Source organism: Nocardia sp. NPDC058633 (assembly GCF_042717045.1).
Lineage (GTDB): Bacteria > Actinomycetota > Actinomycetes > Mycobacteriales > Mycobacteriaceae > Nocardia.
On sequence record NZ_JBHXRA010000003.1, the window covers coordinates 282,512 to 338,751 of the forward strand.

Here is a 56,240-nt window from a genome sequence, read left to right on the forward strand (position 1 = left end):
CTGGTGAAAGGTCGAGTTCACCCAGTCGACCAGGTCCTGGACGTAGTCGGGCGCGTTCTTCACCAGCATGGTCACCTGGTTGACGAGCAGCGCGCCCAGCGTCCACACGAACGCGACGATCAGCACCAGCACCACCAGGAACACCGCGCCGGTGCCTGCCCCACGCCGCACACCGCGCGCCGCGAGCCAGTTCACCGCGGGCTCGATCGCGAACGCCAGGAAGATCGACACCAGCAGCACTGTGAGCAGGCCCTGCATCTTGCCAAGCACCCAGAACGCCGCGATCAACCCGGCCACCGCGAGCACGGCGTACAGCAGCGCGCGCGGCAGCCAGCGCGGCGGTGTTCGCACCGTCCAGAAGGCGGGCAGGGCGTTCACGTCGGCAGGCTGTGCGGCAGGTAGAGCGGATTCGTCCTCGGCGACCACGAATGTCACGGTACCCAGGACCAACGCTCACGGCCCGTCGGCGCGCGTACCGCCGACCCGGTCGACTACACCGTGGCGGTGTCGATCACGAACCGGTACTGGACATCGCTGGCGACCACGCGGTCGTAGGCGGAGTCGATCTCATCGGCGGAGATCAGTTCGATCTCCGCGCCGATCCCGTGCGCGGCGCAGAAGTTCAGCATCTCCTGGGTCTGCGCGAGGCCACCGATCATCGATCCCGCCAGTGAGCGACGGAATCCGGCGAGGTTGCGCCCGCTCACGCTCATCGGGTGCTCCGGCAGGCCCAGGATGACCAGTGTGCCGTCGAGGGCGAGCAGGCGCAGGTAGTTGTCGATGGGCAGGTCGGCCGAGACGGTGTTGATGATCAGGTCGAACCGGCCGCGCAGCTGACGGAAGGTTTCCTTCTCGCTGGTGGCGTAGTAGTGGTCGGCTCCCATGCGCAGACCGTCGTCGCGCTTGCGCAGTGACTGGCTCAGGACCGTCACCTCCGCGCCGAGCGCCGCGGCGATCTTCACACCGACGTGCCCGAGCCCGCCCATCCCGATGATCGCGACCTTCTTGCCCGGTCCCGCGTTCCAGTGCTTCAACGGCGAGAACAGCGTGATGCCCGCGCACAGCAGCGGCGCGGCGACATCGAGACCGATGCCTTCGGGGATCGACACCACGAAGCTCTCGTCGACCACGATCTGGGTGGAGTACCCGCCCATCGTGTACCCGCCGGGCTGCGCGGTTTCGGGGACGGGCGAGTTGTAGGTCCAGGTGGGGCCGTTGGTGCAGTACTGCTCCTCGCCCGCCAGGCACGGCACGCACTTGCCGCACGAGTTCACCAGGCAGCCGACGCCGACCCGGTCACCGACCTGGTATTTGCGCACCGACGAGCCCACCGCGGCGACGATGCCCGCGATCTCGTGGCCGGGCACGCACGGATACTGCGCGCCGCCCCACTCGTTGCGCGCGGTGTGGATATCGGAATGGCAGATACCCGCGTATTTGATGTCGATCAACACATCGTCGGGTCCGACTTCGCGGCGTTCGATCGTGACCTTCTCGAAGGCCCCGTCGGGGGAGGGCTTGGCGTAGGCGGCAGCGGTGCTCATGGCTACATGCCTACAGCCGCATGCGTGCTTTGCCAAGTAGGCCGCGTCCGTATCGAGACCGGCGGAGGCGAAAAACCGGTCACAATGGATTGGTCGGCTCGCGAGAGAGGACATGTGCGGTGAAGCGTGTCGGACGAGTGCTGGTGACGATGGTGGTGGCGTTGCTCGGGGTGTGCGCGTTTCTCGGGTTTCGCGGGGAATTCGTCCTGGTCGAGCCGGAATTCGTGGCGCAGGCGCAGCCGCCGGTGCTGGTGCCGCTGGATCCGGTGCTGGTCGCCGGGCAGATGGAGTCGGTGCTGGTGAACATCGACGTCGACGCGGGCGGTGTCGGGATCGGGGCGGCCGGGTCGGGGATCGTGCTCACCGCCGACGGGCAGATTCTGACCAGTCATCACGTGATCAAAGGGGCCGAGGCGCTGCGCGTCACCGATATCGCCACCGGGCTGATCTACGAGGCCACCGTGCTCGGCTACGACTCCGGCGCCGACATCGCGCTGCTGTCGCTCGGCGGGGCCCGAGATCTCCCGACCGCGCGCCTGGGCACCTCCGCCGACCTGCGGATCAGCCAGGATGTGCTGGCCATCGGCGACGCGGGCGGCGACGGCGGAGCACCGACCTCGGTCGCCGGTCCGATCACCGATCTGAACGCGACGATCGTGGCCATGAACTCCGCCGACCTGACCCGCAAGGCGCTCGACGGGATGGTGGAGATCGCCGCGCCGGTGATGGGCGGGCAGTCCGGCGGCGCGCTGGCCGACGCCTCGGGGGCGGTGGTCGGGGTGATCACGGCGGCCTCGGGCGAGAACTCCCGCGCCGAAGGTAAACCGGCCAACGGGTACGCCGTGCCGATCGACACCGCCATGCGGATCGTGGCACAGATCCGCTCCGGCACTCCCACCGACACCGTCCACATCGGCCCCACCGCCACCCTCGGCGTACAGGTCATCGACGCCCGCCCGGCCGGCGCCCAGGTGAGCTGGGCCTTCTACGGCAAACCCGCGCGCGAGGCCGGAATCAGCATCGGCGATGTGATCACCGCGGTCGACGGCGTCTCGATCACCACCGCCAAGGCCCTGGCCGCGGCGATCAACATCCGCAAACCCGCCGACCCAATCCGACTCGACGTCACCTCCCCCGACGGCGCCACCCGAACCGTCGAAGCGGTGCTGGCAAAGGGAACACCCAGCTAGCCCCCTCACTCGAGGGTTTGCAGCATTTCGCCGAGGGTCAGGCGCAGTTTTTCCATGGAGGCTCGGCGGTAGAGGGCGGTGTCGTATTCGAGTTGGAGGGTGAGGCGACCCCCGATGGTGAAGGCGGTGAGTTTCGGGGGCATGGCGGGGCCCATGGCGTAGACGTCGTCGCGGACGAAGGCGATGTGCTCGGGGATCGAATGGGGTTGCAGGCGACCGATATTGGAGACGGCGATGGTGGGGGGTGCGGCGAGCAGGGCCGCGGTGACGTCGTCGTCGACGAGTTGGGCGGCGAGGGGAAAGAGGGCGGGTTCGCGGCGCTGCGAACCGGCGCGCAGGCCTGCCTCGACCGAGTGAGCCAGTTCGAGTTGGGTGGTGTCGCCGTTCGCCCGGACCGCGACGCCCGCGCCCGAGGCGAAGTTGACCATGGTGTCGGCGGGCACCGGCGGATCGAACTCCGCACGCACGTCGGCCGCGTACCCGCAGAACATCGGCACGCCGCCCGACTCAGGGAAGCGGGTCCGGATGGCGGCCAGGGCCGCACCGGTGAGCACGCTGTTCACCGAAAGGCCGTGCGAGCGCGCCGATGCCACGAGTTCAGCGGTCTCCTCGGCCGTCAGTTCGATGCGCTGCATCGCGAATCGGCCGAGCGGATCGGCGTCGGAGCCGTCGCGGGGCAGTGTTCGTGGCGCGTCCTGCGGACTCATCGTCGCCGCCCCCGCTCGGATCTCGGCCAGCCACGCCCGTGCCTGCTCGACCGAAACCACTTCGGCCAGGCGGGTGTCCATGGCTTCGGGCAGTCGCTGATCCGAATCCGGTTCCGGCACAGCGGTGCCCCTCGCATGGGCGGTGTAATGCCGCCACAGCTGCCCCAGCAGCGCGAATCCCGATCTGCCATCGGAGATTCCGTGATGGACGACCAACACGATCTGCTGCCGTAGCCCCGCCCGCAGCAGGTACGCGCGGAACAGTCCCTCACTCCAGTCCCGCGGGTCGTTGACCAGCGCCAGATACTCGGCTTCGCCGCCTTCGACGATGTCGAGCCGAGGCCGGAACTCGTCGTCGCGAACGAAGTATCCCCCGCCGCCCTCGGTCACCACCCGGCTGCGCAGCAGCGGATGCGCGGCGGCGAGTTCGTCGAGCACCGTCCGCAGGATCGCGGGGTCGAGCACGCCGTGCACGGTGGTGCCGAGAAACAGCGGCATCCCACCGGCAGGCACGCTGCCGATGGTCGTGTCGGTGCCGAAAAAGCTGGATTCGAACGCGGAGATACGTCGCCGAGAGGTCATGTTCGAAACATACATCCGTTTCATACACTTGTCACTGACGCTTGTTTGAAACGAGTGTCACGAACACGCGTATGCACCTTGCTATGGTGCGCGGGTGGGAACGCGAGAAGATCTCCTGGAAGCCGCCAAGCAGTGCCTGGCCGAACGCGGCTACGCCCGCACCACGGTGCGCGATATCGTCGCCGCCTCCGGCACCAACCTCGCGGCCATCAACTACCACTTCGGCACCCGCGACAAGCTGCTACAACAGGCCATGCTCGAATCCAGCGCGACCGCGGTGACGCAGATCCTCGACGCGCTACCCGCCACCGACCCGACCGATCCCGCCGCCCGCCTCGAAGCGTTCTGGCAGAGCCTGATCACCTCGTTCGTCGAGAACGCGCCGCTGTGGCACGCCAACGCCGAATGCCTCAACCAGGCACTGCACTCCCCCGAACTGCGCGCCGAACTGGCCGACGCGCAGGCCCGCGCCCGCGCAGGCCTCACCGAGGCCTTCGGCAACGGCGACCGCAATGTGGGCGCGATCCTGCAAACGATGATCGGCGGCCTACTCCTGCAATGGCTGATCGACCCGGCCAACGCCCCCACCGCGACCGAGCTCACCGCCGGCGCCCACGCCATGATCCGACGCTCCTGACCCCTGGCAATCACTCCGGTCCTTCGGTGAGAGGCCCCGCGAGGGCCGCGATCTCACCCGACATGGGCGATGTGCGTCGATCCGACATCGGCGAATGCTGGTATCGCGCGGTCCGATCATGGTCGCGCGACGCGTACGCCAGGACGAGGAGCGCTCATGCCGCATCAGAACGTGCCCGAACTGACCGCACAGGCCTACCTGTACGGGTTTCCGCTCGTTTTCAACCTTGATTCGATCGAGCGATTCATCCGCGAGGGCATCGGTGCGAGCCCAGCGACGCCGTTCAACAGCTTCTCGCACGCCCGCACCCTGTCCGACGCCTCGGCGAAGTTCGTCTCGGTCAACAACGACACCGTGTACTCGATCGCCCCGATAGACGTTTCCGCGGGCCCGGTGATCCTGCACGTGCCCGACACCGGCGACCGGTACTACGTCATGCAGTTCATCGACGCGTGGACCGACAACTTCGCCTACGTGGGCAAGCGCGCCACCGGCAACCGGGCAGGCGACTATCTGCTCGTACCACCGGGATGGGACGGCACCGTCCCCGAGGACACCACCGTCATCCGATTTCCCACCGCGGTCGGCGTGATCGTCGGGCGATGGGCGTGCGCGGGCGAGGCCGACCTCCCCGCCGTGCATGCCCTGCAGGACGCGACGACCTTGACGCCCGTCGACCGCGCGGCGCAACCTTCGGGACTGCCGTCGCCGGATCCGACCGTCGCCCCTGACCTGATGTTTCTGGAAAAGGTCCGGGTCTGGTCGCAGGCATATCCCCCGGCCGAACGCGATCGCGCACTTCAGGATTCGTTGGCTGAGATCGGCCTGACGACCGCGGGCGCCTCTCCCTACCTGTCGCCCGCCCCGGACCGAGCATCCACCCTGCGCGCCGGGCTCGGCGAAGGGCAGGAAGAACTGTCGAAGGCGATGACGGGCGGGGGCATCGACAAGCAGAACGGTTGGCACCTGATGCTGCACATCTTCGACTACAACGTCGACTTCTTCGAGGTCGGCACACTCGACGACGAGAATTTCAAGATCACCGACCCGGCGCGGCGGATCGTCGCTCGCGCCGTGGCGGCCAAGGCCGGCCTCTGGGGCAACCACGGTTACGAGGCCGCCTACGCCATGATCTACGCGGACGACGCAGGACAGCCGTTGAACGGCACGAACACCTACACCCTGCGCTTGGACCCCACCCCGCCGGTCAACGCCTTCTGGTCGGTCACGATGTACTCGACGCCGGACTTCTACCTGTGCGCCAACCCGATCGACCGCTACTCGATCGGCGACCGCACCCCGGGCCTGGTCTACGACGACAACGGCGCACTCACGATCACCATCAGCCACGCCGAGCCCGCCGACCCCAAGGCCCGCGCGAACTGGCTCCCCGCCCCCGAAGGCGGCTTCCGCCCCTGCATGCGCATGTACGAGCCGCGCCAGGCCGTCCTCGACCAGACTTACGTCCTCCCCCCGATCACCAGGACCTGACCCACCGGCACGCTGGTGGGTGTCCCACCTCGTGCGGTCGAGTACCGCGGCCTCCAGCGGCTTCGGTGGCCCGCGGGGCTCGGTTCGGTTCCGCCCAGCGGGCTCAGGCGCCGAAATCGGGAATGGTGATCGAACCGTCCGCGGCCAGTGGGAAACCCGGGTTGTGCGCGACCTCCCAGGGATGGCCGTCCGGATCGAGGAAGACGCCCGAGTGGAAGCCGAGGGGGTTGGTGGCCGGGGGCTTGGTGATCGTGGCGCCCGCTGCCTGTGCCAGCGCCAGCAGTTCCTCGACCTCGGCGTCGGACCGCACGTTGTGCGCCAGGGCGATCCCGCCGAATCCCGTGCCCTCCTCGGGCACACCGGAATCCGCGGCGAGCTTGTCCCGGCCCCACAACACCAGGCCGAGCCCGCCTGCCTGGAAGAAGACCGTCTGCTCGACCTCCTGGCCACGCCAGCCGAGTGCTTCGTAGAAGGCGCGCGCTCGCGCCAGATCGGCCACACCCAGGGTGATCAGGCTGATTCGCTGTTCCATTCACCCACGGTAGAGCTCGACCGCGGCCGAACACGGCGATCTCGGCCGTGTCGGCGCGACAGACGAAACGGGCGCACCGATTTCGGTGCGCCCGTTCGACATTCAGATCATTGCGAGGCGGTCGCCGCCGCGGCTTCCGCGGCAGCTGCCCGCCGGCGCACCCGTCGAGCGGCGGCCACCATGTTGCGCAACGACGGCTCCAACTGCCAGTAGTGGCGCGTCTTGAGCCCACCGTCGGGATTGGCCCACAACCGTTGCGGGCTCACGGCATTCGCGGCCTGGGTGAGCAGCTCGTCGAACTCGTCGATGTCGGGGATGCGGGCCGAGCGGCTCTCGTACACGCCGGGGCCGACACCGTGGGTGAGGCCGTGGCCGGAGGAAAGGTCCTCGGTGAGCGCGTCGATGACCCATTCGATCGAGCGGGTCGCCACGATCGCGGTGACGTCGGCGTCGAGCTGATCGATCGCGTCGACCACCTCGGTGCGGCCGGAATAGCCGATGTGCGTGTGGATCTGGGTGTCCGATCGCACGCCGGAGGTGGCCAGCTTGAACGCGCCGACCGCCCAGCGCAGGTACTCCTCGCGGCCACGCGGACGGGCGGGCAGCAGCTCACGGATGGCGGGTTCGTCGACCTGGATGATCGCGATCCCGGCCTTCTCCAGGTCCACCACTTCGTCCCGGATGGCCAGTGCCACCTGGTCGGCAGTCTCGTAGAGCGGCTGATCCTGGCGGACGAACGAGCGCGCCAGCATCGTGACCGGCCCGGTGACCATGCCCTTCACCGGTTTGTCGGTCAGCGACTGCGCGTAGGTGGTCCACTCCACCGACATCGGCGCGGGCCGGGCGACGTCGCCGTAGACGATCGGCGGTCGCACACAACGGGATCCGTACACCTGCACCCAGCCGAAACGGGTGGTGGCGAAACCGTCGAGCTGCTCGGCGAAGAACTGGATCATGTCGTTGCGCTCGTGCTCACCGTGCACGAACACATCGAGGCCGATGTCTTCCTGGAGTCGGATCGTGGCTTCGATCTCGGCTTCGACCAGCTTGCGGTAGTCGTCGTCGGACAGCCGTCCGGAGGACACCTCGTGACGGGCCTGACGCAGCTTGCCGCTCTGCGGGAACGAGCCGAGCGTGGTGGCGGGCACCAGCGGCAGGTTCAACCGCTCCTGCTGCGCGGCCGCGCGCACATCGTAGGGCGCGCGTTCACGCATCTCGGGCGTCACCGCGTACACCCGCTGGCGCACCGCGTGCTTCTGCTTGAAATGCACCTCGGTGGGCCGCTTACGCCAGTTCTCCGAAGGGCCCTCGGTGAGCGCCTTGGCGAGTGAGACGACCTCGCCCACCTTCTGTTTCGCGAAGGCGAGCCGGTCGGCGACATTGCCTTCGATGTCGTATTCGGCGAGCACGTCGTAGGGCACGTGCAGCAGCGTGGTGCCGGTCGAGACCACCAGGTCCGGGCACACCTCGGCGATCGCGTTCAGGTAGTTCAGCGTGACCACCCGGTCGGCCCGCCACACGTTCTGGCCGCTGATGACACCCGCGTAGATCCGCTTGCGCTTGATCCCCGGGATCGCCGCCAGTTCCTCCGGCTGCATCCGGTACGAGGCCAGATCGAGCCCGATCGCCTCGACATTGCTCGCGGCCAGGATGCGCAGCGCCTCACCGAAATCGCCGTACTGCCCGGTGACCAGGATGCGCGGACGCAGCGGCGCCTTCGCCAGCTGGTTGTAGGCCTTCTCGAACGCGGCCAGCTCGGCGGGCGTGCGCTCACCGGTGAAGCAGGGTTCGTCGAGCTGCACGCAGGTGGACCCGCGCTTGGCGAGGATCTCGAACAGCTCCTCGTAGAAGGGCAGCAGCTGATCGAGCAGGCTCAACGTGTCGAACTCGGTCTCGCCCGGCACGTGCCCGGCCTTCGACAGCAGCAGCAGCGACACCGGGCCGAGCACCACCGGACGCAGCTCGATCCCGCGGGCAGCCGCCCGGTCCCACTCGTCGAGCAGAGCCTCGGGATGCAGCGAGAAGGTGGTGTCGGCGTCGAGTTCGGGCTGCCGGTAGTGGTAGTTGGTGCCGAAGAAGCGCACCAGCTCGAGCGGCGGCGTGTCCGGGTTGCCGCGCGCCATCAGGAAGTAGAAGTCCAGCGGGTCGAGCCCGTCGGAGAACTTCTTGAAACGCGAGGGCACCGCGCCGAACAGCAGCGCGTTGTCGAGGATGTGGTCGTAGAAGGAGAAGGTGTTGCCCGGCACCTGCGAGAGTCCGGTCGCGGCCAGCTCGTTGAACTGGCGCTCCTGGATGTCGCGGCCTACCGCGAGCAGTTCTTCGCGTTCGAGCGATCCGCGCCAGTACGACTCGAGCGCACGCTTGAGCTCTCGGTGCGGGCCGATCCTCGGGTAACCGAGAACGCTCGACCCGAATCCATCGGTGACGTTGACCATGACCGCCGATACTCCCTTTCGATCACACGCTGCACTCGACATAACACCGGGTGCGCAAGCGCGTCCGGCTACAGCAGCTTATGCCTGGAGAACGACCCTTCGCCGTTCCCCCTGCAAACCACCCGGAAAAGCCGAAGGCCACCGGCATCGCGTCGTAGCTGATGTCGGTGGCCTCCGGTGAGCAACTCTTATTTGCCGTACTGGTAGAAACCGGCTCCGGTCTTCTTGCCGAGCAGCCCGGCTTCGACCATGCGCATCAGCAGCGGCGGGGCGGAGTACAGCGGCTCCTTGAACTCGGAGTACATCGAGTCCGCGATCGACTTCACGGTGTCGAGGCCGACGAGGTCGGTCAGCGCCAGCGGGCCCATCGGGTGCGCACAGCCGAGCACCATCGCCTTGTCGACGTCGTCCTTGGTGGCGAAGCCCGACTCGACCATCCGGATGGCCGAGAGCAGGTAGGGCACCAGCAGCGCGTTGACGACGAAACCGGAGCGGTCGGCCGAGCGCACGATCTGCTTGCCCAGGATCTCGGCGGCGAACTGCTCGGCGCGCTTGGCGACCGGCTCGCTGGTCTTGAGCGTGGTGACCAGCTCGACCAGCGGCAGCACCGGCACCGGGTTGAAGAAGTGCAGTCCGACCACGCGCTCGGGGTTCGCGGTGGCGACGGCGATCTTCATGATCGGGATGGAGGAGGTGTTGGAGGCGAGCACGGCGTCGGGGTCGGTGACGACCTTGTCCAGCTCGCTGAAGATCGCCGTCTTGACGTCTTCGTTCTCGACAACGGCCTCGACCACCAGCTGACGGTCGGCGAAGTCGCTGAGATCGGAGGTGAACCGCAGCCGCCAGGCGGCCTGCTCCCGCTCACGCTCGGTGATCTTGCCGCTGCTCACGCCACGGTCCAGCGAACGCAGGATCCGCGCGCGGCCTGCGGCGGCGAGTTCACGGGTGGTCTCGTAGACGAGGACATCGACGTGCGCGCGTGCGCACACTTCGGCGATGCCGGCGCCCATCTGTCCCGCGCCGATGATGCCAACGCGCTGAATCTTCTCGCTCGTGCTCACGTCCCGCTCCTGCTGTATGTCTGGCTGTGGGGTGGCTGGGGAGGTCATAGCGACCAAAGTATAGGGATGCCCTCCCTCGCCGAGGGCTGATCGGCGAGGGAGGGCGTGGCGGTGGCGGAGCCACCACACCCCTACCGGAGTAGAGGAAAGGCGTTGCCGGTCAGAGCAACTCCGAGGGGGATCAGTGGAACTGGCCCTCTTCGGTGGAGCCCTTCAGGGCGGCGGTCGACGTGTTGGGGTCGACGGTGGTGGCGATGGTGTCGAAGTAGCCGGCACCGACCTCACGCTGGTGCTTGATGGCGGTGAAGCCACGCTCGGCGGCGGCCTTGAACTCGCGCTCCTGCAGGTCGACGAACGCGGTCATGCCCTCGCGAGCGTAGCCGTGCGCCAGGTCGAACATGCCGTAGTTGAGCGAGTGGAAGCCCGCCAGGGTGATGAACTGGAACTTGAAGCCCATCGCGCCGAGCTCACGCTGGAACTTCGCGATGGTCGCGTCGTCCAGGTGCGCCTTCCAGTTGAACGAAGGCGAGCAGTTGTAGGCCAGCAGCTGGTCCGGGAACTCGCTGCGAACCGACTCGGCGAACTTGCGCGCGACCTCGAGATCCGGGATACCGGTCTCCATCCAGATGAGGTCGGCGAAGGGGGCGTAGGCCTTGGCACGCGCGATGCAGGGCTCGATGCCGTTCTTCACACCGAAGAAGCCCTCGGCGGTACGGGTGCCGTCGAGGAACTCACGGTCGCGCTCGTCCACATCGGAGGTGATGAGGGTGGCGGCCTCGGCGTCGGTGCGGGCGATGATCACCGACGGCACGTCGGCGACGTCAGCGGCCAGACGCGCGGAGGTCAGGGTGCGGATGTGCTGCTGGGTGGGGATCAGCACCTTGCCACCGAGGTGGCCGCACTTCTTCTCCGAAGCCAGCTGGTCTTCCCAGTGCACACCGGCGGCACCGGCCACGATCATGGCCTTCTGCAGCTCGTAGGCGTTCAGGGCGCCACCGAAGCCGGCCTCGGCGTCGGCCACGATCGGGGCCAGCCAGTTCTTGACCGACTCGTCGCCCTCGACCTTGGAGATCTCGTCGGCGCGCGAGAGCGCGTTGTTGATGCGACGCACGACCGCGGGAACCGAGTTCGCCGGGTACAGCGACTGGTCCGGGTAGGTGTGGCCGGACAGGTTGGCGTCACCGGCGACCTGCCAACCGGACAGGTAGATGGCCTTCAGGCCGGCGCGAACCTGCTGCACGGCCTGGTTGCCGGTGAGGGCGCCCAGCGAGTTGATGTAGTCCTCGTTGTTCACGAGGTCCCACAGGATCTCCGAACCACGACGGGCGAGGGTGTGCTCCTCGACGACGTTGCCCTGCAGCTTGGAAACCTGCTCAGCGGAGTAGGTGCGGGTCAGACCCTTCCAACGCGGGTTGGTGTCCCAATCCTGCTGGATTTCCGCTGCGGTCTTCGGGGTGCCGGGGAGAGACATCTCTTGACTCCACTTCCTCGTGTGGTCGGTGCGCCGCGCAGTCGGCGTGCGAATCAACCGGCGGCTGAACGCTTTCGGTTGCACATCTCGTACTACTGGCGCAATTTGCAGGCTTGCTAGGACTTACTAGGGCCCAAGGGGTGTACTTCCAAACAATGGCACACCCAGAAATGGCCGTCTACCTGTTGGTTGTGTGAATCTCAGCTAGTTTTGCCGACACGTTTGCTAACTTTGCGAAATTAGCGGGCCGATTGCAAGCATCGGGCCTACCAGCGGGTAGTGCTGACCAGGAGTTTTAGCATAACGCCCGTACTGTTAGCGATCATCCAGTGGGCGCGCTCCGACACTCCCGAGCCTTGCAGTGTGTGAGTCGTTTCACACCCCACGCCGGACACGAATGATGTGCGTGTCGTCACTCGATTCGGTCACGACGCGGGCATCTCCCCATCACCCCCCAGAAGTGGGTGCACAGTACGGCGTGCGCGACACTCGTCCACCGAGACGTCTGGACGCCCGGAGGCGGGCACATGTCCTGGATGTTCGGCCACGAAGACGAAAGAGTGGGGCCATGAGGATTTCGAGGATCGCGGCGACATCGCTGACCGTGTTGGCGGCGGCACTGAGCCTGGTGCCGGTGGCGAGTGCGCAACCCACCGAGACGGCAGGCACCGTAGTCGGCGTCGAGTCACTGTCGGCCGCGGCGACCCTGCCCGGTTCCGCCCGCGCCGAGCGCCTGCTCTACCGATCGACCACCGCGGGCGACCAGCCGACGACAACCGGTGCGGCCGTGTACTTCCCCGCGGGCGAGGCCCCACAGGGCGGGTGGCCGGTGATCGCGTGGGCGCACGGCACCGTGGGACTCGGCGACGACTGCGCCTACAGCCTGGCCGGACCCGCCGCTGTCGAGCGCGACTGGGCCTACCTCGGAACCTGGCTGAACCAGGGCTACGCGATCGTCGCCGCCGACTACGCCGGCCTCGGCGGCCCCGGCGAACATCCCTACCTCAACGGCACCGCCGAAGCGCACAACGTGGTCGACGCGGTGAAGGCCGCGACCGAGCAGTACCCGTCCCTGTCGAACAAGTGGGCCGTGGTCGGCCAGTCCCAGGGCGCGGGCGCCGCGGTGTTCACCGCCCGCTACGCCACCGAATTCGGCGGCCCCGGCCTGGACTACCGAGGCGCGGTGGGCACCGGCGTCCCCGCCTACATCGAAGACGTCATCGGGCTGCTCGGCCCCGGCGTGCCCCCCATCGCCCTGAGCTCCCACCTCACCGCCTACGTCCTCTACATCCTCAGCGGCCTGCGCACCACCTACCCCGACCTGAACATCGACAGCTTCCTCACCGACACCGGCCGCACCTGGCTCGCCCGCGCCCAAACCGCCTGCATCGGCCCCCTCGGCGACGAACTCGCCGCGGCGAAGCCCTCGATCGGCAGCATGTTCGCCCGCCCCCTGTCGTCGATCCCCGACGCTCACGGCCTCCTCGCCCGCTACATGGGCCTGCCCGAAACCGGCTACGACCGCCCGCTCTTCCTGGCCCAGGGCCTCCTCGACACCGACGTGGTAACCCCCGAAACCCTGCGCTACTTCGCCGTCCTCGAAGCCAACAACCAACCCGCCTCCCTGCATACCTACCCCACCGACCACAACGGCACCGTCAGCGCCTCCCTGGTCGACTCGGTGCCGTTCGTCGAAACCCTGTTCGCCTGACCCGAGGCCGTAGCGGGCATCCCGAACAGGCTGTGGTCTGTATTCCTCTCGCCCACAGCCTGTTCGATCGTCGGCGATCGCGTCCACGCTCGAGATCTGCGTACAGTCGCCGGTGTGAGAATCGTCAGATCAGCCGTCCTCGCCGCTTTCGCGCTGCTGCTCGCGCCCGCCTTCGCGCACGCCGACCCGCCGCCGATCTTCACCCAGGAAGAGCAGTGCGACACCACTCGCGCCCTGGTGGACAATGTTCGCGCCAGCAAGCCCGACGCGACGCCGGAGGAGATCGCCGACGTGTTCGTCACCTACATGGACTCCATGGGCGCCTACCACCGCGTCCCCCAGGCCAAGGAATCCGACCGTCAGATCACCCTGACCAACATCGAACGCTGCGGGCTGGCCTAAGCCCATTCGGCGCGGGTCAGTTCGTATTCGACCTCGCCGTGCTCGGTGCCGGGAAGCGGGTCGTCGAACTGGGGGTGGAAGGTCCGGACGTAGGTGAGACCGGATTTCTCCAGCACGCGTCGTGAGGCGATGTTGACCGCCATCGTCTGGGCCCACACCCGCCCGACGCCGAGTTCGGTGAAGCCCTTCCTGATCAACGCCCGCGCCCCCTCGGTGGCGTATCCCCGGCCCCAGGCCGACGCGGCGAGCCGGTAGCCGAGTTCCACGTCGGCGACGCTGCCGTCCTCGGGAGGCCGCAGGGACAACCAGCCCACGAACGCGCCAGTGGATCGCTCGACGGCGGCGAAACGACCCGCCGGACCGCGCTGGTAGTCGCGCAGGATCGTGGGCAACACTTCGTGCTCGATCACCGATCGCGGGGTGGGCACACCGGTCAGGAAGCGCATGACCGCGGGATCGCTGTCCAAGCGGACCAGGTTGTCGCAGTCGGTGTCGGTGAACCGACGCAGCACCAACCGATCGGTCTCCAGAAAGACCTCTCTCACGGTTCTCGCGGGTCTGCCGGGTGCACCTTTCGCCAGTGTTCGGCGATGTCGATGCGGCGGGTTGTCCACACGTTGTCGTGGGACAAGACGTGGTCGAGGAAGCGTTCCAGGGCGGCGGTGCGCGCGGGGCGTCCCGCTATGCGGCAGTGCAGGCCGACGGAGAGCATCTTCGGGGCGCCTTCGGCACCTTCGCGGTAGAGGACGTCGAAGGCGTCGCGGAGGTGGGCGTAGAACTCGTCGCCGTTGGCGAAGCCCGCGGCGGAGGCGAAGCGCATGTCGTTGGTGTCGAGGGTGTACGGAACGACGAGGTGGTTGTGGCCGTCGACCTCGGTCCAGTAGGGCAGGTCGTCGGCGTAGGAGTCGGAGTCGTAGACGAATCCGCCGTGTTCTACGACCAATTCGCGGGTGCGGGGCGAGTCGCGACCGGTGTACCAGCCCAGCGGGGCGGCGCCGGTCAGGTCGGTGAGTATGCGCACCGCTTCGGCCATGTCGGCACGTTCGGCTTCCTCGTCGACCAACTGGTAGGACTTCCACCGCAATCCGTGGCAGGCGATTTCGTATCCGAGTTCCGAGAACGCCGCCACCGCTTCGGGATTGCGTTGCATGGCGCGCGCGACAGCGAAGACGGTGAGCGGAATCGCGCGCCGTTCGAAGGCGCGCAGCACTCGCCACAGGCCCGCGCGCGCACCGTATTCGTAGAGCGATTCCATGCTCATGTGCCGGTTCGGGAAGGCCTCGGCGGGCGTCATCTCCGACAGGAACGTCTCCGAGTGCGGGGAGCCGTCCAGCACGTTGTTCTCCCCGCCCTCTTCGTAATTGAGCACGAATTGCACCGCGATCCGCGCACCGTCGGGCCACTGCGGATCGGGCGGGGTCGGGCCGTAGCCGATGAAGTCACGTTCCCCGGTCATGCCGACTCCTTCGGGCGTCGGCCGATCATGCGGAGAGCTCGCCGTAGAGCCGCAGGCGGGCGAGGCCGCCGTCGGGGTAGATGTCGAGCCGGACTTCCACCACCGACGCCGCCGCGGGGGTGAGCGCGAAGCGGTGGCGGGTGTCGGGCAGCAGGTCGGTGCGCGCCAGCAGCTCGACTTCGGTTCCGTCACTGGTGAAACCGGTGAGCGAGGCCGCGCCGGGGCTGTTGCCGAGGAAGCAGGAGGTGTCTATCTCGGCGAGCCGGATCGCGCCGGGGCCCGCCAATTTGACGCGCACCCAGTCGTTTCCGTCGTCGCGGCGACGCGCTGTCTCCCAGCCGTCGCCCATTTCCCTTGCCAGGCCGGGGTAGAGCAGCTGGTTCGGGGAACTGTAGAACCGGTTGGAGCAGTCGAGCACGACAGCCCCGTTCTCCAGCGCCGCCAGGTCGAGCGGGCCCAGGCCGAGCAGCGCGGTATCGGGGCGACCTTCACCGTGCACGCGCAGTCGGGCGATGCCGCCATCCGGGTGCATGGTGAGTTTCACATGGGTCCACCGGTTCTCGTTGTCGACGGCGAACGGATGGCGGCTGTCCCCGCCGACCTTCACCCGGTCGAGCAGGCTCACCCAGTCGGTGCGGGCGGCGATCTCCTCGGCGGGCGGGTAACCCTCGACAGCCAGGGCCGACAGCGATACCTCGGGCGGATAGTTGCCCGTGAACCAGGCGGTGTCGACCACGACACCGCGGATCACGCCGGGCACACCGAGGCGAACGACGGCCGCGTCGTCGCCGGGCCTACCGCGATGCCTGCGGGTCTCCCAGCCGTCGTAGACCTGACCCTTGTGACCGAACGTCGCGGGCTGGTACCGCGCCGGATTCGGGCTGACGAGGTTCTCCTTCTCCGCGAAGAACTCGTCGTTCGCCCAGATCACCGAACCACCCAGGGTGCGGACGGCCAGATCCGGGAGCAGGGTGAAATCGTCGCCGCCGATGCATCGGCTCACGGGTACCTCCTGGGGTCGGGTGCCCCGCGACCGAAGTCGCGCGGGCACCTCGTCTGCGATTCTGCGCCGGAGGCGCGACGGCGCGCGCCCTCATCGACGGGGTGGGACCTCCTTCGATATTACTGGTATACCGCTATTTGTGGCGTTTCACGTCGCACGCACCCGGCGAGCGACGAGATCGAGCAGAACTTCGCTGGTCAGACCAGGTGCTGTGGCCAGCACTTCGGCTTCGGTGAACGCCTCGGCGCGCAGGCCGCGCAGCACGGTGCTCGCCAGCGCTTCGGCGGTCGCGGGCTCGTCCATGACACCACCGGCGCGCCGGTCCAGATAGGCCACCAGGCGCGGTACCGCCACCTCTGACGCGCTACGGAAGAAGTCGTAGGTGGCGAGCCAGCGGGTGATCAGGTGGCCGGGGTGCATGTCCCAGCCCTGGTAGTAGCCACGGCGCAGTGCTCGATCGACCAGGCGGTGATGGTTGGCCATGGCCCCTTCGGGATCGACATCGGGAACGATCTGGGTCGAACCGTCGCAGACCCACACCCCGGTCTGCGCGGCCGCGACCTGCATCACCGACTTGGCATAGTCGGCGGCGGGATGGTCGAGTGCCTGGTCGGTGGCCGCGATGCCGCACGCGGCGGTGTAGTCGTAGGTGCCGAAATGCAGTGCGCTACACCGGCCGTCGGCCCGCTGGATCATCGCGACGATGGGCGCGGTGCCGTCGGGGGCGATGATCGCCTGCGGGCTCTCGATCTGCAGTTCGAAACGCAGCGACCGTTCGGGCAGTCCGTGGCCGTGTTCGAGTCCGGTGCACAGGTCGACGATGGCCGATACCTGTTCGGCGGCACGGATCTTCGGCACCGTGAACACGAAGCCGGGCAGCGCGCCGCCCGCCCCGTCGAGGACGAGCTCGAGGGTCCGCAGCGCACGCCGCCGTTCGTTCGCGGCCAGCCCTTTCGTGCGAACCCCGAACGAGACCGGTGCGCCCGGCTTTTCGGCCCACGCGGCGAGCGCCTCGCCCGCCGCCTTCGCCGCCGTGTCCTCCTCTTCGTCGGTACGGAACCCGTAACCGTCCTCGAAGTCGATGCGCATGTCCTGGATCGGGCGCTGCGTGAGTCGACGCCGAACCGCCGGTAGCGACCCGGTGACATCGAGGCCGACGAGGAAGTCGGCGTGGCGATGCAACAGCTCCAAGGCGGTAGCGCCCCATTCGGCGGGGGTCGCCGCGGTGGCACGGTCGGCGGGAACGTAGGCGGTGTGCACGGGCTGGACCCGGTCCCCGGCTCCGGGATAGCGCCCGCGCAACTCGGCGTCGACGGAGTCGAGCACGGAGTCGATTCGGGCTCGAATATGTTCGGGCAGGCGAGTATTCACCCGGCGGTTCCTTCCTGGACGGCCCGCCACACACGGTCGGCGGTCATCGGCAATCGGTTCGGGCGGGCACCGACGGCGTCGCGGATCGCGTTCGCCAGGGCCGGGGCCACCGGGTTGTAGGGGGACTCACTCATCGATTTGGCACCCAGCGGGCCCAGCGCGTCACTGGTTTCGGCGAAATAGACCTCGGTGCGGGGCAGATCGGCGAACTGTGGAACGTGATAGTGGCGCAGCGTCTCGGTGACCACCACACCGTGCTCGGATCGCATGTCCTCATAGAGCGCGGTGCCGACGGCCTGGGCCACCCCGCCTTCCACCTGCCCGCGCAGTTGCACCGGGTTGAGCACGGTGCCGGCGTCGGCGACCTGGATCGATTGCAGGATCCGCACCACACCGGTCGACGGCTGGACCGCCACCCGGAACGCGTGGACATTGAAACTCACCGAGCGCGGGGTGCCGGCGTGGGTGCCGTGCGCGACGAGCTCGCCGTCGGCGAGCAGCTGGGCCGCGGTGATCAGCTCGTCGCCGCAGCGCACGCCGTCCGGTTCGAGCAGGCAGTCGCGCTCGGGGTGTCCGCTCACCTTCGCCGCCCTGGCCAGCAGCATCGCGTGCAGTTCGAGTGCCGCCGCGTAGGACGCTTTGCCCGCGACCATGGTGCCGGTGGAGCCGAACGCTCCGGTGTCGTGCCCGACGACATCGGTGTCGGATTGACGGATGACGATCCGGTCGGCGGCGGTGGCCAGTGCCGTCGCCGCGAGTTGGGCGTGGACGGTGGTGGTGCCGTTGCCGAATTCCGCGGTACCGACGCCGAGTTCGTACCGGCCGTCGGGCAGCAGACTCGCGGTGGCGTCGGCATGGTGTCCGCGCGGTGGCACGGTCGCGATCATCGCCACGGCCGTTCCCACACCCACGCGCCAGTGCGGACCGGGTGCGCCGACACCGTTGCCCCGGCGTAGCGCCTGCTGGGCGGTGTCGAGGCACTGGTCGAGGCCGTAACTGCCGAAAGTCAGGTCGGAGTCGTCGGTTTCGGCTCCGGTGAACCGGTCGCCCGGGACCACCACATTGCGGCGACGGAATTCGAAGGGATCGATGCCGAGTTCGCGGGCCAGTTCGTCGATCGCCGATTCGACGCCGAAGATCACCTGTCCGAGCCCGTAGCCCCGGAAGGCGCCGGAGGGAACGTTGTTGGTGTACACCGCCTGTGCGTCGACGCGCTTGTTCGGGCAGCGGTACACGGCCACCGATTCGCCGACGGAATGGAACAGCACGCCCGCGCTGTGGTTGCCGTAGGCGCCGGCGTCGGCCAGGACGTCCACCGAGAGGGCGGTGAGGGTGCCCGCCGCGTCGGCCGCCGCGGTGACCGCGACGCGCATCGGATGACGGCAGGTTGCCGAGGTGAACTCGTCGGTGCGAGTGAATTCGTACTGCACCGGGTGCCCGGTGCGTAGCACGGCCAGCGCGATCAGGTCCTCGGCCAGCATCTCCTGCTTCGCCCCGAACCCGCCACCGACGCGAGCCGCGAACACCCGCACGCGATCTCGCGCCAATCCGAAGACATGACAGAGTTCGTCACGCACGAGAAACGGCACCTGTGTGCTCGACCGGACGACAAGCCTGCCCGCGTCGTCGAGCCAGCCGATCCCGCCGTGGGTCTCGAGGTGCACGTGTTGCACGCGCGGCGAATTCCACACCCCGCGCACAACCTTCGCGGCCCGCGCGATGCCTGCCTCGACATCGCCGACACCGCCGTGGATCTCGGCGATCAAGTTGCGTTGCGCGTCGGCGATCCGCGCCGACTCCGGCTTGTCGGCGTGCAGCTTCGGCGCGCTGTCGGCCAAGGCGGCCTCGGGTTCGAACACCGCGGGCAGCACCTCGTACTCCACACGGAGCGCCCGCACTCCGGCGCGCGCGGCATGCAGGGTCTCCCCCACCACGGCGGCCACCCGCTGCCCCACGAACCGGACCGTTCGGTCGAGCACGAAGGTGTCGTCCGGATCGTCCTCACGCAGCTCGTGCCGGGCCGTGGAAAACGCGGTTCGCGGTCCATCCACATGCGTCAACACCTCGCGCACGCCCGCGACCGCACGCGCCGCGGTGACGTCGATGGCCACGATTCGCGCGTGCGCGTGTGGACTGGCCAGTACCGCCAGATGCCACGGGGCCACCGGCGGCATCTGCTCGTCGGCCCCGGGCACCACATCCATCGTGAACGGCTCCGCACCCCGCACGATCCGGCCCCCCGCGGGCGCTCCCACCCCGTCCCCGATCTGCCCCGCCCGGTACTTCCGCCGCATCACCCCGCCGACGCGTGCCTCCACCCCCAGCACAGCGGACGCTGTGACCTGTGGCCCCTGCTCGGCGGACACCGTGGTGACCTCGCCGGACAGTCGACCGGGCCGACCGGCGACATAGGACTCGACAGCGGGCCCCTCGGCAACGAGCGGTTCCTCCGATCGCACCACGTCGTTCCCGCCCGACCGCACGGCACCGGCACCCGTGGGCCCCGCGAGCTCATCGAACTCGGCAGTTGTGCACAGCGATGCACAGGGGGGCGCCAAGGCGTCGGCGATGGCGCGATAACCCGTGCAGCGGCACAGGTTTCCCTTCATCAGTTCGGCGCGTTCGGCGTCGACAACCACCTGAGCAGGCAAGTTGTCCACAGGTGTGTCGGGTCGGGCCGCGGCCAGACCTGATGCCGTCACCACCATTCCGGCGGTGCAGAAACCGCATTGGAAACCGGCGTTCTCGACGATGCCGCGTTGCACGGCATTCGGGCCGTCGCCATCGCCGAGACCCGCGGCCGTCGTCACCGCACGATCGGCCGCGCGGTGGGCGGGGATCAGGCAGGAGTGGACGGGATCGCCGTCGAGCAGCACCGAGCAGGCACCGCAATCGCCGGAGTCACACCCCTTTTTGACCGCCAGCGCACCGTGCTCGCGCAGCAGCGTGCGCAGGCACTGGCCGGGGCGCGCGGTCACTTCGACCGCGCGGCCGTCGATATCGAGCCTCATGAACCACCTCCCGCCTCCCGGATCTCGGCGGCCACCTCGGCGGCCAGCAGCCCGGTCACGTGTGCGCGCCAGTCCGGCGCACCGTGGGGATCGTCGAACCACACGTCGGGGTCCAGGTCGGCCAGCGCGTCGGACAGGTCGGATCGTGTGGGGACGGAAGCGAAGTCGAGCACGATCGGGCGCAGCGTCGCCGCGGTGACGGTGATCGCGCACCGGTCGTCGGCATCGCGCCTGCCCATCACCACCGACCCGGAGCGCCCGAGTGGAGCCAGGGCGATCTTGCGAAAACTGGTGCGTGCCAACAGGCTCGCGGTGGGCACCAGGAACGAGCGCACGACCGCACCCGGGGCCAACAGGTTCTCACCCGGTCCGGTGACGAAGTCGCGCAAGGGGATTCGCCGCTCGCCGCCGCCTCGTGGCCAGATCACCACCGTGGCGTCCAAGGCGACGAGCGCGCCGAGTACCGCACCGGCGGGCAGTGACAGGCACACGTTCCCGCCGACGGTCGCCGTACGCCAGACCTTGTGGGAGGCCAGCAGTGCCCGGCAGGACTGGGCGAACAGCGCGGTGCCCGGCCACTGCGGGCGCAGCGTCGGTGTACCGAGTTCGCGGCCGGGCGCGGCGCCGGCGAATTCCGCCAACGTGCAGGTCGCGGCGATCTCCAGCCCCTGCGCGGACGCCGTCAGCGGCGCCCAGCCGAGGGTGGTGATGTCGACGAGCCGGTCGAGGTGATCGTGCGGTTCGGAGTACAGGAAGGTGCCGCCCGCCAGCACCGCGCTCCCCGCGCCGACCTGCGCCAGATCGGCGCGTTCGCGGGCGAGCACGACCTCGGAGACCGTATCCAGATCCACGTTCACCTCGTTTCGCTCCTCACCGGCCACAGTAGGGGCCGGGAGTTGCCGCGATGTTGCACGAAACCCGCGCCGGATTGCGCCGCGGTTAACCCGGTGTACGTCATCCAGTGTGCGCTGATCCGGGCAAAGCCGCAGTTCAGCACGCCGGAGCTGCCGACGAACCCGTGCGATCACGATCAGGACGCGCTCGAGATCACGCTCCGGCCAGCAGAAGGGCCTGCGCTCGGGCGACCTCGGCACCGACCGACGCCTCGTCCACCGTCAGCACCACATCGTCGCGAACCACCTCGCGCCCGTTCACCAGCAACGCGGCCAGCGGCGGCGCCGACCCGAGAATCACCGCGACGACGGGGTCCTCGATACCGGCGTGAGCGGGCGTATCGAGCCGCCACAGGGCCAGATCGGCCACCTTGCCCGGCTCGATCGACCCGATCTCGTCCGCCCGCCCGAGCACCCGCGCCCCACCCATGGTCGCCAGTTCCAGCGCCGTGCGCACCGTCATCGCCCGCGGGCCGCCGACCGCCCGCGCGTACAGCAACGCGTTGCGCGGCTCCTCGATGATCGAACTCGACTCGTTGCTGGCCGCACCGTCTACCCCGAGGCCGACCCGAACCCCCGCCGCCACCAGGTCGGCGGTCCGCGCGATCCCGGCGCCCAACCGGCCGTTGGAGGTCGGGCAGTGCGCCACGCCGGTTCCGGTGCGAGCCATCGCCGAGATCGCCGGGTCGTCGAGGTGCACGGCGTGGGCGAACCAGACATCGTCGCCCAGCCAACCGAGCTGTTCCATGTATTCGGCAGGCGTGCAGCCGAAGCTCTCCCGGCAGAAGTCCTGCTCATCGAGAGTTTCGGCGAGGTGGGTGTGCAGTCGGACGCCGGCGGAACGAGCCAGCGCCGCGGACTCGCGCATGAGGTCGGCGGTGACCGAGAAGGGCGAGCAGGGGGCAAGGGCGATCCGCACCATCGCGCCGAAGGACGGGTCGTGCCAGTCCGTGATGGCCGCGGCACTCGCGGCGAGGATGTCGTCGATCGACTCCACCACGGTGTCCGGCGGCAGCCCACCCTTGCTCTGGCCCAGATCCATCGACCCGCGTGCGGGGTGGAACCGCAGTCCCACCTCCGCCGCCGCACCGATCTCGGCGGCGAGCAGGTCGCCGCCGCCGCGCGGGAACACGTAATGGTGATCCGACGACGTCGTGCACCCACTGCGTGCCAGCGAGACCAACGCACCGGTGGCAGCCGTGCGCACCGACTTCTCGTCGATCCGCGCCCACACCGGGTACAGCTTGTTCAGCCACTCGAACAGCGTGTTGTCGGCGGCCAGCCCCCGGGTGATCCACTGGTACAAATGGTGGTGGGTGTTCACCAGACCGGGCGTGAGCACGCAGCCACGCCCGTCGATCCGCACGACCTCGCGGCCGGACTCCGGCGGCTCACCCTCGCCGACGGCGTCGATCCTGTTGCCACGCACGGTGACCCAGCCCCTGCGGTACTCGGTGCCCGCCGCGTCGACGGTCACCACCGCACACCCGTGGATCAGCAGATCGGGCGCGCTCACGGCAGCCACGCGATCCCCGCGTCGGGAGCGTCCGCGCGCGCCAGGGTGGCGTGGATCGAACCGTAGGGACGGTCGGCCGCCCAGAAGACCTCACCGGAGTTCTCGATCCCGAACTGCGCCAGGTCGTACTCGAAGTGGTGCTTGTTCGGCGCCGCCAAACGGATCTCGGCCAGCATCGGAAAACGTTCCAGCACAGCGGTTCCCATCGCGTGCAGCGTCTGCTGCAAGGCTTTCGAGTAGGTGGTCGCGAACAGCTCGAGCAGGGTGGCGCGGATACCCTCGTACACCTCGTCCCAATCGAATCCCCCGATCTCGGCGAACCGCCACTGGACCACCAGCGAACTGGCGAGCACCCGATCACGGGTCGGCGCGAGGGTGGTGTACTCGTCGGTGAGGAAGTCGGCGAACTCCGAGCCCGTCGATTTGAGCAGCACCAGGTCCTTGATCCCGCCGATCACCCACCGCGACTGCTCGCCACCCTCGCCCGCCACCGTCACCGCGGCGGTGCGCGCCTCGGGCCCCTGGCGCACCCAGGTGTGATCGTGTTCGGCGCCATCGATCGAAACACGCTGCCAGCCATAGCAGTCCACGTCGATGCGCGCACTCGCCACCGGCGCGACCGTCTCGACGAAGTGCTTCGCCAGCGCGATCGCGTACTCCTCGATCGTGTCGAGCCCGGGCTTCTTCGCATAGACGAAGGCGGTGTGTTTCTGGGTGTCGGTGGGCAGGACGTGACTCTGGTCACCGTCGGTGTAGGCCGCCTCGAAATCGCCGCGCAGGGTGGTCGAGACGTTCACGTCGCGAATCTCGTGGCGCGTGCGCTCTTTGTAGAAACGCACAATCCGATTCTCGGCCTTGCCATATCGGTTGTCGGTCGACACGATCGGACCGCTCAGTGCCATCTCAGCTCCCTCGGTAGGTCGAATAGGCGAACGGCGACAGCAACAGCGGCACATGCAGATGCGACTGCTCACCCACCGTGAACGCGACGCAGACTTCCGGATAGAAGGTCTCGGTGCCCTGCGCCGCGAAATAGCTGCCGGTGTCGAAATACAGCCGGTAGTCACCCGGATTCAGTCCGGCGGCAAGCTCTTTCACCCGGCCGTCGACATCGGTGAGCGCTTCGGTGAGCCGCTGATCGTCGCGCACGAGCCACATGGCGACACCCGCGGCGGGCACCCCACGCACGGCATCGAGGACATGGGTGCTCAGGCTCGTCACGGCGCCACCAGCCCCGCCAGGCGCAGCCGGTTGATCTTCGCCAGTTCTGCTCGCATGACCTGCCTTTCGGTTGACGAATCGTTGTCCAGGCGCGCCCGCAGCACCGCGAGCAACTCCTCCCCACTGCGGCCTGCCGCGCACACCAGGTAGATGTGGCCGAACTTCGCCTCGTAGGCCCGATTGCCCTCGGCCAGCGCCGAGCGCACCTCCGCGCCCGCCACACCGGACTGTTCGCGCGCCGACGCCGCCGAGGTCGGGCTGTCGCCGATGCGCGGGTGACCGGCCAGCGCCTCGGCGATTTCGGCGTCATCGAGTGCCGCCGATGCCGCGTCGGCCACCTCCAGCAGCGATTCCGTGGACGCGTAGGGGCGCGCGCCCGCGATCACCCGGGCCCAGCGTGGCGCCGAGCAACAGGCGAGCAAGGCCTCCTCGGCGGTCGTCGCAGGTAGATCGTTGAAACCCGCCAGGCTCAACGCTTCGCTCGTCATCGATCCAGCATCGCGCGATCCCCGCCCTGCCGCCACCGATGTGCAGTCCATCACGTCGGCGTGTCGTCGCCGCCGCGCTCCCCTGTCGTAATCGAGCGGCAACATTGCGTCATTACCTTCGCTCACATGCCCTCAGCGGACCGTCGCGCGCACTCCTCGTGCACCGGCGTCGTCCTCGCGGCGGGTGCGGGTACGCGCTACGGCAAACCCAAGGCACTCGCCGAGAACGGCGCGTGGTTGCGCTCGGCGATCACCGCGTTGCGCGAGGGGGGCTGCGATCCGGTGATCGTCGCGCTGGGTGCGACCGGACCCGATCCGGCCGCCCTCGGACTGCCCGACGGCACCGGATGGCGATGGGTTGCCGACTGGGCCACCGGGCTCTCCGCGACGGTGCGCGCCGGACTGCGCGCGGCCACCGAAACAGACAGTCGGTACGTGGCTTTTCTGCCCGTCGACACCCCTGATATCGGGGCCGATGTCGTCGCCAGAGTGCTCGCCGCGGCGCGTTCGAGCCAGAGCGGAATCGCTCGCGCTGTGTTTCACGACACACCTGGACACCCCGTTGTGATCGAGTACAAGCACTGGGAAGCCATTTCGGAGACAGCCGCAGGTGATATCGGAGCCGGTTCCTATTTGGGCAGTCGACAGGATATGGTGTGCGTCACGTGCGACGACTTGGCGACAGGGACCGATCGCGATTTCCCGGGAGTCGGCGCACGCTGATCGGAGTTGTGAGATATGCGCGATATCGTCGATGACCTTCTGCGAGTGTGGCATTCGGGCCGCACCGGCGGCCTGGCCACCGTGGTCCGTACCATCGGCACCAATTCCCTGCCCATCGGCTCTTCCATGCTGGTCACCCCCAATGGCGGCGTCTTCGGATCGATCGCCTCCGGTCGACTGGAAGAGACCGTCTACGAGGCGGCGCTGGAAGCGGGCCGCACCGGTGTTCGGCAACTGCGCCGCTACAGCATGCTCACCGGAATGGAATCGAGCGCCGACGACGGCACGCTCGTCGATATTTTCGTAGAACCGTTCTCCTGCCGCGACTTTCCCGAATTCCCCACCATCGCCGCTGATATCCAAGCCCATCGCCGGGTCACCGTGTTCACCGTGGTGTGGAATCAGGATCCCGATGTCATCGGCCAGCATCTGGTCACCGACCGCAAGCACGCGACCGAACTCGTCGCGCTGCCCGAGTCCGATCTGTTCGTCGCCTCGTATTGCCCGCCGCCGCGCCTGATCATCTTCGGCGCCAACGCCTATGCGGCCACCCTCGTCGCCCAGGCGCGAATGATCGGCTATCGGGTGAGCATCTGCGACTCACGCCCGGAGTTCGCCGACCCGGCCTCGTTCCCCGGCGCCGAAGTGGTCGTCGACTGGCCGCATCGCTACCTCAACACGCTCTCCGCCGCCGGCGAGGTCGACAGCACCACCGCCATCGTCGTGCTGGCCAACGAGCCGCGATTCGAGATCCCGCTGCTCACCGTCGCGCTGCGCCTGCCCGAACTCGGGTATCTCGCGGCCCTCGGCACCCCGGCCGATCAGGCCCGGCGCCTCGAAGACCTGCGCGCAGGCGGCTTCGACGAGCCGACCCTGGCCCGCGTGCACGTGCCCGCCGGCCTGGAATCGGGCCCGCGCACACCCGCCGAAACCGCGGTCTTCATCACCGCCGACTTCCTCGCCTCGCGCGCGGGCATTCGCCTCTCCGCCCGCCGCGACTTCGGCTCGAACGCCGCCGTCGGCATGGCCATTTGATAGGCGTTGTTACTTCAAGCTCGGCTTCTCCGCGTAGAACAGCGAATACTCCCCCGCGAATTCGGTGTCGCTCGATAAACACCGGCGGCCACACGACCAGGGCGACGGCATTTCCGGACCGGGGTGCGGATCGCGTTCCTCGTGAAGATCGTGGGCGAGGTCACCCACGAATGTGAACCGGTAACGATTATGTCCTGTGAGAGGACATAGAGTGACGGAGGATCTGACAGCCCTGCAGGCGTCGAGCGCATATGCTCTCGACGACCGGGGGAAGCACTGCGATGACGTGCCCGACAGGGCCGTGGACTGGAACCGACTGTTCGATGAAGCTCTCTGCACTACGTACCGTGGCCGCGCTGCGAACCACCGCCGTGGCTCTGACCGCCGCATTGTCGGTGGCCGTTGTCGCCGGTGGCGCCGCGTCCGCCGAACCCGAGACGCCCTCAGCCGTGTCGTCCATCGTCAAGGATGGCCGCACCTGGCACCTGAAGGTGTACTCGGCATCGATGAAGAAGGACATCACCGTCGACGTGCAGCGTCCCGTCGACGAGTCCAAGCCCGCTCCCAACTTCTACATGCTCAACGGCCTCGACGCCGGTGAGGGCACGGCCAGCTGGGCCGCCCAGACCAACGCGCTCGGCTTCCTGGCCGACAAGCAGGTCAATGTGATCCAGCCGATCGGCGGCCGCGGCAGCTACTACGCCGACTGGAAGCAGGAAGACCCCAAGCTGGGCCTGAACAAGTGGAACACCTTCTTCACCCAGGAACTCCCGCCGCTGCTCGACAGCGCCCTCAACTCGACGGGCCTCAACGCGCTGGCCGGGCTGTCCACCTCCGGCACCTCGGTGCTGCAGCTGGCCGAGGCCAAGCCGGGCCTGTTCAAGTCCGTCGCCGCCTACAGTGGCTGCGCGCAGATCGCCGACCCGCTGGGCAAGCAGGCCGTCAAGTTCTCCGTGGAGACCTGGGCGGGCGGCAAGACCGTCAACATGTACGGCCCGGACAACGATCCGGCCTGGGTCGAGAACGACCCGGTCATCAACGCCGAGAAGCTGCGTGGCACCAACCTCTACATCTCCAGCGGTAGCGGCATGCCGAGCAACGCCGACGTCGCCTACTACCTCAACGGCTCCCCCGGGCCGATGGGCGTGGTGAACCTCGGTCTCGGTGTCGGCATCGAGGCCGCGACCAACGCGTGCAGCCAGAACCTGAAGGCCAAGCTGGACTCGCTGGGTATCCCCGCGACCTACCAGTTCACCCCGATGGGCACCCACTACTGGCCGTACTGGGAGCAGGCGCTGCACGAGTCGTGGCCGCTGCTCGCCCAGGGCATGGGTATCTGATCTCCCACTGAAAGCGGGAGGCGTCCGGATTCGGATGCCTCCCGCTTTTTCGTGTTGTGGGCAGCTAGGTGGTCGGCGCGACCGCGGTGCGGACCGTGAGCCCGGAGTGGATGAAATAGGCGATCTCCTCGCAGATCTCGTCGACCGAGATCGCGTCACCGGGAACGGTGGCGTGCACCATCTCCTGGGCAAGCGAATTCACCGCGCCGATGACCGCGAGGCCGAACAGGTGCAGGCTGCGTGATTCCGCCTCGCCGCGCTCGGCGGCGCGTTGCGCTTCCCGGGTGAGCAGTGCCGAAATGGACCGTCGCTGCGCGCGCCGCCATTCCTCCACCACCGGGCTCACTCCGACGACCTCGACATAGAACACCCGCGCCGCCCGGCGGTCACGGCAGGTCACCGCGAGAAACGCGCGGAAACTCTCCACCACGCGCACCACCAACGGCTGCTCACTGGTCAGTTCCAATACCTCGTCGAGGTGGCGCAGCGCGGCCGCGTTCAAGCGGTCGACGACAGCGATCAGTAATGCTTCGCGGCTACCGATGTCTTCGTAGAAACTGCGCGTCGACACGTTCGCGGTCGAACACAGTCGCTCGATCGAAGTCGACGAATATCCCTGGGTGCCGAATAGTTCCAGTGCCGCGTCGGTCAACCTGTTGCGGCGTAGCGCGACTCGCTGCTGGCGCGACAATCCACCGTAACTACGACCACTATCGGTTACATCCGCACGCCGAACCACGGATGCATGCTAGCGCGCGGTGGCCGGGCAGCCAGGCGATTCGCCATTGTCGAAGTGAATTGCGCTGCCCCTGGGGAATTGTCGAGGCCGGGCGATCAATTCTGTTCGGTAGTGGGTTCGCCGTCGTCGAGCGGTTCGGCCAACGGCCAGCCACCGGCCGCCAGATGCGAAGCCACCCGCGAGACATCATCGGGTGCGGGCTGTTCCTTCGCGAAATCGGCTATGGCCGCTTCGATTTCGGCCTCGCTGATCGATTCCCGATTGGGATTCGCCTCCACCAGTTTCTCCCCGATCACCACCACCTCGTAGTCGGTGAGATGACGGTGCAGCACAGCGAACAGGGCGACGTAATCCGACTGCGGAATGCCCTGCGGGTACCCCGCGCGCAGCCAGCCGAGCACCCGCGAGAGCAGATTGCCCCGGACCGAGTGGCCATCGGGGGTGGGGTTCGGATCGGTCATGGCGTCCTCACTCATGATTGGCCGAACAGGTGGATACCGAACTGGTGGGCGATGAATGCCTTGGCGGTGAACAGGATTCCGGTGATCACCACGACCACGATGAGGATCAGGCACAGCAGCGCACCCGCCAGCGGCGCGTAGTTGCGGTGGATGCGGCCCTCGGCGTCGACGACCTCGGACTTGCCCCACCATCGCACGGCGAAGGCGAAGACCGTTGGCACGCCCGCGCCGAAGATCAACGCGGCGAGCAGCACTTCCCACAGTGAACTCAGATTGGTGATGACGGTGTGCATGATCGCTCCCCTCTACCCGGCGTGGTTCTGGTCGATCGGCGCCTGCACCGAGTCGGGCGGCTGCTGACCCTCGGGCCATTCGTTCACATTGTGGGTGCCGACCGGGTCCCGGCGCGACCGGAGGTAGATGCCGAGCGAGCCTGAGATCAGCACGCCGAACACCACGAGCACACCGGCGAGGCCACCGATGACGTGCGCGACCGCCCAGCAGATCGCGCCGACGATGCCCGCCATCGGCAGGGTCAGCAGCCAGGCGACGGCCATCCGGCCCATCACCCGCCAGCGCACTTCCGCGCCCTTGCCGATGCCCGTGCCCAGGATCGCGCCGGTCGCGGTCTGGGTGGTCGACAGTGGCAGCCCGAAGTGCGCCGAGGTGAGGATGATCGCCGCCGAGGTCGACTCGGCGGCCAGACCCTGCGGCGATTCGATCTCGACCAAACCTTTGCCGAGAGTCCTGATGATCCGCCAGCCGCCGAGATAGGTACCGAGGGCGATCGCGACCGCACAGGCGGCCATCACCCACAGCGGCATGTGGTCGTCCTGGTCGAGCGAGCCGTAGGCGACCAGGGCGAGGAAGATGACGCCCATCGTCTTCTGCGCGTCGTTGGTCCCGTGCGCCAGCGAGACCAGCGACGCCGAGCCGATCTGGCCCCAGCGAAAACCCTCCTCGGTCTTGTCCCGGTCGACGCCGTGGGTGATCCGGTACACCAGGTAGGTGCCGATGGCCGCGACCGCCGCCGCGATCACCGGCGCGAGGAAGGCGGGCAGAACGATCTTGGTCAGCACGCCGTCCGAGCCCGACGCCCAGATCACGCCGTTCCAGCCGAGCGCGGCGATCGTCGAGCCGATCAGCCCGCCGAACAGCGCGTGCGAGGAACTGGACGGCAGGCCGAGCAGCCAGGTCAACAGATTCCACAGGATGCCGCCGACCAGGCCGGCGAAGACGATGACGAGGAGATCCTGCCCGCTCACTTCGTTCAACTGCACGATGCCCTTGGCCACCGTCGCGGCCACCGACACCGACAGAAACGCACCGATCAGATTCAGCACACCCGAGAGCGCGACCGCCGTCTTCGGCTTCAACGCACCGGTGGCGATCGAGGTCGCCATGGCGTTGGCCGTGTCGTGGAATCCGTTGGTGAAGTCGAATGCGAGAGCTGTGACGATGACGATCAACAGGATCAGTAGTTCGGCGCTCACCCGAACAGTGTGTCGCATGCCTTCGCCGGATTGCCGAACTGTTGCGGGTAAGTCTTACGAAGCCGCGGCTGACCTCAGCCGGACCGCACGCCGAGTGCGCGCACCGCGTCGATCGTGTCGGCCTGCGGGGGTTCTTTGTCCGGCCGATATCGCACCACCCTGGCGAACCGCAGTGCCACCCCGCCCGGATATCGGGTACTGGTTTGCACTCCGTCGAGCGCGACCTCGACGACGAGTTCGGGGCGCAGGTACACGGTCTGGCCGTCGCGGTGGGTTTCGTGGCGCGGGAATTCCTCGGTCTGCCACCGCAGCAGTTCGTCGGTGAGGCCCTTGAAGGTCTTGCCGACCATCAGGGGTTCGCCCGTGTCCGGATCGACGGCGGCCAGGTGCAGATTCGACAGGAAACCGGTGCGACGGCCGTACCCCCACTCCGCGCCGATCACCAGCAGGTCGAGGGTGTGCGCGGGTTTGATCTTCTGCCAGGCCTTGCCGCGTCGGCCCGCGGCGTACGGGGCGTCGAGCGCCTTGATCATCACGCCCTCGTTGCCCACCGCCAAGGCGTCGTCGTAGCAGTCGGCGGCGGCCTCGGGGGTCGGCGCGATGAGCGCGGGGATGCTGTGCTCGCCGGCGACCCGCTCGAGCGCGGCGCGGCGGACCCGCAGTGGTTCGTCGAGGAGGTCGACACCGTCGAGGTGCAGGCAGTCGAAGAAATAGGGGTGCAACTGGCGTGGATCGCCGATGGTGGCGAATCTGCTCATCGTCTCCTGGAACGGGCGGGGGCGGCCGGCGTCGGTGAGGGCGAGTGTTTCGCCGTCCAGGACAACGGTGGCGCAGTCGAGAGTCCTGACGAGGTCGACGAGTTCGGGGACGCCCGCGGTGATGTCGCGCAGAGTTCTGGTGAAGACCCAGACCCGGTCGCCGTCGCGGTGCACTTGGATGCGGGCGCCGTCGAGCTTGTGTTCGACACTGATGTCGGAGCCGAGTTCGGCGAGCGCCTCGTCCAGCGCGCCGCCGGGTGAGGCGAGCATCGGCGCGACGGGGCGTCCTACTTCCAGGCGGAACGCCGACAGTGCCTGTTCGCCGCCGGTGAGCGCGGCGATCGCGGTGACGGGGAGCCGGCCGGAGAGCATGTGGGCTCGGCGCACGACGTCGACGGGGATGCCGGTGGACCGGGCGAGGGCCTCGACGACGAGCGCGGCCAGCGCGCCCTGGCGCAGTTCGCCGGTGAGCAGCCGGACGAGGAAGGACTGCTCCTGCTCGGTCGCGGCGGCGAAGAGCGCGGTGAGCACAGCGCGGCGGCGGGTGGTCGATCCCTTGCCGTTCAGGCTGGTGAGCTGCGAGAAGGTGTCGTCCACCGCGGCGACCGTGAGACTCGCATCGCTGCTGGGCGGCGTGTCGAGCCCGGCCACCGTGCGCCAGCCCGCCCCGATCCGACCCTGCACCAGCTCACCGGACAACCACGCCACCACGGTGCCGATTTCGGACGGTCCCGCGGCATCGAAGAGCTCGGCCAGCGCGGCGGTTTTCGCCTTGCGCGACCTGGTCGCTCGTACAGCCTCGGAGGCCGTGACGACATCGCTGAACAGCACCTCACGACACTATCTCGAAGGTGTGACACAGAGCTCGAGCCCGTTGTCAACAATCCTTTGGCAAGCCTGCGAAACGGCCCTAAACTGGACATATGGCCAAGACCTATGTCGGAGGGCGGCTGCGCCAGCTGCGCACCGAGCGTGGGCTGAGCCAGGTCGCGCTCGCGCAGAAGCTGGAGATCTCGGCCAGCTACCTGAACCAGATCGAACACGACGTACGCCCCCTCACCGTGCCGGTGCTCACGCGCATCAACGAGGTCTTCGGCGTCGACCCCACCTTCTTCTCCGCCCAGGACGACACTCGCCTCATCGCCGAGTTGTCCGAGGTCGTGATGGACGCCGAGCTCGGCATCGAGGCCGACACCCAGCAGATCGCCGACATGGTCTCCGCGCATCCGTCGATGGCGCGTGCCCTGGTGGCCATGCACAACCGCTACCGCAACACCAGCGCGCAGCTGGCCGCCGCCACCGAGGACCGCTTCGCCGACGGTTCCGGCAGCGCCGCGATCAGCAAGCCGCACGAGGAAGTGCGCGACTACTTCTATCAGCGCCAGAACTACATCCACGAATTGGATACCGCCGCGGAGGATCTCACCGCGCGCATCCGATTCCACGGTGGCGAGGTGAGCACCGAGATCGTGCGCCTGCTGCGCGCGCACGGCGTGCGGATCAGCGAGCGCATCGACCTCGGCGAGGGCGTACTGCACCACTTCCACCCCGAGACCAAACAGCTCGAGATCTCCCCGCACCTGTCCGGCGGACAGCGCACCTTCAAACTCGCCGCCGAGCTCGCCTACCTCGAGTGCGACGCGCTGCTCGAGAAATTGGTCGACGAAGGCAATTTCGCCTCCGAATCCTCGCGCAAGCTGGCGCTGCTCGGCCTGGCGAACTACTTCGCCGCCGCGATGGTCTTGCCCTACACACACTTTCACGAGGTCGCCGAGAACTTTCGCTACGACATCGAGCGACTGTCGGCCTTCTTCTCGCAGAGTTTCGAAACCATCTGCCACCGCCTGTCGACCCTGCAACGACCGACCCTGCGCGGGGTGCCCTTCTCCTTCGTCCGCGTCGACCGCGCGGGCAACATGTCCAAACGGCAGTCGGCCACCGGTTTCCATTTCTCCGCCAGCGGCGGCACCTGCCCGCTGTGGAACGTCTACGAGACCTTCGCCTACCCCGGCAAGATCATGACCCAGATCGCCCAGATGCCCGACGGCCGCAAATACCTCTGGATCGCGCGCACCGTCGAACGTCGCGCCACCCGCTACGGCCAACCCGGCAAGACCTTCGCCATCGGCCTCGGCTGCGAACTGCGCCACGCGAGCCGCGTGGTCTACGCCGACGGCATCGACCTGGGCGAAGCCAACGCCACCCCCATCGGGGCGGGCTGCCGAGTGTGCGTGCGCTCCAACTGCCCCCAGCGCGCCTTCCCACCCCTGGGCAAAGCCCTCGACATCAGCGAACACCGCAGCTCGGTATCGCCGTACCTCATCAAGTAACAGGCACTTCCCCGTCTGCTCGGTCCGCCCGGGTCGAACAATTCACATGGATGAAACAGACGAAACGGGCACGTGACCGGGAGACATTCGGGTGCAACAAGTTCCATCTACTGTCTCGAATCACGAATACAGCAGCTGTATACAACTCGGTGTACATCCAGTCGCCGGGGTGGCAGCGGTGGTGTTCGTCGTGGCGCGTACGGCGCCGCCGTTACACCTGATGAGGAGAACCGCCCCATGTCTGAATCCCGTTTGGTCAAGGCACTTGTCGTGCCTGCCGCGGTGGCCGTCGCCGGCCTGCTGCTCACCGGCTGTGGCGCTCGCGACGACGCGTCGACCGGCTCGACCGCCGCCTCCTGCGTCGACACCAGCAAGGACACCATCAAGGTGGGCTCGCTGCACTCGCTGTCGGGCACGATGGCCATTTCCGAAGTGACCGTGGCCAATTCGACCAAGCTGGCGATCGACCAGATCAACGCGGCGGGCGGTGTGCTCGGCAAGAAGATCGAGATCGTCCTCGAAGACGGCGCCTCCGACCCCAAGACCTTCGCCGAGAAGGCCGAGAAGCTGATCAGCTCCGACTGTGTCGCTTCGGTATTCGGCGGCTGGACCTCGTCGAGCCGCAAGGCCATGAAGCCCAAGTTCGAGAGCCTGAACTCGCTGCTCTACTACCCCGTGCAGTACGAGGGCCTGGAAGATTCCAAGAACATCTTCTACACCGGCGCCACCACCAACCAGCAGATCGTCCCCGCGCTGGACTACCTGAAGCAGAAGGGCGTCACCTCCCTCTACCTGGTCGGCTCGGACTACGTCTTCCCGCAGACCGCCAACCGCGAGATCAAGGCCTACGCCGCGGCCAACGGCATCGAGATCAAGGGCGAGGACTACACCCCGCTCGGCTCCACCGACTTCTCCACCATCATCAACAAGGTGCGCGCCGCCAAGGCGGGCGCGGTGTTCAACACCCTCAACGGTGACTCCAACGTCGCCTTCTTCCGCGAGTACACCAACGCGGGCCTGAAGGCCGCCGAGATGCCGGTGGTCTCGGTGTCGATCGCCGAGGAAGAGGTCGCCGGTATCGGCGCGCAGAACATCGCGGGCCAGCTCACCGCCTGGAACTACTACCAGACCGTCGACTCCCCGGCGAACAAGAAGTTCGTCGCCGACTACAAGGCCGCCTTCGGCGCCGACAAGCCCACCTCCGACCCGATGGAAGCCGCATACGCCTCGGTCTACCTGTGGAAGAACACCGTCGAGAAGGCGAAGTCGTTCGCGGTGGCCGATATTCAGGCCGCGGCCGACGGGGTGAGCTTCGAGGCGCCGGAGGGCACCGTCACCATCGACGGCTCCAACCACCACATCACCAAGACCGCCCGGATCGGTGAGATCCGCCCCGACGGCCTGATCTACACCGTCTGGGATTCCGGCAAGGCCATCACCCCGGACCCGTACCTGAAGTCCTACGAGTGGGCCAAGGGCCTCAAGTAAGTAGCCCGACAGAGGTGGGACGCGCCCAGCGCACTGGGCGCGTCCCCCTCGCCCCCCTCCCAAGGAGTCCACTGCAATGGACGTGCTGATCAGTCAGCTCTTCACCGGGCTGAGTCTGGGATCCATTCTTCTGCTCGCCGCGCTCGGCCTGTCATTGACCTTCGGCCAGATGGGCGTCATCAATATGGCGCACGGCGAATTCATCATGGCCGGTTGTTACACCACCTACGTTGTGCAGCAGGTTTTCTCGTCTGCCGGCGTCTCGCTGGTCGTTTCCCTGCTGATGGGCTTTCTCATCGGCGGCCTGCTCGGCGCCGCGCTGGAAATGGGCCTGATCCGCTACATGTACGACCGCCCGCTGGACACGCTGCTGGTCACCTTCGGTGTCGGGCTGGTGCTGCAGCAGGCCGCGCGTGACATCTTCGGAGCACCCGCCAAGAACGTGCTGGTGCCCGAATGGCTCAGTGGTGGAATCACTATCGCGGGTGCGGTCGTGCCGAAGACGCGCATTTTCATCCTCGTGCTGGCGATCGTCGCGGTGACCACCTTGGCCGCCGTGCTCAAGACCACCCCCATGGGCCGACGGATTCGCGCGGTCGTGCAGAACCGGGGGCTTGCCGAAACCAGCGGCATCTCCAGCAGATTCACCGATATCAGCACGTTCTTCATCGGTTCGGGGCTGGCCGGTGTGGCCGGTGTGGCACTCACCCTGATCGGTTCCACGAGCCCCACCATCGGCCAGAGCTACCTGATCGATGCGTTCCTGGTGGTCGTGATCGGTGGCCTCGGCCAGATCAAGGGCACCGTGATCGCGGCCTTCGCGCTCGGCCTGCTCAACTCGTTCATCGAATACTCCACCACCGCGTCCATCGCGAAGGTGATCGTGTTCGTGCTGATCGTCGTCTTCCTGCAGGTCCGCCCGCAGGGCCTGTTCACCGTGCGGACGAGGAGCCTGGCATGAGCGGTCAGCGGCCGGAGGCGGCAGCGCAGGGTATTCACGCAGGCCGCCCGGTCATGCCAGAAAGGACTCAGCCATGACCGCACTCACCGAACGTCTCCGCGAATATCCGCGGCTCACACCACTGCTCGGCTTCGGCGTGGCCGCGATCGTGCTGTTCGCCGTCGCCCCGGCGGTGCTGAGCGATTTCCGCCTGAACCTACTGGCCAAGTTCCTCTGCTTCGCCATCGTGGCCGCGGGCATCGGATTGGCGTGGGGCCGTGGCGGAATGCTCACCCTCGGCCAGGGCGTGTTCTTCGGCATCGGCGCCTACCTCATGGCCATGCACATGCAACTCGCCGACGCCGCCCGCCTCGGCAACGACGTCCCGGAGTTCATGGAGATCTCCGGCATCAGCGAACTCCCCGGTTTCTGGCAGCCGTTCAGTTCCGCGCCGGTCACCCTGCTGGCCATTCTGGTGCTGCCCGCACTCGTCGCCGCCGTGCTCGGCTACGGGGTGTTCAAGCGTCGGGTGCGCGGCGCCTACTTCGCCATCCTGAGCCAGGCACTGGCCGCGGCGCTGGCGATCCTGCTCACCGGTCAGCAGGCCATCGGCGGCTTCACCGGCCTGTCGGACTTCCGGGCCTTCTTCGGCTTCAAGCTGTCCGATCCGGCCAATCGGCAGATGCTGTTCTTCATCGCGTCGGGCACGCTGCTGCTGGTGGTGGCGCTGATCCGCCAGCTCAACCGCAGCCGCTACGGCGAACTGCTCGTCGCGGTGCGCGACGCGGAGGAGCGGGTGCGCTTCCTCGGCTACGACCCGGCAAATATCAAGATCGTCGCCTATGTGGTCGCGGCTTTCCTGGCCGGTATCGCGGGTGCGCTGTTCACTCCGATCGTCGGCATCATCTCCCCCGCCGACATCGGCGTCATCCCGTCGATCGCCTTCCTGATCGGGGTGGCCATCGGTGGCCGCACCACCCTGCTCGGGCCGATTCTCGGCGCCATCGGGGTGGCCTGGGCGCAGACCTCGCTGTCGGAGTCGTTCCCGTCGGGGTGGACCTACATGCAGGGCGTGCTGTTCATCGTGGTCGTCGGGTTCATCCCCGCCGGTCTGGCCGGGCTGTGGCCGATGTTCAAGGGTTGGCTCGACAGCCGCAGGAAGCCGCCACCCGCACCGGAAGAACCCGCCGCCGTCGTCACCGAGGAGAAGGTGCAAGCGCGATGACACTCGAACCCAAAGCAGGCGGCAACGCCGGCATGGACAGCGACTACCTCGAAGTCCGTGGCCTGTCGGTGAGTTTCGACGGTTTCAAGGCCGTCACCGAGGTCGATCTCACCGTCTTGCAGGGCGACCTGCGGTTCCTGATCGGCCCGAACGGGGCGGGCAAGACCACGCTGATCGACGCCATCACCGGCCTCGTCCCGGCCACCGGTTCGGCACAGAAGTCGGGCACCGAACTGCTCGGCAAGAAGGTGCATCAGATCGCGCGTCTCGGCGTCGGGCGCACCTTCCAGACGGCCAGCGTGTTCGAGCAGCTCACGGTGCTGCAGAACCTGGATATCGCGGCGGGCGCCCGGCGTTCGGCGCTCTCCCTGCTGCGTACCCGCAAGTCGGTGCTGCCCAGCATCGAAGAGGCTTTGGAGACAACGGGTCTCACGGCGTTGCGCGACCAGCCCGCCGGCGTGCTCGCGCACGGCCAGAAGCAGTGGCTCGAGATCGGCATGCTGCTCGTGCAGAACGCGTCGGTGCTGCTGCTCGACGAGCCCGTCGCAGGCATGAGCGGCGAGGAACGCGAGGAGACCGGAAACCTGTTGCGCCGCATCGGCAGTGATCGTGTGGTGATCGTCGTCGAGCACGACATGGACTTCATGCGGTCCTTCGCCACCTCGGTCACCGTGCTCGCGGGCGGCAAGGTGCTCAGTGAGGGCAGCGTCGAACAGGTGCAGGCCGATCCGAAGGTGCAGGAGGTCTATCTCGGCACCGCGAATCTCGCTGCGACAGACAAGGAGTCGGCCGATGCTTGAACTACACGACATCCGTTCCGGATACGGGCGCACCGAGGTCGTCCACGGCGTCAGCATGACCGTGCCCGACAACAGCGTCGTCGCGATCATGGGCCACAACGGCGCGGGCAAGACCACGCTGCTGCGCGCCGCGGTGGGCCTGCTGCCCACCAAGTCGGGGACCATCACCTTCGACGGCGAGAAGATCACCAAGCTCTCGCCCTCGCAGCGGGTCAAGCGCGGTATCGGTTACGTGCCGCAGGGCCAGCAGAGCTTCGGGCAGTTGACCACCGCCGAAAACCTGCAGGTGGTGGCGGACGGGCGCAAACGGGGCAAGGCACTGATCGACGAATCCCTCGACCTGTTCCCCGCCCTGCGTGAACTGCTCACCCGCAAGGCGGGCCTGCTCTCGGGCGGGCAGCGCCAGCAACTGGCCATCGCGCGGGCACTGATCACCGAGCCGAAGCTGCTCATCCTCGACGAACCGACCGAGGGCATCCAGCCCTCGGTGGTGGCCGAAATCGAGCGCACCATCATCGAATTGACGCGGCGCGGCGGTTTGAGCGTGCTGTTGGTGGAGCAGCACATCGGCTTCGCGCTGCAGGCCGCGCAGCAGTACTACGTGCTGCACTCAGGCCATCTCGGCTCGACCGGGGCAGGCGGGGCCGGGGCGGAATCCGCGGTTCGCGCGGCGATGGCGATCTGATCGCGGCGGCGCACGTGACCGGGAGGGGATCGGGCGAGGACACGGGCCTCGCCGGTGCGCGTCGGCGGGTCCCGTTGGCCGCGCGCGTCTACGACGAACTGCGCCACGACCTCGCCACCGGAGAACTGGCGCCGACCGAACGGCTGCGCGCCGAACGACTGGCCCGGCGCTACGGCGTCTCGCGTACCCCGGTGCGCGAGGCGCTGGCCCGGCTGCAGGCCGACGGGCTCGTGCAGCGCCACCCCGATGGGCTCTACCTGTACCGGCCGCGCCTGAACGAACTCGACGAGCTCTACGAACTCCGCACGGTGCTGGAATCACGGGGATTCCAGCGCATCTGCGCCGGTGGCACCGTGCAGGTCCACGTGCCGGCCGAGCACGACCCGCCCACCGTGCGCGCCGAACTGGCGCGCTGGCTCGAATACCGCGACACCCCACCGGAACCCGGACCCGATCTGGTCGCCGCCGACGAGCGGTTTCACACCGAACTGCTCAGGGCGGCCGGGAATTCCGCTCTCGCCGACGCGCTGTCCGCTGTCTACCTGCGGGTTCGCCCGGTTCGTACCATGGATATGCCCACTGCCGCACGGGTCGCGGCCATGACCGCCGAGCACATCACCATCGCCGAGCAGGTGCTGGCCGGCGACGACGACCAGGCGCTGCGTACCCTCACCGCCCACATCGATTCCTCCCGCGCCCACGTTCGCGTGCGGGCCGAACAGGCGATCGCCTTCACCAAACTGGGTCGGGCGGTGCGAGATTGATCAGCACTGCGGCTGGAACGGCCAGCACTCCGTCTTGCGCGGAGTCGTCGACATCGGCGCGCGGGTCGTCGTTGTGGTCTGCGACGTGTCCGACATCGGGCGCGAATTCGGCGAATCCTGCAGCAGTGCCGCACCGACCATGACGAAGACGACGAGGATCCCCAGCAGCGCGGCGGCGAACAGTGCGATGCCGACGAGCTTTCCCCGGCGTGTGGGATCAGCGGGCGGGGCGGGCTCGCTGAACTTGCGTACCTGCGGCACCGCCGGGGGCCGCGCGGGCCGACCGTCGGCGAAACCCTCCTCGCTCAACACCGCACGCGAGGGCACATCGACCACACCGAGGGTGGTGCAGGTGTTGAGCACCCGATCGATCGTCCATTCGCGTGGCCCCGCCGAGAACCCTTCCAGGTATACCCGCAGCTCATGGGCGTCGACGCTGTTCGCGACCAGCACGTCGAGACCCGGGCGCAGCGTGGTGCGCGCGGGTCGGACGACCACGCCCCGATACGGCACGAGCACCACCGCGCCGCAGACGTGCCTGCCGTCCTGCAATGCCCGCTCCAGCGCGACCCGTACCGCGTGCACCCCGTGCTCGACCCGGTCGGTGAGACCGTTCGACGGTTGGGCGTCCAAATCGAGCGGACTGTCGCTGATCATCCAGGAGCCGTCGGCGGTAGCGGTGAGCAGCCCGCTCTGCCGCCGCCGGAAACCCTTGACCTCGAGCACCGTGATCCCGCGTGGCGTCACGACCACCGCGCCGAGCCGCCGGTCGCCCACCCGGCAATCCACCAGCGCGAGCCCCGGCGTCGGATAGGCGCGCAGGCAATCCACGAGCTCACGCTCGGCGCCGGTGAGCTCGGCACCCGGTCTGATCCGAACCAGCATGTGCGATGTTCCCCTACCAGTGCTGCGACCTCACACCGCCGCTGCGCGCTGCGGTACCCACCGATCATGACGCGCAACTGTTCCGAAAACCACTGGAAAGCAAAGAAAACCGGCACGAATACAGGAGTGGCCCCTCGATCCGATACCGGCGAGTACGCTCCGATCCTGGCCGAGGATGTTCGAGAAGACAGGTGGACCAGAGATGGATTCAGCGCCCCTACCACGCGTTTCGCCGGGACGGTTCGGTGAGCTCGGACCGATCAACTGGGTTGTCTGGCAGGTACTTTCCCGCGCGGCGGGCACCGATGACGCGCATCTTTTCAGCACGCTCGGTCGCACGGGCGGACTCTTTCGCGGCTGGCTGCATTTCTCCGGCAAGCTGATGCCGGGTGGCCGGTTGCCCCGCGCCGAGGCCGAGCTGGCGATCCTGCGCGTCGCACAGTTGCGCGAATGCGACTACGAGGCCGACCACCATCGTCGGCTCGGGCGCAAGGCGGGGTTGTCCGCCGTGGAGATCGAGCGGGTCGCCGCAGGTCCCGAGGCGCAGGGCTGGACACCTCGGCAGCGGGCATTGCTGCATGTCGTCGATCGCCTGGTGACCACCAGGGATGTGGACGACGCGGCGTGGGCCGAGTTGGCCGCGCACTACGACGAACGGGTGCTGATCGAGATCGTGCTGCTGATCAACCAGTACGAAGGCCTGGCCTCGACCATCACCGCGCTGCGGATCGAGCGCGACAAGTTCTGATGGTGTGACTCAGGTCATATAGCGAGCGGACGGGTAACCTCGCACAGTAAAGGCGTACAACGTACGGAGTTCATCGCCACCGAGGAGAACCCATGCAGATCACCGCTTCCGCTCTCTCGCTCAACGTCGCCGACCCGCAGACCTCGGCCCAGTTCCTGATCGACCACCTCGGCTTCACCGAGAAGATGGCCGCCGACGGGTTCATCGCGCTGACCCGGGCCGACGCGGGCATGGAGGTCATCTTCCTGCGCACCGGTCTCGGCTCGTTCAAGCCCGCGCGGATCGCGGGCAGCGCGGGCGAGGGCCTGCTCGTCGTGTTCGTCGTCGACGACATCGACCGCGAATACGACCGACTGCGGGCCGAGGGCGTCCCGATCGAGACGCCCATCGAAACCGAGGAATGGGGCGAGCGTTACTTCCAGATGACCGACCCCAACGGGATCGTCATCCAGCTCGTGCAGTGGGTCTGATCAGCGGCGCGCGACGCGCAACGCGGCCACGATCATCGGGATCTGCAGCGGCAACCGCGCCAGCACCCCGGCCTTGAAAACCTTGGACGCCTTCGGATTACCGACCACGTCCACGGTCATCTGGATATTGGCCGGGAAGACGCCGACGAACAGCGCCACGGCCAGCCAGCCACCGAGCCGACGGGTGCGCGGCACCGCCAGCGCGGTGGCCACACCCAGCTCGGCGACCCCGGACCCGTACGTGTAGGTCCGCGGGTTGCCGGGCAGCTGCGGCGGCACGATCTTGTCGAACGGCTTCGGCGCGACGAAGTGCAGGGTGCCCATCACGAACAGCAGCCCACTCAACCAGGAGTGCGCACGTCGTCGGGGAAGTTGATCAGCCACAACTCCGACCGTACCGCCACCGCGGGATCACCCGGCAGCCGTGGGGCGAATTCACCCCGAGCACACCTAGGCCTGGAGCGAAGCCTCGGGGAGGAACTGGGCGAAGACGGTGGCCGCCGGGGTTGTCGGACGGCCGAGGATTTTGCCGAGGTCGCCGGAGTTCACCTCGAGCAGACCCTCACCGATGCGGGCGTCGGCGTCGGCGAGGACCGCGGCGGATTGATCGTCGAGGCCCGCCGCGCGCAGCGCTGCCGCGTAGTCGTCCTGGGCGAGGTCGGCGTAGCGAACTTCGGCGCCCGCCGCTTCCGCGACAGCCGCGGCCAGATCCGCGCCGGTCAGCGCCGCGTCACCGCCCAGTTCGTAGACGCGACCCTCGTGCCCCTCACCGGTGAGCACGCGTGCTGCGGCCTCGGCGTAGTCGGCTCGCGCGGCACCGGAGACACGGCCCCCGGCCATCGCGCCGTGCAGGACGCCGCTCTGCGCCGCGTGCGCGACGGCGCCGCCGTAGTTCTCCCAGTACCAGCTGTTTCGCAGCAGCACCGTCGGCACCGAGGCGCTCGCCAGCACCTCTTCGGTGCCCCGGTGCTCGGCGGCGAGCACCATGGCGTTGCTGTCGGCGCGCGGGATGCTGGTGTAGGCGAGCAGCGCGACCCCTGCCCGCTCGGCGGCGCGAATGACATTGGTGTGCTGGGTGATCCGAGCGCCGAACTCATTGCCCGAGATCAGCAGCACCCGGTCGACACCGGCCAGCGCGGCATCGAGGGCGGCCGGGTCGTCATAGGACGCCTGCCGCACGTCGGCGCCGCGCGCGGCCAGGTCGGCCACCTTGCGCGGATCGCGCACGATCGCTACCGGCCGCTCCCCTGCCGCGAGCAGAGCCTCCACGACCAACCGGCCGAGCTTTCCACTTGCCGCTGTCACTGCCACCGTCATTGCTACCTCCGAGATACAAGTACTAACTATTAGTAAGCACTATGCCTTCAGTCAGCACTTGCGTCAAGTAGGTAGACTGGGGCAATGCCCGAGACGCCGCCCGCGGACCACGACCCCACGCTGGAAGCCGACGTCTTCGCGCGCAATTGCGGCTCACGCTCTGTCCTGCAGAACATCGCCGGCCGGTGGGGCGTGCTGGCCCTGGTCGCCCTGCGCGACGGCCCCGTCCGCTTCAGCGCCCTGCGTCGCCGGGTCGACGGGGTGAGCGAGCGCATGCTGTCGCAGACCCTGCAAGCCCTCGAACGCGACGGCATGGTCCATCGCGAGGTGCTCGAAGCGATCCCGCCCCGCGTCGAATACACCCTCACCGAACTGGGTTCCGACGTCGCCGACCACCTGCGCTCGCTGATCGTGGTCCTGGAATCCAACATGGACACCGTTCGCGCGGCACAGGACAGCTACCACCGTGCCGGGAGCATCGGCCAGGATCAGCTCAACGCGTGAGAAGGTCCGAGACAGTGACGAATCGGTAGCCCTGCGCGCGCAATCCGCGCACGATCTCGGGCACCGCCGCGGCGGACTCGCCGCCGTGCATGACGTGGAGCAAGATGATCGAACCCGGCCTGACCTGGGCGAGCGTCTCGGCGACGATGGTCTCGCGCGACGCGCCGCCCGCCGAATCGGGCTCCACATCCCAGGTCACCGTGGTGCGGTCGTGCTCGTCGAGATACCGCGGGAGCGCCCACAGCTTCTTGCCGTAGGGCGGACGGAACGTGATCGGCCCCGGATAACCGGCCCGCCGGATCTCGGCATCGGTCCGTTCGATCTCCTCGCGCACGGTGTCGCCGGAAACCAGCACCATGCGGCGGTGCGAATAGGAGTGGTTCCCGATCTCGTGGCCCGCGCCCACGATCGCCGCACCGTATTCGGGATGGGCGGCCAGGTCGTCGCCGACCAGGTAGAAGGTGGCGCGAACCTGCGATTGCGACAGCATTTGCAGCACTTCCGGCGTGCGCGTGGTCGGGCCGTCGTCGAAGGTCAACGCGACAACCTTCTCGTCGGTCTCGACCCGATCGACCAGCCGCCCCGCCACCTGATAGGTCCGCGAATTCATCAACGCGTAGAGCCCGGCGCACACCGCCAGCACCACAACGAGAGCCACCACCCCGGAGATCACCCAACGACGTCGCACCGCTGCTGTATATCCCGTGACGACCGACCACCGCAAGCGCAGGGACGACTCACCGGGTACGGGAAAACCCGCCCCGGCGAGGACCACCGGTCGCCGACACCGACCAACCTCTGGTCCGGCGTTGTTTGCTCAGGAGAGCGGCTACACGATGACCTGGGTGATGTCGCCCGGGTTCAGGTAGTCGAAGAACCGGTGGGCGCCGTCTTCGGTCATCCGCACACATCCGTGCGATTTCGAATCGACCGGTCCCACGTGGAATGCCATGTCGCCATTGAAGAACGTGGCCCACCGCATCGGCGCATTGTGCATCGTGCTCCAGTGGAATTCCCGCTTGAACGAAATCTTGGTGACGGCGGGCGGGGTTTCGTATCCGGCCATGCCGTGCGAGATCGGAGTGGGTCCGAAAACCACCCGGCCGTTGTCGACCAGCCACGCCTCGTTCGTCGACAGTCGCATGCAGGCCCTGGCTTCGACGACCGGGCACGGCGATGCGGTGGGAACAATGGAGGGAACACCGGGGACATCTGGTCCACCGGGGAAAAGAGGTTCGGCCACAGCCGGTGTCACCGTGCCGAGTCCGGCCACCGCCACCGCGGCAATCGCCGCACATCGTGCTGCCCAACCGAGAATGCGCTTGCTCATCGAGTCGTAACCTCTCAACCGTGCCCGCCACCGCGAGTCAACCCGGGTGAGGGGACCATCTCATGGAACACGAACATGTCGAACACGAGCGTGGAGAAAATACCTGGAGGTGTTGTCGATCATCGGTTATCGAACCCGATTCACCAAATCAACGCCCGGAAGAATACCGAATAGAAACCAAAAGGGCCGGGCTCGCGATCCGCGCGCCCGGCCCGTTCGCCGATATCTCAGAGATTGATCATGTGCCCCGCGAGGCCATGGATCGCTTCCTGCACAGCCTCGCTCAACGTGGGGTGCGTGTGCACATTGCGGGCGAGCTCGTTGACCGTGAGGTCCCACTTCTGCGCCAGCGTGAGCTCCGGCAACAGCTCGGACGCGTCGGGGCCGATCAGGTGTCCACCGAGGAGCTCACCGTGCGCGCCGTCGGAGATCAGCTTCACGAAGCCGGTCGGGTCGCCGAGACCGTGCGCCTTGCCGTTGGCCATGAACGGGAAGGTCGCGACCTGCACGTCGTAGCCCTCGTCGCGGGCCTGCGCCTCGGTGAGACCGAAGCTGGCCACCTGCGGCTGGCAGAAGGTGGCGCGCGGCATCATCCGGTAGTCACCGAGGGTCATGGTCTCGGCGCCGCCGATGGTCTCGGCCGCGACCACGCCCTGCGCCTCCGCCACGTGGGCGAGCTGCAGCTTGGCGGTCACGTCACCGATGGCGTAGATGTGGGCCACATTGGTGCGCATGTGGTCGTCGATCGCGATGGCGCCCCGGTCGGTGAGCTCGACGCCGGTGGTCTCCAGGCCGTAGCCCTCCACCCGCGGTGCGAAGCCGACGGCCTGCAGCACCTTGTCGACCGTGACGGTCTCGATCGCGCCGGACTTGTTGTCCTTGATCTGGACGGTGACCTTGGAGCCGTCGTCGTCGATCGACTGCACGGCCGCACCGGTGCTGATTGTGATGCCGAGCTTCTTGTACTGCTTGGTGATCTCCTTGGAGACGTCGGCGTCCTCGTTGGGCAGCGCGCGGTCGAGGAACTCCACGATCCGCACGTCGACGCCGTAGTTCTTGAGGACGTAGGCGAACTCCATGCCGATGGCGCCCGCGCCGACGATCAGGATCGAGCCGGGCAGCTCACGGGTGAGGATCTGCTCCTCGTAGGTGACCACGTTGTCGGAGAGCTGGGTGCCCGGCAGCAGCTTGGTGGTGGTGCCGGTGGCGATGATGACGTTGTCGAACGTGAGCGTCTCGGCGCCGCCCTTGGTGAGGGCCACGTCGATCGAGTTCGGGCCGGTGAACGTACCGAGACCGTCGAACTCGTCGATCTTGTTCTTCTTCATCAGGAAGTGCACGCCCTTGACCCGACCGTCGGCCACCTTGCGGCTGCGATCGAAGGCGGCGCCGAAGTCGAAGCTGACCTCACCGGAGATGCCGAAGGTCTTGGCTTCCTTGTGGAAGATATGGGCCAGCTCGGCGTTGCGCAGCAGTGCCTTGGACGGGATGCAGCCCACGTTCAGGCACACGCCACCCCAGTATTTCTGCTCGACAATCGCTGTTCGCAGGCCGAGTTGAGAGGCACGGATCGCGGCGACATATCCGCCGGGACCAGCGCCGAGAACGACGACATCGTAGTGGGAAGTCACGTCACCGAGCCTAACTCTGTTTCGAGGAGTTCACCCACCCGTCCCCCACATAGGTGAGATGCGCGCCCGGCCGACCGTCGGCGCGAACGCGTCGGGGCAGGATCGGCAGCGCCCAACATGGCGGCGAGCGCCTCGACTTCTCAGGGCGCCTCCCCCACCAAGATCAACAGGCCAAAGCGTACAAACCTACTCGGGCGATGCCTACGTAGAAGCCTGGTGAACACTCGTCCAGTACTTCACCCACGCCAGACCTGGTCGGCGACGCGGGCGAAGTTGCCGCCGAAGATGGCTTCGCGCTCGGCTGGGGTGAAACCGCGGGCGGCGAGGAGTTCGGCCAAGCCGGGGACGTCGGATTCGGCGAACAAGTCCTCGGGTGGGGTCCATTGGAGTGGGCCCCATTTCGTGTAGGACTCGGAGAACGCGGCGGGGTTGTCGCGGATCTCGTCGTTGAACTCCTGACCGTCGAACGAATAGTCCGACCCGATGCCGATGTGGTCGATTCCCACCAGATCGACGCCGTATCGGATGTGGTCGGCCATCGCGGCGACCCGCTCCGCCCGCGCGGCGGGCTCGTTGCGCCCGAGGAAGATGCCGACGCCGTTGATGCCGATCACCCCACCGGTCGCGGCACACGCCAGGGCCTGTTCGTCGGTGATATTGCGCGGGTGTTCCCACAGTGCGGCGAAATTGGAGTGGCTGTAGATCATCGGAGACCCGGTGTGGGTGGCGATGTCGAGGCCGGTACGGCGGGAGCAGTGCGAGCCGTCCGCGAAGACGCCGACTTCGTTGAGCTTGCGCACCAAGTCTTTTCCGTATCCGGTGAGCCCGGTGTCCTCGACGTCCAGGCAGCCGCAGCCCGCCGGATTCGCGTGGTTGTAGGTGGGCAGCAACGACCGCACGCCGAGGTCGTGGAACAGTTCCACATTGTCGAGGTCACCGTCGAGTGGCCTGGAATCCTCCAGGTCGAAGGCCAGCGAGATCACCTCGGGTGCGCCGATATCGCGCACCCGGTCGACCAGCCGAAACCGCGGATCGGCCCCCGCCTCGTCCCGGAACTGGTGCAGCAGGGCCAGCGAATCATCCTTGGCCTGGGCCGAATAGCCCACATTCACCGACAGATACGACCCCAGCGGATACCGAGCCAGGTCCGAGACCCGCGCCGTGGGCCGCAACGGCAGACAACAGTGCTGCTCCCATAGGAACACATCCACCTCCGGTTGATTCGTGACCTGCGATCGTACGTTTCGCCGCGCGTTCGACGCCGAACCGACGCTAACGCGATGTCTGATTCGTCCGATAAGTCAGTACTGCGTTCCCGCTCCAAAGGCTCTTGATCCAAGGTGGTGCGACATGCGTCGCTTCCTCGTCCTGCTCGCCTCCGTCGCGACCTGCCTCGGCCTGTCGACGCTGCCCGCGGCCGCGACCCCGTCCTACTGCGGACTCACCTGGGGCTCACTGGACAAGTCGTCCGCGAACTACTCCACCGCCACCGTCGCGGGAGTCCGCGCGGGCCGACACGAGTGCTTCGACCGCCTCGTCGTCGACCTGACCGGTCCCCCCGCCGGCTATCACGTCGGTTACGTCGGCACTGTCACCCAGGACGGTTCCGGTGCCGCTGTTCCCCTACGCGGCGGCGCTTTCCTGCAGATCACAGTCATGGCCCCCGCCTACGACAACGCGGGCAACGCCACCTTCAACCCGCCGAGCCGCACCGAACTCGTCACCGTGAGCGGCTATCCGACCTTCCGGCAGGCGGCCTCGGCAGGCTCGTTCGAAGGCCGGACCACCTTCGGACTCGGCGTCCGCGCCCGCCTCCCGTTCCGCGTGAGCACCCTCGACGGTCCCGCCCGCGTGGTCGTCGACGTCGCCCATCACTGGTGATTCACCAACCCGGGCGATCCGGACGCGAACCGATCAGCTCGTCGGGCTTCGCGCTCGCTCGGGACCGGTACACGATGTAGGGCCGGTAGAAGTAGCTGAACGGTGCGCTGAAGGCGTGCACCAGCCGGGTGAACGGCCAGAGCGCGAACAAGATCAACGCGATCGTCACGTGGATGTGGAACGACAGCGGCGCTTCGGCCATCAGGTCACCCCGCGGTTGCAGGATCCAGATCGAACGGAACCACGGCGACACCGTTTCCCGGTAGTTGTGCTCGGGCCCGACCGCGCCCGAGCCGATCAAGGTGGTCGCCAGCCCGGTGACCAACGCGCAGACCAGGACCAGGTACATGAGCTTGTCGTTGACCGTGGTCGCGGTGAATACCGGACCGTTGCGGCGCCGACGGTAGATCAGCAACACGATGCCGGTGAGGGTGGCGACGCCCGCGATGCCGCCGAGCGCGATGGCTTGGATGTGATACACGTGCTGGCTCATGCCGATGGCGTCGGTCCAGGATTCCGGGATGACCAGCCCGATGATGTGGCCCACGATCACCACCAGCATCCCGTAGTGGAACAGCGGACTGCCGATGCGAAGCAGTCTCGACTCGTACAGCTGTGAGGACCGGGTGGTCCAGCCGAACTTGTCGTATCGGTAGCGCCACCAGGTGCCGACGATCAGGATCGCCAGACTCACATACGGGACGATGTCCCAGTAGATCTCGCCCGCCGACACATCGTTGGCTGCCATGTCACCGAAGTCCTTTCGCTACAGCGGGTTCGCGGTCGTGTGCGCTGCGGCGCGGCGGCACGGTGAGGGTGCCCCGGCCGCGCCACCCCGTTGTAGCGAGGTCACCCGATCAGGAGACCACATCGCACACAGCGGAAGAACGCGAACACGCAACAACCCGGCAACTCGACGAAAAACCTTGTGAACACTGTGTTCGATCCGAAAATGCGACGCGATCCCGCGCCGCCGCCGTCCCCGGCAAACGGCGCAGGGCGATCGCGGCGCTGAGGTGATCGAGGACATCGGCAACAATGTGGGGATGAGCGGCGTTGAGCGAAGCGTGACCGATCCCTATCTCTGGCTAGAGGACGTGACCGACGAGGGCGCGCTGGACTGGGCGCGCGCCCGCAACGACGTGGTGGCGCGGCGGTTCGCCGCCACCGACCGATTCGCCGACATGGAGCGTCGCGTACTGGCGATGCTCGACGACGACACCAAGATCGCCTACCCCGGCCGCCGGGGGCCATGGCTGTACAACTTCTGGCGTGACGCGCGGCATCAGCGCGGGCTGTGGCGGCGCACGACCTTCGAGTCCTACGCCACCGACGAGCCCGAGTGGGATGTGCTGATCGACGTCGACGCGCTGGCCGAGGCGGACGGCGAGAACTGGGTGTGGGCAGGCGCCGCTGTGCTGCGTCCGTCGCAGGAACGCGCCATCATCCATCTGTCCCGCGGCGGCGCCGACGCCACCGTCGAACGCGAATTCGACCTGACCACCAGGAAATTCATCGCCCCGCAGGACGGTGGGTTCTATCTGCCGGAGGCCAAGTCGCGCATCGGCTGGATCGACGCCGACACCGTCTACCTCGGCACCGATTTCGGCCCAGGATCGCTCACCGACTCCGGCTACCCGCGCATCGCCAAGCGCTGGCGGCGTGGCACCGAATTGTCCACCGCCGAAACGGTGTACGAGGGCGAGCCGAGCGATGTCTCGATCAGCGCGGGCTACGACCGCCACCCCGGCTACGAGCGGCACTATCTGCACCGGTCGACGGACTTCTTCAACACCGAGGTGTCCCTGCTCGACAACGGTGCGTGGCGCCTGATCGAAACCCCCACCGACGCCGACGTCGACTGGTACCGCGACTGGCTGCTGGTGCGCTTGAAAACCGAGTGGACACCGGCCGAGACCACCTACGCTCCCGGCAGTCTGCTGGTCACCGACCTGAGCGACTTCCTCGCCGGTGCCAGAGAATTCGACGTCCTGTTCACCCCGGATCCGCACACCTCGCTGGAATCGTGGGGCTGGACCGAGAACCACCTGATCCTGACCACGTTGCAGGATGTGCAGACCGGATTCCGCGTGCTCACTCCCGGCCCGGCCGGCTGGGCCGCCAGTACGCTCACCGATTCCCCCGCCATGTCGTCCACCTCGGTGGCCAACCTGGACCCACTGGAGGGCGGCGACGAATTCATGCTCACCACCACCGGTTTCACCACCCCGACCACCCTGCTCAGCAGCGCCATCGGTGAAACCGCGGTGACGTTGAAGCAGGCACCCGGCTATTTCGACGCGACCGGCATCGAGACCGAACAGTTCTTCGCCACCTCCGACGACGGAACCGCGGTGCCCTACTTCGTGATCCGCCATCGCGCCCGGCGCGGCACACCGGGGCCGACGATCATGAACGGCTACGGCGGCTTCGAAGTCTCCAAGACCCCCACCTATCTCGGCTCCGCGGGGATGAACTGGCTCGAACGCGGCGGTACCTACGTGGTGACCAATATTCGCGGCGGCGGCGAGTACGGGCCCGAATGGCACACTGCCGCACTGAAAGAGCACCGCCACCGCGCCTACGAGGACTTCGCCGCCATCGCCGCGGATCTGGTGACCCGCGGCATCACCACCCCCGATCGACTCGGCGCGATCGGCGGCAGCAACGGCGGTCTGCTGATGGGCGTCATGCTCACCCGCTATCCGCAACTGTTCGGCGCCATCGTCTGCCAGGTGCCGCTGCTGGATATGAAGCGCTACCACCTGCTGCTGGCCGGCGCGTCGTGGATCGCCGAATACGGCGACCCGGACAAGCCCGAAGAGTGGGCTTACATCAGCGAGTACTCGCCGTATCAGAACACCGACACCGGCAAGCAGTACCCGCCGATCCTGCTCGCCACCTCGACCCGCGACGACCGAGTCCATCCCGGTCACGCGCGAAAGATGGCCGCGCTGTTGGAGGCTCAAGATCGCACCGTCTGGTACTACGAGAACATCGAAGGCGGCCACGGCGGCGCCGCCGACAACAAGCAGTCGGCGTACCTGTCCGCGCTGGTCTACGAGTTCTTCATCCAGATGCTGATCGAGGGCCGACGCTCGGCCTGAGCGTCAGCGGTCGCGCAACCACTTCTCCACCGTGGCGACGGTGGAGTCGGGATCGGTGATCCAGCCGTTGTGCCCCAGGGCCTGCGGCTGCAACCACCGGGTGATCTGCGCGCCGGGGAGCTTGCCGAGCAGGTGGTCGGCGGAGGTCTGCGGCGCCAGGTCGTCACCGGCGACGGTGATCGACAGCACCGGGAACTTCAGCCGCGACATGCGCTCGTCGTAGTCGATATCGGCGCCGACGGGCACGAAGCGCCCGGTGCGAGCCAGCCGCGCCCAATCCGACATGAGCACCTTGGACTGCCTGCCGTACGCGCGCTTGCCCAGCAGGTCCCCTGGCCAGAACCCGGCCAGGTTCGACGCGACCGCCACCGCCGCGGTACCGACCAGCACGCCCGGACCCAGAACGCCGCGATACCCACGGAAATACGGGGTGCCGGAAGCGACCAGGATCAGGCCGCCGAGCCTGCCGCGCACCCGAGCCGCGTACATCGCCGCGAGCTGCCCGCCCATGCTGTGGCCGAGCAGGTACGGCGTGCTGGCGGGAAACCGGTTGCGTACCGCGGCCAGCATCGCGGGGAAGTCCACCGAGACCAGTTCGTGGTAGCCGTAGGTACTTTCGGCGTCGGGTCGGTGGGTGCTCTCACCCTGACCTCGCAGTTCACCGATGGCGACGTCGAATCCGCAGGCGGCCAACCGGTGTCCGAAGTACTCGTAGAACTCCCCGGGCACGGCCAAGCCTGGCAGGATCACCACGACCGCGCGCGGTGCGTCGGGGGTGACCGGATGCCGGTGGGCGCCGGTGGCCGGAATGAGCCGCACCGGCAGCGTGCTGCCGTCGGGTACCTGGATCTCGACGATCTCGACCCGCGCCATCAAGCCCCGACCGCGCCGAGGATCACCCGGCTCAGCACTTTGATCACCTCGTCGAGCGGGGGCCGGGGGTCGCTGCCACTCCAGCCGTCGACGACGTAGTTCACCGCGCCGATGATCGCGAGCACCCGCAGTTCGTAGTCGCCCGGGGGGATTTCGCCGTGCATGGCCGCGTCCTCGGCGGCACTGGCCAGCAGCGACCCCCAGACGCGACGCAGTTCGAGACGGAACTTCTCGACCTTGGGGCCCGCCCCGACCACTTCGACCAGCGCCACCCGTGCCTTACGGGGGTCGGTGCCGATCGACTCGACGTACGCCCGAACGGCCGCGTCGATCTGCTCGAGCACAGTCGCCTCCGACTTGTCCTCGAGCGCGGTGGCCACCGCCTCGCGCGAATGCCGGTCGATCTGCTCGTACAACTCCAGCAGCAGGGATTCGCGGCCGGTGAACTCCTCGTAGAACTGCCGAGACGAGAGTCCCGCGTCCTTACAGATGGCACCGACCGAACTGTTGGCGTACCCGTCGCGCGCGAAGACCGTCAGGCCTGACTCCAGAAAACGCGCACGCCGCTGGCGTTGCCGGTCCTCTACGGGTTGCCCGGCATACATTCGTCCCGTATTCGCATCCTGTGACATTGTCGCTGACAATACCGAAGGGCCTGATCCCCTCGTCATGGATCAGGCCCTTCGGCCGCCCTTTCGACCAACCGCGCGTTAGCCGAAAGTTGGCTGCAGTTCGATCAGTTCCCGGAGGTCTGCGCCGAACCGCTGCTGAGCGAGCTGCTGAGCAGTCCGAGGAGCAGGGTCAGGATGTTGCCGTCGCTGCCGTCGTCAGTGATGTTGTAAAGCATGTGTCACTCCAAGTCGATGTTTTGTGACTTCGTTGTCACTGGCCATTTGCCATCTCGGACGATACCGAGGGAGAATGTGAAGCGGGAGTGTTTTACAGGAATTTTCTAGAATTTTTTGTCATCGGACACAAGACCTGAGAAGTTCGGTCTCGCCAGGGGGCACCTTCACCCGGAACGACCGACAGGTGAAACGCGATTGTACCGATGTGCGGCACCCACTTTCGCGAAATCCACCCACGGGCGGACGTCGAGTGCCGTCACGGTGCCTATGCTGAGCGTGACCGTCTGTCACGCATACCCGGAGGCAACGTTGCCGAACACTCTCGAAGCCAGTATCGACATCGCCGCATCGCCGGAAAAGGTCTGGTCGGTGCTCTCCGATCTGCGCCGGATGCCCGAATTCAGCCCGACGACGGTGAAGATGGTCGCGGTCGGTGGCGTCCGCGACGGCGCGTTCACCGTCAACGTCAACAAGGTCGGCTGGAAGATCTACCCGACCACCTCGCGGATCGTGCGCCTGGAGCCGAACAAGGCGTTCGCTTTCCGGATGAACGAGAACCGCACGGTCTGGAGCTACGAGCTGTCCCCGACCGCTACCGGCACCCGCCTCGTCGAGACCCGCACCGTCGACGCCAAGGGCCTGCCCGGCTGGCTGCAGAAGGCGATCAAGGTCGCCATGGGTGGCGAGCAGCAGTTCGAGGCCGACCTGGTCGCCGGGATGCAGCAGACGCTGGCCAAGGTGAAGGTCGCCGCCGAGCGCTGAATGCGGTCAGCGGGTTCTGTCGATGAATTCGCCGAGAACGGAGACGAATTCATCCGGCTGCTCGACCTGGGGCGAGTGGCCCGCGTGCTCGACGAGATGGGTCTCGGCACCCGCGGCGGCGAAACGGGCGAGAGTCTCGGTGCTGTCGTAGAGGTTGTCGTGGCGACCGTGGACGGCGAGGACGGGTTGGTCGAGGGCTTGGACGCGCGAGTCCAGTGGTGCCGCGGCGAAATCGTCGGCCCGGCTGCCCACCGCGTAGGCCAGACCGGCGGGCAGGGCTGCGCGGAAATCGCGGACCACGGCGTCGGCCAATCCCGGCGCCGAGTCGTAGCGGAACCTCCGGGCGAAGGACGGGCGGCCGCCCAACCGGATCACGGCTCCGGGTGTCCACCGTTGCGCCAGCCGGACCGACCACGGGCGGACAACCCATTTCGCGACAGCCGGGATGCGGGCAGCCCGGTAGTCGGGGGCTTGGCCGACGACCACGACGCGGGCAATACGGTTCGAGGCGGCGGCCAGCTCGAGGACGAGTTCGGCGCCGAACGAATGGCCTACTGCCGTCACATCGGTGAGGTCGAGGTCGTTCATGAGCGCGATGAGCGGGGCGGTGCGGGCCGCGGCGCTGAACTCGCCGTCGGCGCCGAGTTCGCGCGCGTCTACCCGGATCACCCGGAAGCTGCCTGCCATCCGCTCGGCGACCGCCGCGAACCAGTCGACCGAGCCCGGGATCCCGTGGATGAACACGATCGCCGGTGCGGTGGGCTCGCCTTCGTCGAGAAACAACACGTCAACCACCCTAGTCGGCGCCGTGACGAGCGTTCGGCAGTCTTGCGCGGGCGGCGGCGAAGGCCGATCGGACACGGGCGAGCAGCGTTCACAGTCTGTTGGGGCACAGCCGAATAGGCTCTGTGCATGCCTACCGCCCTGCTGTACGGCCTCGGCACCGCCGTCCCGCTGTTGATCGGGGTGGCGGTGGGGCTGCGGTGGACGCTGCCGAAGGCGTTGCTCGCCGCGATGATGGCGTTCGGCGCGGGCACGATGATCGCGGCGATGTCGGAGGAACTGTTCGCCCCCGCCTTCCGCCGCGACGGTCCACTGATCGCCGGCGCCGCGCTGTTCCTCGGCGCGGGGGTGTACGTGGTCGCCAACCACCTCATCGAGAACAAGCTGGGACCCGCCGCGATCGGCTGGGCGTTGCTGCTGGGCACCGTGCTCGACGGCGTGCCGGAGAATCTCGCACTTGGCGTATCCCTCAGCGGTGGAGGCGGATTGGTGTTGCTGGTCGCGATCGCGGCGGGCAATGTGCCCGAAGCTCTCAGCGGGGCGGTACTCATGCGCGAGCAGCACGGATTCGAGGCGGGCCGGACCTTCGCGCTGTGGGCGGTGACGGCCGCGGTGCTCGTCGCGGTGACCGTGCTGGGGCACGGGTTCGCCGGATCCGTGTCGCCGACGGCGATCAGCGCGGTACAGGCCTTCGCGGGCGGCGCGACGATCGCGGTGCTGGCCGATTCGCTCATTCCCGAGGCCTATCGCGAAGGCGGCTGGTGGGTCGGAATGGCAACCGCGGCGGGATTCTTCGTCGCCTTCGCCATCGGCTGAGCCATTCCACCCGGTCGCGGCCAGAATTTCATCTCCGTACCAGTGGCAATATTCTGCCGGTTCGCATACGCTTCGCCGCGGATGAAAACGCCTCTGGGAGGGACGAGTGATCACTCCGAACAGGCCGGAGGACTTAGCCGAAAGTCGGCATACAGTGCCGTTGACCCAACTGATACACCTGATGGCGGAGTATCAGCACCTCGGCGCGCACCGTGACACCTTTCTCGCCACCCCCGCCGACGACACCTTCGTGCGTGGCTGCGGCATCGTCGCGGGTTGTATCGCCACCATCGGCATCATCGTCGGCGCCGTCGGCGCATGGCAAGGCGGCATCGCACTGCTCGTGATCGCCGCGGCTCCCGTGCTGCTCGCGCTCCACCGCGGAGTCGTCAACCGGCAGAACCGCGCCGCCCGCATCGACCTGTTCGACCACGGCGTCACCGTTTACCGCTCGGGCCAGCGCGTGGCCGGCTTCCGTTGGGACAGTACCGAAGTGCGCCAGCACGAGATCCCCTTCCACGACACCACCCCCGTCACCTACCTGCTGGAGCTGTCGGGCCCCGGCGGTGTCGAAGCGACCGTCGACGAAGAGGGTTTCGCCCGCGCTCGCGAATGGGCCCGCGCCATCCAATCCGCCGTCACCGCAACCCAACTCCCCATCGCGGTAGCAGCCATAGACAACGGCGACACCGTCGCCTTCGGCGACCTCGCCCTCTCCCTCGACGCCCTCACCTACCGCGGCGAGGCCCTGCCCTGGGAAGACATCCAACTCATCGACGCAC

At 67.5% G+C, this 56,240-nt stretch carries 56 protein-coding genes (2 of these 56 running past the window's edge); 23 read left to right on the forward strand and 33 right to left on the reverse strand.

Annotation, left to right across the window (positions count from 1 at the left end; genetic code table 11):
- On the reverse strand, positions 1 to 426 hold the beginning of the coding sequence (locus tag ACFWUR_RS05310) for an AI-2E family transporter (protein ID WP_378902175.1). Its footprint begins 798 nt before the window's first position; only the first 426 of its 1,224 coding nucleotides appear in the window; the start codon lies at positions 424 to 426; its stop codon lies off the left edge, out of view.
- Between the two features lie 65 nt (positions 427 to 491).
- Positions 492 to 1,544: an NAD(P)-dependent alcohol dehydrogenase gene (locus ACFWUR_RS05315; protein WP_378902178.1), complete on the reverse strand. Its 1,053-nt coding sequence runs from the start codon at positions 1,542 to 1,544 to the stop codon at positions 492 to 494.
- Positions 1,545 to 1,663: 119 nt separating this feature from the next.
- On the opposite strand from ACFWUR_RS05315, the gene ACFWUR_RS05320 reads away from it, so the two are divergent.
- Positions 1,664 to 2,734 carry a S1C family serine protease gene (locus ACFWUR_RS05320; RefSeq protein ID WP_378902181.1) on the forward strand — a complete coding sequence of 357 codons (1,071 nt, stop codon included), beginning with the start codon at positions 1,664 to 1,666 and terminating at the stop codon, positions 2,732 to 2,734.
- A 5-nt stretch (positions 2,735 to 2,739) separates the two neighbouring features.
- On the opposite strand, the gene ACFWUR_RS05325 is transcribed toward ACFWUR_RS05320, so the two are convergent.
- Positions 2,740 to 4,023, reverse strand: a complete 1,284-nt coding sequence (locus ACFWUR_RS05325) for a condensation domain-containing protein (RefSeq protein WP_378902184.1) — start codon at positions 4,021 to 4,023, stop codon at positions 2,740 to 2,742.
- A gap of 94 nt (positions 4,024 to 4,117) precedes the next feature.
- Between ACFWUR_RS05325 and ACFWUR_RS05330 the strand changes: the two genes are divergently transcribed.
- Together ACFWUR_RS05330 and ACFWUR_RS05335 are read left to right on the forward strand one after the other, a co-directional pair.
- Positions 4,118 to 4,660 (forward strand): TetR/AcrR family transcriptional regulator, encoded by a 543-nt coding sequence (locus ACFWUR_RS05330; protein ID WP_378902187.1) that lies wholly within the window; start codon positions 4,118 to 4,120, stop codon positions 4,658 to 4,660.
- Between the two features lie 156 nt (positions 4,661 to 4,816).
- Positions 4,817 to 6,151, forward strand: a complete 1,335-nt coding sequence (locus ACFWUR_RS05335; protein ID WP_378902190.1) for a DUF1254 domain-containing protein — start codon at positions 4,817 to 4,819, stop codon at positions 6,149 to 6,151.
- 103 nt (positions 6,152 to 6,254) lie between these two features.
- On the opposite strand, the gene ACFWUR_RS05340 is transcribed toward ACFWUR_RS05335, so the two are convergent.
- From ACFWUR_RS05340 to aceA, 4 genes are all read right to left on the reverse strand, one after another.
- Positions 6,255 to 6,683, reverse strand: coding sequence for a VOC family protein (locus ACFWUR_RS05340; protein WP_378902193.1), 429 nt, complete (start codon positions 6,681 to 6,683; stop codon positions 6,255 to 6,257).
- A gap of 107 nt (positions 6,684 to 6,790) precedes the next feature.
- On the reverse strand, positions 6,791 to 9,118 hold the full coding sequence (gene metE, locus ACFWUR_RS05345; RefSeq protein ID WP_378902196.1) for a 5-methyltetrahydropteroyltriglutamate--homocysteine S-methyltransferase: 2,328 nt from the start codon (positions 9,116 to 9,118) through the stop codon (positions 6,791 to 6,793).
- Positions 9,119 to 9,306: 188 nt separating this feature from the next.
- On the reverse strand, positions 9,307 to 10,179 hold the full coding sequence (locus ACFWUR_RS05350) for a 3-hydroxybutyryl-CoA dehydrogenase (RefSeq protein WP_378902199.1): 873 nt from the start codon (positions 10,177 to 10,179) through the stop codon (positions 9,307 to 9,309).
- A 181-nt stretch (positions 10,180 to 10,360) separates the two neighbouring features.
- Positions 10,361 to 11,650: an isocitrate lyase gene (gene aceA, locus ACFWUR_RS05355; RefSeq protein ID WP_067450000.1), complete on the reverse strand. Its 1,290-nt coding sequence runs from the start codon at positions 11,648 to 11,650 to the stop codon at positions 10,361 to 10,363.
- 568 nt (positions 11,651 to 12,218) lie between these two features.
- On the opposite strand from aceA, the gene ACFWUR_RS05360 reads away from it, so the two are divergent.
- A complete protein-coding gene (locus ACFWUR_RS05360) occupies positions 12,219 to 13,361 on the forward strand; it encodes an alpha/beta hydrolase family protein (RefSeq protein ID WP_378902202.1) in 1,143 nt (380 codons plus the stop codon).
- 114 nt (positions 13,362 to 13,475) lie between these two features.
- Positions 13,476 to 13,763: a hypothetical protein gene (locus ACFWUR_RS05365; protein WP_378902205.1), complete on the forward strand. Its 288-nt coding sequence runs from the start codon at positions 13,476 to 13,478 to the stop codon at positions 13,761 to 13,763.
- Here ACFWUR_RS05365 and ACFWUR_RS05370 read toward each other — a convergent pair.
- From ACFWUR_RS05370 to uraD, 10 genes are all read right to left on the reverse strand, one after another.
- A complete protein-coding gene (locus ACFWUR_RS05370) occupies positions 13,760 to 14,308 on the reverse strand; it encodes a GNAT family N-acetyltransferase (RefSeq protein ID WP_378902208.1) in 549 nt (182 codons plus the stop codon). The genes ACFWUR_RS05365 and ACFWUR_RS05370 overlap by 4 nt on opposite strands.
- Positions 14,305 to 15,219 (reverse strand): allantoinase PuuE, encoded by a 915-nt coding sequence (gene puuE / locus ACFWUR_RS05375; protein WP_378902211.1) that lies wholly within the window; start codon positions 15,217 to 15,219, stop codon positions 14,305 to 14,307. Before puuE ends, ACFWUR_RS05370 begins: the two co-directional genes overlap by 4 nt.
- Before the next feature lie 25 nt (positions 15,220 to 15,244).
- Positions 15,245 to 16,222 carry an allantoicase gene (gene alc / locus ACFWUR_RS05380; RefSeq protein ID WP_378902213.1) on the reverse strand — a complete coding sequence of 326 codons (978 nt, stop codon included), beginning with the start codon at positions 16,220 to 16,222 and terminating at the stop codon, positions 15,245 to 15,247.
- A 147-nt stretch (positions 16,223 to 16,369) separates the two neighbouring features.
- Entirely contained in the window at positions 16,370 to 17,593 is a 1,224-nt protein-coding gene (locus tag ACFWUR_RS05385) for a DUF6986 family protein (protein WP_378902216.1), read from the reverse strand.
- Positions 17,590 to 20,604, reverse strand: a complete 3,015-nt coding sequence (locus ACFWUR_RS05390; protein WP_378902219.1) for a molybdopterin-dependent oxidoreductase — start codon at positions 20,602 to 20,604, stop codon at positions 17,590 to 17,592. The genes ACFWUR_RS05385 and ACFWUR_RS05390 overlap by 4 nt, the downstream gene beginning before the upstream one ends.
- The gene (locus tag ACFWUR_RS05395; RefSeq protein WP_378902518.1) at positions 20,601 to 21,455 is read right to left on the reverse strand and encodes an FAD binding domain-containing protein; all 855 of its coding nucleotides are present in this window, start codon (positions 21,453 to 21,455) and stop codon (positions 20,601 to 20,603) included. The genes ACFWUR_RS05390 and ACFWUR_RS05395 overlap by 4 nt, the downstream gene beginning before the upstream one ends.
- A gap of 196 nt (positions 21,456 to 21,651) precedes the next feature.
- Complete coding sequence (locus ACFWUR_RS05400; RefSeq protein ID WP_378902222.1) at positions 21,652 to 23,022, reverse strand: 8-oxoguanine deaminase; 1,371 nt, start codon at positions 23,020 to 23,022, stop codon at positions 21,652 to 21,654.
- Entirely contained in the window at positions 23,010 to 23,915 is a 906-nt protein-coding gene (gene pucL / locus ACFWUR_RS05405) for a factor-independent urate hydroxylase (protein WP_378902225.1), read from the reverse strand. Before pucL ends, ACFWUR_RS05400 begins: the two co-directional genes overlap by 13 nt.
- A 1-nt stretch (position 23,916) precedes the next feature.
- The gene (gene uraH, locus ACFWUR_RS05410; protein WP_378902227.1) at positions 23,917 to 24,234 is read right to left on the reverse strand and encodes a hydroxyisourate hydrolase; all 318 of its coding nucleotides are present in this window, start codon (positions 24,232 to 24,234) and stop codon (positions 23,917 to 23,919) included.
- Positions 24,231 to 24,722 carry a 2-oxo-4-hydroxy-4-carboxy-5-ureidoimidazoline decarboxylase gene (uraD, locus tag ACFWUR_RS05415; protein WP_378902230.1) on the reverse strand — a complete coding sequence of 164 codons (492 nt, stop codon included), beginning with the start codon at positions 24,720 to 24,722 and terminating at the stop codon, positions 24,231 to 24,233. The genes uraH and uraD overlap by 4 nt, the downstream gene beginning before the upstream one ends.
- Positions 24,723 to 24,848: 126 nt before the next feature.
- On the opposite strand from uraD, the gene ACFWUR_RS05420 reads away from it, so the two are divergent.
- From ACFWUR_RS05420 to ACFWUR_RS05430, 3 genes are all read left to right on the forward strand, one after another.
- Positions 24,849 to 25,445, forward strand: coding sequence for an NTP transferase domain-containing protein (locus ACFWUR_RS05420; RefSeq protein ID WP_378902233.1), 597 nt, complete (start codon positions 24,849 to 24,851; stop codon positions 25,443 to 25,445).
- A gap of 15 nt (positions 25,446 to 25,460) precedes the next feature.
- On the forward strand, positions 25,461 to 26,480 hold the full coding sequence (locus ACFWUR_RS05425; protein ID WP_378902236.1) for an XdhC family protein: 1,020 nt from the start codon (positions 25,461 to 25,463) through the stop codon (positions 26,478 to 26,480).
- Positions 26,481 to 26,803: 323 nt separating this feature from the next.
- On the forward strand, positions 26,804 to 27,820 hold the full coding sequence (locus tag ACFWUR_RS05430) for an alpha/beta hydrolase (protein ID WP_378902239.1): 1,017 nt from the start codon (positions 26,804 to 26,806) through the stop codon (positions 27,818 to 27,820).
- Between the two features lie 64 nt (positions 27,821 to 27,884).
- Here ACFWUR_RS05430 and ACFWUR_RS05435 read toward each other — a convergent pair whose 3' ends face one another.
- The 5 genes from ACFWUR_RS05435 to ACFWUR_RS05455 all read right to left on the reverse strand — a co-directional run bounded on the left by ACFWUR_RS05435 (position 27,885) and on the right by ACFWUR_RS05455 (position 32,102).
- A complete protein-coding gene (locus tag ACFWUR_RS05435; RefSeq protein ID WP_378902242.1) occupies positions 27,885 to 28,511 on the reverse strand; it encodes a TetR/AcrR family transcriptional regulator in 627 nt (208 codons plus the stop codon).
- A gap of 143 nt (positions 28,512 to 28,654) precedes the next feature.
- Positions 28,655 to 29,020 (reverse strand): DUF3349 domain-containing protein, encoded by a 366-nt coding sequence (locus tag ACFWUR_RS05440; protein ID WP_378902245.1) that lies wholly within the window; start codon positions 29,018 to 29,020, stop codon positions 28,655 to 28,657.
- 11 nt (positions 29,021 to 29,031) lie between these two features.
- Positions 29,032 to 29,313, reverse strand: a complete 282-nt coding sequence (locus ACFWUR_RS05445) for a hypothetical protein (RefSeq protein WP_378902248.1) — start codon at positions 29,311 to 29,313, stop codon at positions 29,032 to 29,034.
- A gap of 12 nt (positions 29,314 to 29,325) precedes the next feature.
- Positions 29,326 to 30,513 carry an anion permease gene (locus ACFWUR_RS05450; RefSeq protein WP_378902251.1) on the reverse strand — a complete coding sequence of 396 codons (1,188 nt, stop codon included), beginning with the start codon at positions 30,511 to 30,513 and terminating at the stop codon, positions 29,326 to 29,328.
- Positions 30,514 to 30,587: 74 nt separating this feature from the next.
- Entirely contained in the window at positions 30,588 to 32,102 is a 1,515-nt protein-coding gene (locus ACFWUR_RS05455; RefSeq protein WP_378902254.1) for an ATP-dependent DNA ligase, read from the reverse strand.
- A 92-nt stretch (positions 32,103 to 32,194) separates the two neighbouring features.
- Here ACFWUR_RS05455 and ramB point away from each other — a divergent pair, with 92 nt between their 5' ends.
- From ramB to ACFWUR_RS05490, 7 genes are all read left to right on the forward strand, one after another.
- Complete coding sequence (gene ramB, locus ACFWUR_RS05460) at positions 32,195 to 33,601, forward strand: acetate metabolism transcriptional regulator RamB (protein ID WP_378902257.1); 1,407 nt, start codon at positions 32,195 to 32,197, stop codon at positions 33,599 to 33,601.
- Between the two features lie 237 nt (positions 33,602 to 33,838).
- Positions 33,839 to 35,089, forward strand: coding sequence for an urea ABC transporter substrate-binding protein (gene urtA / locus ACFWUR_RS05465; RefSeq protein WP_378902260.1), 1,251 nt, complete (start codon positions 33,839 to 33,841; stop codon positions 35,087 to 35,089).
- 76 nt (positions 35,090 to 35,165) lie between these two features.
- The gene (gene urtB / locus ACFWUR_RS05470) at positions 35,166 to 36,050 is read left to right on the forward strand and encodes an urea ABC transporter permease subunit UrtB (protein ID WP_378655655.1); all 885 of its coding nucleotides are present in this window, start codon (positions 35,166 to 35,168) and stop codon (positions 36,048 to 36,050) included.
- 73 nt (positions 36,051 to 36,123) lie between these two features.
- A complete protein-coding gene (urtC, locus tag ACFWUR_RS05475; protein WP_378902263.1) occupies positions 36,124 to 37,254 on the forward strand; it encodes an urea ABC transporter permease subunit UrtC in 1,131 nt (376 codons plus the stop codon).
- Positions 37,251 to 38,054, forward strand: coding sequence for an urea ABC transporter ATP-binding protein UrtD (urtD, locus tag ACFWUR_RS05480; protein ID WP_378902266.1), 804 nt, complete (start codon positions 37,251 to 37,253; stop codon positions 38,052 to 38,054). The genes urtC and urtD overlap by 4 nt, the downstream gene beginning before the upstream one ends.
- Positions 38,047 to 38,739, forward strand: coding sequence for an urea ABC transporter ATP-binding subunit UrtE (gene urtE / locus ACFWUR_RS05485; RefSeq protein WP_378902269.1), 693 nt, complete (start codon positions 38,047 to 38,049; stop codon positions 38,737 to 38,739). Before urtD ends, urtE begins: the two co-directional genes overlap by 8 nt.
- A gap of 14 nt (positions 38,740 to 38,753) precedes the next feature.
- A complete protein-coding gene (locus ACFWUR_RS05490) occupies positions 38,754 to 39,503 on the forward strand; it encodes a GntR family transcriptional regulator (RefSeq protein WP_378902272.1) in 750 nt (249 codons plus the stop codon).
- Here the strand turns inward: ACFWUR_RS05490 and ACFWUR_RS05495 are convergent, their stop codons facing one another.
- A complete protein-coding gene (locus tag ACFWUR_RS05495) occupies positions 39,504 to 40,388 on the reverse strand; it encodes an NERD domain-containing protein (RefSeq protein WP_378902275.1) in 885 nt (294 codons plus the stop codon).
- A gap of 202 nt (positions 40,389 to 40,590) precedes the next feature.
- On the opposite strand from ACFWUR_RS05495, the gene ACFWUR_RS05500 reads away from it, so the two are divergent.
- Both ACFWUR_RS05500 and ACFWUR_RS05505 read left to right on the forward strand, forming a co-directional pair.
- Positions 40,591 to 41,136: a carboxymuconolactone decarboxylase family protein gene (locus ACFWUR_RS05500; RefSeq protein ID WP_378902278.1), complete on the forward strand. Its 546-nt coding sequence runs from the start codon at positions 40,591 to 40,593 to the stop codon at positions 41,134 to 41,136.
- Positions 41,137 to 41,228: 92 nt separating this feature from the next.
- A complete protein-coding gene (locus ACFWUR_RS05505; RefSeq protein WP_378902281.1) occupies positions 41,229 to 41,606 on the forward strand; it encodes a VOC family protein in 378 nt (125 codons plus the stop codon).
- On the opposite strand, the gene ACFWUR_RS05510 is transcribed toward ACFWUR_RS05505, so the two are convergent.
- Complete coding sequence (locus ACFWUR_RS05510) at positions 41,607 to 41,930, reverse strand: hypothetical protein (protein ID WP_378902521.1); 324 nt, start codon at positions 41,928 to 41,930, stop codon at positions 41,607 to 41,609. It lies immediately after the preceding gene.
- A 126-nt stretch (positions 41,931 to 42,056) separates the two neighbouring features.
- Positions 42,057 to 42,923, reverse strand: a complete 867-nt coding sequence (locus tag ACFWUR_RS05515; protein ID WP_378902284.1) for an NmrA family NAD(P)-binding protein — start codon at positions 42,921 to 42,923, stop codon at positions 42,057 to 42,059.
- An 84-nt stretch (positions 42,924 to 43,007) separates the two neighbouring features.
- Between ACFWUR_RS05515 and ACFWUR_RS05520 the strand changes: the two genes are divergently transcribed.
- Positions 43,008 to 43,427, forward strand: a complete 420-nt coding sequence (locus tag ACFWUR_RS05520; RefSeq protein WP_378902287.1) for a winged helix-turn-helix transcriptional regulator — start codon at positions 43,008 to 43,010, stop codon at positions 43,425 to 43,427.
- On the opposite strand, the gene ACFWUR_RS05525 is transcribed toward ACFWUR_RS05520, so the two are convergent.
- From ACFWUR_RS05525 to ACFWUR_RS05540, 4 genes are all read right to left on the reverse strand, one after another.
- A complete protein-coding gene (locus ACFWUR_RS05525; protein ID WP_378902290.1) occupies positions 43,417 to 44,115 on the reverse strand; it encodes a polysaccharide deacetylase family protein in 699 nt (232 codons plus the stop codon). The genes ACFWUR_RS05520 and ACFWUR_RS05525 overlap by 11 nt on opposite strands.
- A gap of 141 nt (positions 44,116 to 44,256) precedes the next feature.
- On the reverse strand, positions 44,257 to 44,757 hold the full coding sequence (locus ACFWUR_RS05530; protein WP_378902293.1) for a L,D-transpeptidase: 501 nt from the start codon (positions 44,755 to 44,757) through the stop codon (positions 44,257 to 44,259).
- Positions 44,758 to 44,984: 227 nt separating this feature from the next.
- Positions 44,985 to 46,388: a dihydrolipoyl dehydrogenase gene (lpdA, locus tag ACFWUR_RS05535; RefSeq protein ID WP_378902296.1), complete on the reverse strand. Its 1,404-nt coding sequence runs from the start codon at positions 46,386 to 46,388 to the stop codon at positions 44,985 to 44,987.
- Between the two features lie 236 nt (positions 46,389 to 46,624).
- Positions 46,625 to 47,599, reverse strand: a complete 975-nt coding sequence (locus ACFWUR_RS05540) for a dipeptidase (RefSeq protein WP_378902299.1) — start codon at positions 47,597 to 47,599, stop codon at positions 46,625 to 46,627.
- A 139-nt stretch (positions 47,600 to 47,738) separates the two neighbouring features.
- Between ACFWUR_RS05540 and ACFWUR_RS05545 the strand changes: the two genes are divergently transcribed.
- A complete protein-coding gene (locus tag ACFWUR_RS05545; protein ID WP_378902302.1) occupies positions 47,739 to 48,269 on the forward strand; it encodes a hypothetical protein in 531 nt (176 codons plus the stop codon).
- Position 48,270: 1 nt separating this feature from the next.
- On the opposite strand, the gene narI is transcribed toward ACFWUR_RS05545, so the two are convergent.
- Positions 48,271 to 49,002 carry a respiratory nitrate reductase subunit gamma gene (gene narI / locus ACFWUR_RS05550; protein ID WP_378902524.1) on the reverse strand — a complete coding sequence of 244 codons (732 nt, stop codon included), beginning with the start codon at positions 49,000 to 49,002 and terminating at the stop codon, positions 48,271 to 48,273.
- A gap of 313 nt (positions 49,003 to 49,315) precedes the next feature.
- On the opposite strand from narI, the gene ACFWUR_RS05555 reads away from it, so the two are divergent.
- Positions 49,316 to 51,376, forward strand: a complete 2,061-nt coding sequence (locus tag ACFWUR_RS05555) for a prolyl oligopeptidase family protein (RefSeq protein ID WP_378902305.1) — start codon at positions 49,316 to 49,318, stop codon at positions 51,374 to 51,376.
- A gap of 3 nt (positions 51,377 to 51,379) precedes the next feature.
- Here ACFWUR_RS05555 and ACFWUR_RS05560 read toward each other — a convergent pair whose 3' ends face one another.
- Both ACFWUR_RS05560 and ACFWUR_RS05565 read right to left on the reverse strand, forming a co-directional pair.
- On the reverse strand, positions 51,380 to 52,249 hold the full coding sequence (locus ACFWUR_RS05560; RefSeq protein WP_378902308.1) for an alpha/beta fold hydrolase: 870 nt from the start codon (positions 52,247 to 52,249) through the stop codon (positions 51,380 to 51,382).
- Positions 52,249 to 52,881 carry a TetR/AcrR family transcriptional regulator gene (locus tag ACFWUR_RS05565; RefSeq protein WP_358108570.1) on the reverse strand — a complete coding sequence of 211 codons (633 nt, stop codon included), beginning with the start codon at positions 52,879 to 52,881 and terminating at the stop codon, positions 52,249 to 52,251. The genes ACFWUR_RS05560 and ACFWUR_RS05565 overlap by 1 nt, the downstream gene beginning before the upstream one ends.
- Before the next feature lie 525 nt (positions 52,882 to 53,406).
- Between ACFWUR_RS05565 and ACFWUR_RS05570 the strand changes: the two genes are divergently transcribed.
- Complete coding sequence (locus tag ACFWUR_RS05570) at positions 53,407 to 53,859, forward strand: SRPBCC family protein (RefSeq protein ID WP_378902312.1); 453 nt, start codon at positions 53,407 to 53,409, stop codon at positions 53,857 to 53,859.
- A 6-nt stretch (positions 53,860 to 53,865) separates the two neighbouring features.
- Here the strand turns inward: ACFWUR_RS05570 and ACFWUR_RS05575 are convergent, their stop codons facing one another.
- Positions 53,866 to 54,645 (reverse strand): alpha/beta fold hydrolase, encoded by a 780-nt coding sequence (locus ACFWUR_RS05575; protein ID WP_378902315.1) that lies wholly within the window; start codon positions 54,643 to 54,645, stop codon positions 53,866 to 53,868.
- Between the two features lie 126 nt (positions 54,646 to 54,771).
- Between ACFWUR_RS05575 and ACFWUR_RS05580 the strand changes: the two genes are divergently transcribed.
- Both ACFWUR_RS05580 and ACFWUR_RS05585 read left to right on the forward strand, forming a co-directional pair.
- Positions 54,772 to 55,458 carry a ZIP family metal transporter gene (locus tag ACFWUR_RS05580; protein WP_378902318.1) on the forward strand — a complete coding sequence of 229 codons (687 nt, stop codon included), beginning with the start codon at positions 54,772 to 54,774 and terminating at the stop codon, positions 55,456 to 55,458.
- A gap of 154 nt (positions 55,459 to 55,612) precedes the next feature.
- On the forward strand, positions 55,613 to 56,240 hold the 5' portion of the coding sequence (locus tag ACFWUR_RS05585) for a DUF6585 family protein (protein WP_378902321.1). It continues 125 nt past the right edge of the window; only the first 628 of its 753 coding nucleotides appear in the window; it begins with the start codon at positions 55,613 to 55,615; its stop codon lies beyond the right edge, outside the window.

Bases quoted from the DNA above. Each gene is read 5' to 3' on its own strand.
- urtE (WP_378902269.1), top strand. From the start codon at position 38,047: ATGCTTGAACTACACGACATCCGTTCCGGATACGGGCGCACCGAGGTC.
- ACFWUR_RS05390 (WP_378902219.1), bottom strand. From the start codon at position 20,604: ATGAGGCTCGATATCGACGGCCGCGCGGTCGAAGTGACCGCGCGCCCC.
- metE (WP_378902196.1), bottom strand. From the start codon at position 9,118: ATGGTCAACGTCACCGATGGATTCGGGTCGAGCGTTCTCGGTTACCCG.
- ACFWUR_RS05315 (WP_378902178.1), bottom strand. From the start codon at position 1,544: ATGAGCACCGCTGCCGCCTACGCCAAGCCCTCCCCCGACGGGGCCTTC.
- ACFWUR_RS05555 (WP_378902305.1), top strand. From the start codon at position 49,316: ATGAGCGGCGTTGAGCGAAGCGTGACCGATCCCTATCTCTGGCTAGAG.
- ACFWUR_RS05505 (WP_378902281.1), top strand. From the start codon at position 41,229: ATGCAGATCACCGCTTCCGCTCTCTCGCTCAACGTCGCCGACCCGCAG.
- ACFWUR_RS05445 (WP_378902248.1), bottom strand. From the start codon at position 29,313: ATGCACACCGTCATCACCAATCTGAGTTCACTGTGGGAAGTGCTGCTC.
- uraD (WP_378902230.1), bottom strand. From the start codon at position 24,722: ATGACGAGCGAAGCGTTGAGCCTGGCGGGTTTCAACGATCTACCTGCG.
- ramB (WP_378902257.1), top strand. From the start codon at position 32,195: ATGGCCAAGACCTATGTCGGAGGGCGGCTGCGCCAGCTGCGCACCGAG.
- ACFWUR_RS05430 (WP_378902239.1), top strand. From the start codon at position 26,804: ATGAAGCTCTCTGCACTACGTACCGTGGCCGCGCTGCGAACCACCGCC.
- ACFWUR_RS05495 (WP_378902275.1), bottom strand. From the start codon at position 40,388: ATGCTGGTTCGGATCAGACCGGGTGCCGAGCTCACCGGCGCCGAGCGT.
- ACFWUR_RS05565 (WP_358108570.1), bottom strand. From the start codon at position 52,881: ATGTCACAGGATGCGAATACGGGACGAATGTATGCCGGGCAACCCGTA.
- ACFWUR_RS05335 (WP_378902190.1), top strand. From the start codon at position 4,817: ATGCCGCATCAGAACGTGCCCGAACTGACCGCACAGGCCTACCTGTAC.
- ACFWUR_RS05530 (WP_378902293.1), bottom strand. From the start codon at position 44,757: ATGAGCAAGCGCATTCTCGGTTGGGCAGCACGATGTGCGGCGATTGCC.
- pucL (WP_378902225.1), bottom strand. From the start codon at position 23,915: ATGGCACTGAGCGGTCCGATCGTGTCGACCGACAACCGATATGGCAAG.
- ACFWUR_RS05515 (WP_378902284.1), bottom strand. From the start codon at position 42,923: ATGACGGTGGCAGTGACAGCGGCAAGTGGAAAGCTCGGCCGGTTGGTC.
- ACFWUR_RS05340 (WP_378902193.1), bottom strand. From the start codon at position 6,683: ATGGAACAGCGAATCAGCCTGATCACCCTGGGTGTGGCCGATCTGGCG.
- ACFWUR_RS05440 (WP_378902245.1), bottom strand. From the start codon at position 29,020: ATGACCGATCCGAACCCCACCCCCGATGGCCACTCGGTCCGGGGCAAT.
- ACFWUR_RS05325 (WP_378902184.1), bottom strand. From the start codon at position 4,023: ATGACCTCTCGGCGACGTATCTCCGCGTTCGAATCCAGCTTTTTCGGC.
- ACFWUR_RS05500 (WP_378902278.1), top strand. From the start codon at position 40,591: ATGGATTCAGCGCCCCTACCACGCGTTTCGCCGGGACGGTTCGGTGAG.
- ACFWUR_RS05510 (WP_378902521.1), bottom strand. From the start codon at position 41,930: ATGGGCACCCTGCACTTCGTCGCGCCGAAGCCGTTCGACAAGATCGTG.
- ACFWUR_RS05545 (WP_378902302.1), top strand. From the start codon at position 47,739: ATGCGTCGCTTCCTCGTCCTGCTCGCCTCCGTCGCGACCTGCCTCGGC.
- ACFWUR_RS05420 (WP_378902233.1), top strand. From the start codon at position 24,849: ATGCCCTCAGCGGACCGTCGCGCGCACTCCTCGTGCACCGGCGTCGTC.
- urtD (WP_378902266.1), top strand. From the start codon at position 37,251: ATGACACTCGAACCCAAAGCAGGCGGCAACGCCGGCATGGACAGCGAC.
- ACFWUR_RS05520 (WP_378902287.1), top strand. From the start codon at position 43,008: ATGCCCGAGACGCCGCCCGCGGACCACGACCCCACGCTGGAAGCCGAC.
- ACFWUR_RS05560 (WP_378902308.1), bottom strand. From the start codon at position 52,249: ATGGCGCGGGTCGAGATCGTCGAGATCCAGGTACCCGACGGCAGCACG.
- aceA (WP_067450000.1), bottom strand. From the start codon at position 11,650: ATGTCTCTCCCCGGCACCCCGAAGACCGCAGCGGAAATCCAGCAGGAT.
- ACFWUR_RS05425 (WP_378902236.1), top strand. From the start codon at position 25,461: ATGCGCGATATCGTCGATGACCTTCTGCGAGTGTGGCATTCGGGCCGC.
- ACFWUR_RS05360 (WP_378902202.1), top strand. From the start codon at position 12,219: ATGAGGATTTCGAGGATCGCGGCGACATCGCTGACCGTGTTGGCGGCG.
- urtB (WP_378655655.1), top strand. From the start codon at position 35,166: ATGGACGTGCTGATCAGTCAGCTCTTCACCGGGCTGAGTCTGGGATCC.
- urtA (WP_378902260.1), top strand. From the start codon at position 33,839: ATGTCTGAATCCCGTTTGGTCAAGGCACTTGTCGTGCCTGCCGCGGTG.
- urtC (WP_378902263.1), top strand. From the start codon at position 36,124: ATGACCGCACTCACCGAACGTCTCCGCGAATATCCGCGGCTCACACCA.
- ACFWUR_RS05580 (WP_378902318.1), top strand. From the start codon at position 54,772: ATGCCTACCGCCCTGCTGTACGGCCTCGGCACCGCCGTCCCGCTGTTG.
- puuE (WP_378902211.1), bottom strand. From the start codon at position 15,219: ATGACCGGGGAACGTGACTTCATCGGCTACGGCCCGACCCCGCCCGAT.